Source organism: Micromonospora marincola (assembly GCF_056150385.1).
Genome location: NZ_JAXCFT010000024.1, coordinates 1 through 54000, shown reverse-complemented (window position 1 = coordinate 54000; position 54000 = coordinate 1). Strand labels below are relative to the sequence as shown.

Here is a 54000-nt window from a genome sequence, read left to right as displayed (position 1 = left end):
GTGGTGGCGGCGGTGCTGTCAAGCGTGCTCACCGAGCCGACGATCGGGCTGAGCCTGCTCACCGCCGTGGTCGCGCTGGCGCTCACGTCGGCGAACTCGCCGAACTGGTTCGCGTTGATCGCCGACGTCAACCCGCCCGAGCACCGGGGGACTGTCTACAGCCTCGGCAACCTGGTCAACGGCGTCGGCCGGGCGGCCGGCAACGGGCTGGTCGGGGTGGCGTTCGCCGCGCTGCGGGTGGCGTTCCCGCCGCCGCTGAACTACGCGGTCGGGCTGGCCGCGTTCCAGTTGTTCTTCGTGCCGACCGGGATCATGTACTGGCTGGCGGCCCGCACCTCGCCCCGGGACATCGCCCAGGTGCACGCGCTCCTGCACACCCGCGCCGACCGCCTCGAAGCCGAAGGCGGGGGCCCCGCTTAACAGGTGGGTGTTAAGCGGGGCCCCCGCCTATGCAGAAAGCGTTAAGCGGGGCCCCCGCCTTACACCCACCACACGGTGACGTCGGTGGGGACCGCGGCGCCGTAGAGGGGGGCGCTGGACGCCAGCACCGTCGCGCCGGCGGGCAGGGGGACCGGCGTTGCGCCGAAGTTGGTAAGCACGGTCAGGTCGCCGTTGGTGAACGTCAGCACCTCGTCGCCGGAGGAGAGGAAGCGCATCGGGCCCCGGGCCAGCGCGTGCTCCCGGCGCAGTCGCAGCGCGGTCCGGTACAGCTCGTACGTCGAGCCGGGCACCCCGCGCTGCCGGTCCAGCGCGTACTCCGCCCACACCGGGGGCTGGGGCAGCCAGCTCGCGTCGGTCGGCCCGAAGCCGTACGACGGGGCGTCGGCCTCCCACGGGATCGGCACCCGGCAGCCGTCCCGGCCGCGCTGGGTGTGCCCGCTGCGCGCCCAGGTCGGGTCCTGCCGGGCCTTGTCGGGCAGCGTGGTGTGCTCCGGCAGCCCCAGCTCCTCGCCCTGGTAGAGGTAGGCGGAGCCGGGCAGCGCGAGCATCAGCAGGCTGGCCGCCCGGGCCCGGCGCAGGCCAAGCGCCACGTCCGGCTGCGGGTCGTCGACGCCGATGCCGTTCGTCCGCCCGCCGTCGGTGCTCAGCCCGAGGCGGGAGGCGTGCCGGACCACGTCGTGGTTGGACAGCACCCAGGTGGTGGGCGCGCCTACCGCGTCGGTGGCCTCCAGCGAGCGGGTGATCACCGCGTACTGGGCCGGGGCGGTCCAGGCGGCCATCAGGTATTCGAAGTTGAACGCCTGGTGCATCTCGTCCGGCCGGACGTAGCGGGCCAGCCGCTCGGCCGGCTCCACCCACGCCTCGGCCACCAGGACCCGTTCCCCGGCGTACGAGTCGAGCAGTCGCCGCCACTCCCGGTAGACCTCGTGCACGCCGTCCTGGTCCCACATCGGCGGGCGCGGTTTGTCCGCCTCGTTGCCGGAGAGGATCTCCTGCGGCTCCTGCCAGTCGGCCAGGTCGGCCTGCTTGATCAGGCCGTGCGCGACGTCCACCCGGAACCCGTCGACGCCCCGGTCCAGCCAGAAGCGGAGCACGTCGAGGAACTCCTCGCGCACCTCCGGGTTGTCCCAGTTGAGGTCCGGCTGGCCGGGGTCGAACAGGTGCAGGTACCACTGCCCGTCCGGCAGTCGGGTCCAGGCCGGCCCGCCGAACACGCTCTCCCAGTCGTTCGGCGGCTCGGCGCCGGCCGGGCCCTTGCCGTCCCGGATGACGTAGCGCTGCCGCTCCGGGCTACCAGGCGCGGCGGCCACGGCGGCGGTGAACCAGCGGTGCGCGGACGAGGTGTGGTTGGGTACCAGGTCGACGATCACCCGCAGGCCGCGGGCCTTCGCCTCGCCGATCAGCGTGTCGGCGTCGGCGAGCGTGCCGAAGAGCGGGTCGACGTCCCGGTAGTCGGCCACGTCGTAGCCGGCGTCGGCCTGCGGGGACGGATAGAACGGGGACAGCCAGATCGCGTCGACCCCCAGCTCGGCAAGGTGGTCGAGGCGGGCGGTGATGCCCGGCAGGTCACCGATGCCGTCGCCGTTCGAGTCGGCGAACGAACGCGGATAGACCTGGTAGATGACCGCCTCGGTCCACCAGCCGGTGGCCGGGGCCTGCTGCGTCGCGTCGGTGTTCAGCGCCTTCTCCCTCAGGTGGTGGTGCGGACGAACGGGTCCGTTCAGTGTGCCCGGGGCGGCGCGGTCGAGTCCCGCACCACAAGCCGAGTGGGGAGGATCACCGAGGCCGGTGTCCGCGGGTCGCCGACGGTGCCCGTCCCGAGCGGGTCGAGCAGGATGCGGGCGGCGAGCCGTCCCTGGTCGGCGGCGGGCTGGGCGATGGTGCTGAGCCCGAGCACGCCGGCGAGGTCGTGGTCGTCGATGCCGATGACGCTGACGTCCTGCGGCACCCGCAGCCCGGCGTCGCGCAGCGCGGTGACCGCGCCCATCGCCATCTCGTCGCAGGCGGCGAAGATGGCGGTCGGTGGCTCGCCCCGGGCGAGCAGCTCGGCGGTGGCGCGGGTGCCGCCGTCGATGGTGAACCGGGACTCGACGTCGAGGCTCGGGTCGGGCCGGAGGCCGGCGGCGCGCAGCGCCTCCTGGTAGCCGCGCCGCCGGTCCAGGTGGGTGGTGAAGGCCAACTCGTCGTCCGGGTCGCCGGAGATGTGCGCGATCCGGGTGTGCCCGAGGTCGAGCAGATGGCGGGTGGCGGTCCGGGCGGCGGCCACGTCGTCGATCCGTACGCAGGGCCAGCCGGGCACCCCGCTGCCGGAGCTGATCGTCACGCCGGGCAGGTCGAGCCTGGTGAGCGCGTGCACGTCGGCGGCGCGCAGCGGGGTGGCGACCAGGATGATCGCGTCCACCCGCTTGTGCAGGCTGGCCGTGCGCAGCACCCGCTGGCGGGTCTGCTCCCGCCCGCCGAGGTTGTAGAGCAGCAGGTCGTAGCCGTTCTGCTGAAGCGAGTCCTCGACCGCCTCGACCACTGTGCCGAAGAACCACCTGGTGATCCGGGGCACCACCACCGCGACCGTGCCGGTCTTCCCGCCGGCCAGCCGGGAGGCGCTCGGCGAGACCGCGTACTGGAGTTGCTCGGCGGCGGCGAGCACCCGGCGGCGGGTGGCGGCGGAGACCGTCGGCAGGCCGCGCAGCGCGCGGGACACGGTGGCCGTGGAGACCCCGGCCAGGCGGGCGACATCGTCAATCTTGGTCATCGTGGCTCCCCGCTGCGACCCGGTCCCCGCCGCCGCCGGTGAGCCGGCGGCGGCGGGGCGGCGGGTCAACCCTTGACGCTCCCGGCGAGCAGGCCCCGCACGAAGTAGCGCTGAAGGGACAGGAACACGATCAGCGGTACGACGATCGACACGAACGCGCCCGCGGTGAGCCGTTGCCACTCGTTGCCCCGGGTGCCGGCGAGTTCGGCGAGGCGGACCGTCAGCGGGGCGGTCTCGTCGCTGCCTCCGGCGAAGATCAGCGCGACCAGCAGGTCGTTCCAGACCCAGAGGAACTGGAAGATGCCGATCGCGGCAAGCGCGGGGGTGATCAGCGGCAGCACGATGGTGCGGAAGATCTTCGGGTGGGTGGCGCCGTCGACCCGGGCCGCCTCCATCAGGTCGCCGGGGAGCTGCGAGATGAAGTTGTGCAGCAGGTACACGGCGAACGGAAGTGCGAAGCAGGTGTGCGCGAACCACACCTGGGCGAACTTCTGCTCGTCGACCAGGTCCCACGCCGGCAGGACCTGGATGCCGGCGACGGTGACGCCGGTGGAGAAGAACCGCAGCAGCGGCACCAGGGCCATCTGGAGCGGCACGATCTGCAGCGCGAAGATCCCGATGTAGAGCCAGTCCCGCCCGCGGAAGTTGATCCACGCCAGCGCGTACGCGGCGAGTGAGGCGAACGCGATCGGGAACAGCACCGACGGGATGGTGATCGCCAGCGAGTTGATGAAGTAGCTGGCGAGCTGCCCGGACGAGCCGGTGCTGAACAGCACGTCCTGGTAGTTCTGCAGGGTGAACTGCGGGTCGCGGAAGAACGTCCACCAGCCGGTGGTCTTGATCTGGTCCTCGGGGCGGAACGAGGAGATGAACAGGCCGAAGGTGGGGATCGTCCAGAGCAGCGCCAGCACGATCGAGACGAGCGTGGCGGTGCGGCTGTTGAGCCGCTTGCGGACCCGGGCGGCCCGGCTGGTCGGCTCGGCGGGTTGGACGCCGGCTCCGACGGTGGGCGTGGCGGTGGTCATCTCAGCCCTCCCGCTGCTTGCGCAGGTTGCGGATCTGGTAGATCACGAGCGGGAGGACCAGGATGAACAGGAAGACCGCGAGGGCCGAGCCCTGCCCGTTCTCGCCGTACCGGAACGCCTGGTTGTACATCTCGGTCGCGATGACGTTCGTGTCGTAGTTGCCGTTGGTGGCGGTCCGGACGATGTCGAAGACCTTGAGCGTGGCGATGGAGATCGTCACCACCACCACGATCAGCGCCGGCCGGATGCTCGGCATGGTGATCCGCCAGAACATCTGCCACGCGGTGGTGCCGTCCAGCCGGGCCGCCTCGATGATGTCCGCCGGGATGGCCTTGATGGCCGCGGAGAGCACCACCATGGCGAAGCCGGCCTGGATCCAGACCATGATCACGATGAGCAGGAACGTGTTCAGCGGTGACTCGAGCAACCACTGCTTCGGCTCGCCGCCCAGGCTGACCACGATCTGGTTGAGCAGGCCGATCTGGTCCTGCTCGTCGCCGCGGTAGGCGTAGATGAACTTCCAGATGATGGCCGCGCCGACGAACGAGATCGCCATCGGCAGGAAGATCAGGGACTTGGCCACCGACTCGAACCGGGCCTTGTCCACCAGGACCGCGTAGATCAGGCCGAACGCGCTTGCCACAAGCGGCACCAGGAGCACCCAGATCAGCGTGTTGACCACGACCCGGAAGATCGAGTCCTCGGCGAACATCCAGCCGTAGTTGTCGAGCCCCACCCAGTCGGTGCTGCGCGCGTCCATGAAGGAGAGCAGCGTGGTGCGGATGGCCGGGACCACAAGCCCGATGGTCAGGAACAGCAGCGTCGGCAGCAGGAAGAAGAACGCGAACATTCCTTCGCGCTGCTTGCGCCGGCGCGGCATCGGGGCGCCGCCGGCCGAGGCCGCGACCAGGCGCGCCTCCCGGCGCGTGGCGAACCAGGCCGGCACCACGTCGAGGAGCAGGAGCAGACCGCCCACCACCGCGACGAAAGCGATCAGCCCGTACATAAGCATGAGGAACTTCGGCTGTTCCGCCGCGAAGTCGAACTCCATCAACCCTCCTTCAAGGGCTCGGATACGGGTGGGTGGCCCGGCCCGCATCACGAACCGGACCACCCGCTCGGATCACTTCCAGCTGCCCTCGATGTCGTTCAGGACGGAGGTGGTGTCCTTGCCGTTGATCCAGGCCACCATGCCCTTCCAGAAGGTGCCCGCGCCGACCGCGGCCGGCATCAGGTCCGAGCCGTCGAAGCGGAACACGGTCTTCTGGTCCTGGAGGATGCCCACGGAGAGCTTGTCCACCGGGTTCGGCACGTTGTTGATGTCCAGCTTGTTGTTCGCGGACACCCAGTCACCGATCTTGGCGCGGCTGTTGGCGAACTCGCCGGAGGCCAGGTAGGTCTGCACCGCCTGGACCTCGGGGCGGTCGGCGAAGGCCCCGACGAACTCACCGCCGCCGAGCACCGGCTTGCCCTTGGCCGGGTCGACGGCCGGGAAGTAGAACGCGAAGACGTCGCCGTCCTCGGCCACCTTGGTGCCCTCGGGCCACTGGTTGGCGTAGAAGGACGCCTGCCGGTGCATCGCGCACTTGCCGGTGGTGATCGGCACGCCGGCCTCCTGGAACGCGGTGGTGGCGATGCTCTTCACGCCGCCGAAGCCGCCGTTCACGTACTTCTCGTTCTTCAGGATCGTGCCGGCCTGGTTGACGGCGGTGACGACCTGCGGGTCGTTGAACGGGATCTGGTGGGTGGTCCACTTGTCGTAGACGTCGGGCCCGCCGGTGCGGAGCAGGACGTCCTCGATCCAGTCGGTGGCCGGCCAGCCGGTCGCGTCCTGGGACTCGATGCCGGCGCACCACGGCTTGGTGCCGCTCGCCGCGATGGTGTCGCTGAGCTTGATCAGGTCGTCCCAGGTCTGCGGAACCTGCCAGCCCTTCTCCTTGAAGGTCTTCGGCGAATACCACACGAAGGACTTCACGTTGGAGCCCAGCGGCGCGCCGTAGAACTGACCGTTGACGGTGCTGTACTTCAGCCAGTCGGGGGAGTAGTTCTGGTCGGCCATGGCCTTGGTGTCGGCGCCGGCCGGCTTGAGCTTGCCCGAGTCGACGAACCGCTTGAGCAGGCCCGGCTGCGGGATGAAGGCGAGGTCCGGGGCGTTGCCGCCGTCCACCCGGACCGGGAGCTGGGCCTCGAACTCGCCGGAGCCCTCGTGGTCGATGTCGATGCCGGTGCAGTCCTCGAACTCCTTCCAGGACTGCTGGAGGCGCTCGTCCTCGATCTCCCGGATCGAGGAGTAGATCGAGACCTTCTTACCGTCGTGACCCTGGTACTTCTCGTATGCCGCGCACTCGGCCGAGCCCGCCTTGTCGCTGCTCTTCTTGTCGTTGCCGGTGCCGCAGGCGGCGACGCCGAGCGCCAGCCCCAGCACGCCGGTGACCGCGAGAGCCTGGCGTGATCTGGCAAACGCCATGCCGATCTCCTTCCTTGCCGGCGCGTGGGGGAAGTCGAACCAGCGCCGGTCCGATGGTCGTCCCAACATGTAAGCGCTTGCATCTCGCCCGGTCCACCCCCGGCCGGACACGGCCAGGTAACAATCCGGAAACCCGTTCACCTGCGTGGGTGCGCTCCCACGGTTCTTCCGCCGAACGGAACTTTCTGCCACCCTGTCCGTATCCCATCGAAGACTTTCAACATAGGAGGCAGTGGATGCGCAAGCGGTGGCTCAGTCTCTCGGCGGGCGTGGCGGTCCTGGCCGCGACCCTGGTCCCGGCGGCGCCGGCGATGGCCGCGCCGACGTTCAAGGTTCCGTTCCCGTGCAACCAGTCCTGGTCCGGGCAGACCCGGTCCGACCACAGCCCGGCGAACGCGATCGACTTCAACCGCGCCGACGATCTGGGCGACCCGGTGGTGGCCAGCGCGCCCGGCACCGTCGACGTGGTCACCAACCTCGGCGACACCAGCTACGGCAAGTACGTGCGGATCAACCACGGGGGTGGCTGGACCACCTACTACGCGCACCTGAACGCGTTCAACGTCTCGGTGGGGCAGACCGTCGGATACGGAAGGGTGATCGGATACGTCGGCACCACAGGCGGCTCCACCGGACCCCACCTGCACTACGAGCAGCGGTCGAGCGGCAGTGCCGTGAAGATCAAATTCAACGGCGCGGCGGCGCTGTACTGGGGCACGAAGACCTACACGAGCGACAACGGCTGCTCCGGAGCGGACACCGGCGCCGGCACGGTGAACACCGCGGGCTCGCCGCTGACCGTGCGCTCCGGCCCGGGCACCGGCTACAGCGCGGTCGGCACGGTGGCCGACGGGGCCGGCGTGACGATCCACTGTCAGACCAGCGGCACCTCGGTCACCGGCACCTACGGCACCAGCTCGATCTGGGACCGGATCGGCTCCGGCCGGTTCATCTCCGACGCCTACGTCTACACCGGCTACGACGGCTACATTCCGGGCGTGCCCCGCTGCTGACCGGGCCGGGCGCGGGGGCGGCGGCTCCCGCGCCCGGAGCCGGTCAGGCGTTCATCCGCCAGATGGCGAAGTTCAGCGCGGCGGCGAACGTGACCCACGCCCAGTACGGCAGCATCAGCAGCGTCGCCGGCCGGGACACCCGGCGGAACAGGGCCACGGCCACCCCGATCGCCAGCCACATCAGCACGATCTCGGCGAACGCCAGCCCGTACCGACCGGCGCCGAAGAAGAGCGGCGTCCAGATCGCGTTGAGCACGAGCTGCGCGACCCAGGCCCAGACCGCCGGGCCGAAGCCGACCCGGCACCAGACCAGCCAGCCGGCGATCGCGATCAACGCGTAGAGCACGGTCCAGACCGGGCCGAAGAGCCACGAGGGCGGTGCCCAGGCAGGCTGCTCCAGGCTCTGGTACTCGGCGGAGGTGCCCCGGACGCCCAGCCCACCGATCGCGGCGGCGGCGAACGTGGCGGCGCCGAACCCCAGCAGGGCCCACAAGCGCCGGCCGCCGCGGGCCCGCCGGATGCTTCCGGAGATCGTCATACCGGTCGGATGCCCGACCCGGCCCGGCACAAACGGCAGGCGATCGGCCGCCGCACGAGAGACGCCGGGGCCGTCGGGTCGGGGCGCTCCGGTCTGGGAGGACGGAGCGCCGAACCCGACGACCCCGGCGGGTCCTCGGTGGTGCGGGTACGGGGGTTACGTGTTGAAGATGCTGACGCCACCCGGGCCGACAAGCAGGCCCACGACGATGAGGACGATGCCCCAGAGGATCTGCCGACGGAAGAGGGCAAGAATTCCGGCGACCACGAGTACGACTGCGAGAATCCAGAGAATCAGCTCCATGACGGCTGAATACCCGGACCTCGGCGCCGGGAAACCTCCCGCTCAGTCGACCTGATCTCCCAGGTGGAAGACGCTGTACGCCTGTTTGATCACGGGGTGCGCGACGTTGCGGACCCGCACCCCGCCCGGGGTGGCGCCGCGTTCGGTGCCGTGGTGGGCGTGCCCGTGCAGCGCCAGCGCGGTGGGGGCCGAGTCGATCGCCTGCCCGAGCTGGTAGCTGCCGAGGAACGGATAGATCTCCAGCGGCTCGCCGGCGAGCGTATCCGGCACGGGGGCGTAGTGGGTGAGCGCGACGAGCGCGTCGCAGTCAAGCGAGAGCAGCGCGGCGGCGAGCGAGTCGGCGCTCTCCCGGGTGGTCCGCACGAAGGACTTCATCTCCGGCTCGCCGAAGTCGCTGGCGCACCGCCCGGCGAACCCGCCGCCGAACCCCTTCACCCCGGCCACGCCGAGTCGCCCACCGGCGCACTCCACCACCGTGCCGGTGCCCTCCAACACGGTGATCCCGGCGTCCTCCAGAACCTTGACCACCTGCGGCACCTGGTCGCACTGGTGGTCGTGGTTGCCGAGCACGGTGATCACCGGCACGCCGAGGTCACCGAACTCCCGCGCCACGCAGCGCGCTTCGGCCTCGGTGCCGTGCCGGGTCAGGTCGCCGGCGAGCAGCAGCACGTCGGCGCAGTCCGGCAGCTCCTCAAGCGCCGGGCGGAACCGGCCCACCACGTCCTCGTCCAGGTGCACGTCGCCGACGGCGGCGATCCGGATCACCATCGAACCTCCCTCACGGCAGCTCCTCGACCTGGGTGGGCGCCTGCGCACGGATCACTCCGATGTCGCTTGTCACAGGCGTGTGCGGGAAACGTTCGGCCACCCGCCGCAGGATCTCCTCGCGCCGGTGCGCGCTCTCCACCTCGCCGTAGAGCACCAGGCCGCGTTCGCGGCGCACCACGGTGATGCCCTGCTCGGCCACGGACGGGTCCTCGGCCAGCATGTTCTGGATCTCGGCCTCGACGTACTCGTCGGGGGGCACGTCGCCGGGCTGTCCGGTCACGGGATCTCCCTTCCGCCGGGCGCGCCGCCGGGCAGCACGTCCAGCCGGTCGAGCAGCACCAGGAACGCCTCCGCGTACGGCGAGTGCTGCGTTTCCTTCCGTACCCGGTCCCAGTCGATCTGTTCCCGCAGCGAGCGGGCGAGTGGCAGGGCGCGGGCGAAGTCGCAGTAGTGCTGGGAGAAGCTGAGCAGCTTGTGCACCATGAGCTGGCTGGCCGACAGGACCGGCATCCGGATCGCGTCCACCGGCCGCTCGATGGTGTCGGCGAACGTCTCCGCGGTCACCGGCGTCTCGATCGGCCGGTGGATGAGGTCCACCATCCGCCCCTCGTCGTAGACCTTGACCAGCCAGTCCTCCGGCGGGCGCTCGGCGGTGAAGCCGGCGTCGACGAGCGCCTCCAGCGCCCGGTCGACGTCGGACTCCCGGATCAGGAAGTCGACGTCGTGGTCGCTGGAGTGGCCGCCGTGCGCGTACACCGCGAAGCTGCCACCGAGCGCGAACGGGATCTCGGACTCCTTGAGCACGGCGGCGACCTTCTTCAGCGTGTGCATCAGGGTCTCGTCCCCGCGCTCGGCCATCTGGGGTCTCCCGTCGTCGTCGTGGGCGGTGAGATTAGGGTGCGTACCCGGCGGACGCCTCGGCCACACCTGTTGGGTCCGCTCGGGGAGGAATGCGACAAAGCGCCGATGGTGAGCATCTACCGGATAACCTGGGTGAGGTGGCCAGCTCACTGCGGACGCGGCGCGGCGGAGCCCGACTGCGCGCCGTCGCCCTGATCGGCATCGACGGCTCGGGCAAGACCACCCAGGCCCACCGGCTCGCCGAGGCGCTCACCGCCGCGGGTCATCCGGCCACCTACCACCGCAACGCCGGCGGTCGCCGCTGGCTCGGCCGGGTCGCCCAGCGGGTCGGCCGGCCGGACGCGCAGCGCCTGGTCGGGCGCGACGGACTGCTCGCGGTCGAGTCCGCGCTGCGCTGGCTGGCCATCGCGCTCGCGCTGCTCAGTTGCCTGGTCACCGGCCGGACGGCGGTGATGGACCGCTGGTCCGCCTGCCAGTACGCAAGCATCCGCGCGCACGGCGGGCACCGGTGGGAACGGCTGACCCGGGCCGGCTACCGGGTCTTCCCGCCGCCCCGGGTCACCTTCCTGCTGACCGTGGACCCGGCCGAGGCGTACCGGCGGATCGAGCAGCGCGGCACCGACCACGAGAGCATGCGGTGGCTCACCACCGCCGACGCCGCCTACCGGTCGCTGCCCGAGTACGCCGGTTTCGTGGTGGTGGACGGCAGTGGCACGGCGGAGGACGTGTCCCGGCGGATCCGGGCGCACCTGAGCGAGTGGCTGCCGGACGACCCGGCGGCCCTGGCCGACCCGGGCGCGGGCGGCCCGCCGCGTCCGACCGGCGGCGGGCGGGACGGTCCGGTGCCGGCTCAGGCCCGCCCGTAGACCGGGATGCTCGCGCCGCTCGTCGGCGCGGACTCGTCGGTGGCCAGGAAACGGATCACCGCGGCGATCTCGGCCGGCGGCACCCACCGGCGGTGGTCCGCGTCGGGTTGGGCGGCCCGGTTGGCAGGCGTGTCGATGACGCTCGGCAGCACCGTGTTGCACCGAACCCCACGCTGCTTGTACTCCACCGCGACCGCGTCGGCGAACGCCCGCACGGCGGCCTTGGCGGTGGCGTAGCCGGCCGCGCCGGGGAACGGGGCCGCCGCCGCCCGGGCCGACACGCAGACCACCGCGCCGCCGCCGGCCGCGACCAGGTGCGGCAGCGCCGCCTGGGTCACCAGGTAGGTCGGGCGCAGGTTGATCCGCAGCATCCGCTCGAACTCCTCGACCGGGGTCTCGTGCACCAGCCCGCCGCTTGCGTACCCGCCGACGAGATTGACCACCGCGCGCAGTGGCGCCGCGGGCTCGCCGGTGGCCGTGGCCACCGCCCGCGCGACGCCCTCGGCGGTGAGCAGGTCCGCCACCACCCGCACCGGGCCGTCGGGCGTCGTCTCCCCGGCCTCCCGACCGGGTACGACCACCCGCCACCCGCTTCCGTGGAAGGCGGCGGTGACCGCGCCGCCCAGCCCACCCGTGCCTCCGGTCACCAGCACCGTGCGTTCCACCATGGCGCTCACGCTAGCCGTCGGTCGCGCCGGTCCGCCGGATGGCCGGCCGGCGGGAGCGAGTCGACCGGACCGGGGGAGGCGGCGGGGCTGCGGTGATGGGACCCTGAACGCGGGGATCAGGCGCGGAAGGCGGTAAATTTCCCGATACGCGGTGTCATGGTTGACGCTCCCGCCTTACTGAAAGTAAGTTTCATCCGTGGCGAAGAGTCCGAAGATTTCTGCGAGTCACGAGCCCGGTGGACTGATCGTCCACATCAGCGGCCTCCTGCCTTCGCTGTCCCCGGCCGAGCAGCGGGTGGCCCGGCTGGTCGTCGCCGATCCCGCCGACGCGGCCCGGCGCACCATCACCGACCTCGCCACAGCCGCCGAGACATCCGAGGCCACCGTGATCCGGTTCTGCCGCTCGGTCGGCATGAACGGCTACCCGCAACTGCGGATCCGGCTCGCCGCCGAGGCCGCCCGCCGGATCGAGCCGCCGGACGCCCGGGTCGTCGGCGGCGACATCCCGCCCGGCGCCGACCTGGCCCAGATCATCGCCACCATCGCGTTCAACGACGCACGGGCCGTCGAGGAGACCGCCGAGCAGCTCGACCCGGCGGTCTGCGCGCAGGTGGTCGAGGCGATCGGCGCGGCCGGCCGGATCGACGTCTACGGCGCCGGCGCCAGCGGCTTCGTCGCCTCCGACTTCCAGCAGAAGCTGCACCGCATCGGCCGCGTCGCGTTCTACTTCCCGGACGTGCACACCGCGCTCACCTCCGCCGCGCTGCTAAGCCGGGGCGACGTGGCGATCGGCATCTCCCACACCGGCACCACGTCCGACGTCATCGAGGTGCTGGAGCAGGCCCGGACCCGCGGGGCCACCACGGTGGCGCTCACCAACTTCCCCCGCTCGCCGATCACCGAGGTCGCCGACCACGTGCTCACCACCGCCGCCCGGGAGACGACCTACCGGTCCGGCGCGACGGCCAGCCGGCTGGCCCAGCTCACCGTGGTCGACTGCCTTTTCGTCGGGGTGGCGGCCCGGAGCCGGGCCAGGACGAAGAAGGCTCTGGAGGCCACCGCCGAGGCCGTCCGGTCGCGCCGGGTGGGCCCGGGGCGGAGGCGGGCATGACGCCGGGGCGGGTGGAGCGCGACGAGGTGGCCGCCGTGCGGCCGGTGGTGCGCGTCGGCGCGCCGACCGAGCGGCGCAACCCGCACAGCGTCGACCTCGACCTGATGTCCACCCGGGACGTGCTCGCCGTGATCAACGAGGCGGACCGGCGGGTTCCGGCCGCGGTGGCCGCCGTGCTCGACGAGATCGCCGAGACCGTCGACCTGGCCGTCGCCGCGCTGCGCGACGGGCACCGGGTGCACTACTTCGGCGCCGGCACCTCCGGCCGCCTCGGCGTGCTTGACGCGGCCGAGTTGGCCCCCACGTTCAACTCGCCGCGGCACTGGTTCTGCGCGCACCTGGCGGGCGGCCCGGATGCGATGTGGCGGGCCGTCGAGGACGCCGAGGACGACGAGGGCGGTGGCGCCGCCGAGGCCGCCGAGTGCGTACGCCCCGGTGACCTGGTGGTCGGCCTGGCGGCCAGCGGGCGCACCCCGTACGTCCTCGGGGCGCTCGCCGCGTCCCGGACCCGGGGGGCCGCGACCGTGCTGCTCTGCGCCAATCCGGAGGCCGAGGCCGCCGGCTCGGTGGACGTGTTCATCGGGGTGGACACCGGACCCGAGGTGGTCACCGGTTCGACCCGGATGAAGGCCGGCACCGCGCAGAAACTGGTGCTCAACACGTTCTCCACGGCCGTGATGGTGCGCCTCGGCCGGGTCTACTCGAACCTGATGATCGACATGGTCGCCACGAACGCGAAGCTGCGTGGCCGCATGATCTCGATCCTGGTGGAGGCCACCGGCTGCGCCGAGGAGGTCTGCCGGGTCGCCCTCCAGCAGGCCGACGGCGACCTCAAGACCGCCCTGGTCACGCTGGTTTCCGGGGCCGAGGTGCCGGCCGCCCGGGCCGCCCTGGCCCGGGCCGCCGACCAGGTACGCGGCGCCCTGGCCCTGCTCGCCTCCTGACGCCCGGGTCCGACCCTCCCGCGCGGCACCCGCCGGCTGCATCCGCCAGGCGGGTGCGACGCGTATCACGTGGCGGGAGGGGACGGCTCTGACCGGGCGGATTGTTCAACGAGGCGGAGGGTAATCCTTCACGGTGGCTGAACCGACCGGTCCGCCGGCTCGTATCACGCAGTGAGCAGGATCGCAGAAACGTGGTGACGCGGCTCGCTGTGTTCATGGAACACGCAATGGTGCCATTCCATGGGCGGGCGGTGATTCCGCTGCCCCGGGCGCCGTTAGCCAGGGCGTCCGCGGGCCACCCGGGTAGGGGTCCTGACAGCAAACATGGACCGGGCTCTCAGCTACCACTCAGGCATTCGTGACAGTTTCGACTCACGGCATGGAATCCCCGACACGTCACATCTGTTGTGTAGGTGTCAGCACCTACGGGCACAGCGGAGGTTACGGGGAGGGCTGATGAACGTGGGGATGGCAAGGAACCGGGCAACCGGCGCGAGCGAGGGGACCGTGGCAATCGTGGACAAGAACATCGGCATGCGTACCGACGAGGTCGCCGAGGAGCGGGACCTGGTCGGCGTCTACCTGCACGAGATCTCCCGGACGCCGTTGCTGGACGCCGCCCGGGAGGTGGAGCTCTCCAAGTCGATCGAGGCCGGCCTCTACGCCGAGCACCTGATCGACACCGAGCGGATTCCCGACGGGGCCACCCGGGAGGAGCTGGAGCGCGTGGTCGTCGACGGTGAGCGGGCCAAGGACCTGTTCATCCGGGCGAACCTGCGGCTGGTCGTCTCCATCGCCCGCCGCTACGTGCGCTCCGGCATGCCCATGCTGGACCTGATCCAGGAGGGCAACACCGGCCTGGTCCGGGCCGTCGAGAAGTTCGACTACGAGCGTGGCTTCAAGTTCTCCACCTACGCGACCTGGTGGATCCGTCAGGCCATCAGCCGGGCGATCGCCCAGCAGGAGCGGACCGTGCGGCTGCCCGTGCACCTGGTCGAGGATGTCAACCGGATGCGCAACGTGGCCCGGCAGCTCACCCGCGAACTGGGCGCCGACCCGGAGCCGGAGCAGATCGCGACCGCGCTCGGCGTCACCGTCGAGCGGGTCAACGAGCTGCGCCGCTGGTCGCAGGACACCGTCTCGCTCGACACGCCGGTGGGCGACGACGGCGACACCAACCTCGGTGACCTGGTCGCCGACAGCGACGCGCCGTCGCCGGAGGAGATCGTGCTCACCGGCCTGGAGCGGCAGCGGATCGAGGGTCTGCTCAACCACCTCGACGACCGGTCGGCCGGCATCATGCGGGCCCGCTACGGCCTGGAGGACGGCCGCGAGCACTCGCTGACCGAGGTCGCCTCCCGGTTCTCGCTCTCCCGGGAGCGGATCCGCCAGTTGGAGATCCAGGCCCTCGGCCGGCTCCGTGAGCTGGCCCGCGCGGAGGGGCTGCAGGCGGCCTGACCTGGTAGTAATGAACGACGAACGGCCGGCGTCCGATAGGGGGACGCCGGCCGTTCGCCGTCGCGATCAGACCCGGCCGTAGCCGGCGATCGTCATGATGTTCATGCTCCGCTTGCTGACGTTGCGGCCCGCGCTTGGCGCGTCGATGATCTGGCCGCTGCCGACGTAGATCGCGACGTGCCCGAGCCCGGAGTAGAAGACCAGGTCACCCGGTTGCAGCGCGCTGCGGCTGATCCGGGTGGTGGCGCTCCACTGGGCCGCCGCGTTGTGCGGCAGTGACTTCCCCGCGGCCCGCCAGGCGGCGAGTGTCAGGCCCGAGCAGTCGTAGCTGCCGGGGCCGTCGTTGCCGTACCCGTAGGGCTTGCCGACCGCGCCGTACGCGTATCGCACGGCCACCCCGGCCTTGCCGGAGACGGACGGCGGCTTGCCCGCCGAACTCGCCTTGGCCGGCGCCTCGGTGGCCCGCCCGTATGCCTTGCGGCGCATCTCGTAGAGGCGGGACAGGTCCGCCTCGATCCGCTTCTTCCCGGCGGTGAGCTGCTTGGCCTGCACCGCCTCCCGGGCGAGCGTGACGTCCAGCTTGGTCTTCTGGTCGATCAGCCGGCGCTGGTCGGCGGTGAAGCCGGTGATGGTGCGCTGCCGCTGGCGGGTGAGCTGGTCGAGCGTGCCCAGCCGCTCCGGCAGCGCGGCCGTGCCGCCCGGCTCCAGCAGGGCTGCTGCGGTGCGCATGCCGCCGGTCTTGTACGCCGTGGCGGCGAGCACGCCCACGTCGGCGCGACTCCGCTCGGCCTGTTCCTGCAATGGGCCGATCCGGGCCTCCAACGAGGCCGCCTCGGCCTTGTTGGCCTTGATGTCCTCGTTGAGCTTGTTGTAGGACTCGACGATTCGCTCCAGCTCAGTCGAGGACTTCTCGATCTGCTTCGTCAGCTCGGCGGGGGTGGGCTCGGCCCGAGCCACCGACGCCGGGGCGAGCAGCGCGGCCGAGAGGCCGGCCACCGCGAGCGAGCGGAGCAGCATCCGTAAGGACGACAAGAGCGGAAAGCTCCTCTCCAGGGTCGGCGGGGACGCGTCAGCGACCCGTCGACACCGGCCCGGCGCCATCCGGGCGGATGGCGGTCGACCGGACCGACCTGGACAACCTAACCCGTGATCAGAGTTGTCGGGAGTTCAAGCAGGGGCGAAAGTTGGCAAAGTGTCGGAAAGTGACAATGATGACGTTCACGGTCTGTGACCGATTCGCGAACCGAATGGCGTCGCGTCGGGCTTGCCTGCGTAGAAGGTGAGGCTCGCCCGATTCGTCGTTCTGGGCGAATGTCGTGCCCACGTTCCGCGCGGAAGGCTGAAACCCGAGGTCGGGTGGCGGATCGGCCACACAATGGGACGCGGATCCGGGAATCCCACCACGGGATCCCGACCCCGGGAGGCCACCGTGCAGACCGATCGTTCCTCCACCCACCCGCCCGCGCCCACCCTGCTCTACGCCCGGCCCGGCATCGTGGTCACCGGCGAGCGCTTCACCGTCGGCCGTCGGAGCTGGCCGGTGGCCGAGATCACCCAACTCCGGACCGCCCGCGGACCGCACGACCGGCTCGCCGCCCGGGCGGTCGGCGTCTCCGCCGCGCTCATCGCGTCCGTCGGCGTGCTGCTCGGCTTCACCGGCGGCCTGCACCGGCTCACCGCCGGGGCGTACCTCACGCTCGGCGCGGCGGGCCTGCTGCCGCTGCTGCTCGTGCTTGCCGGCGACCGCTGGCGGCCCCCGGCGCACGAGCTGTGGGGACGGATCCGCGGCACCGAGGTGCTGCTGTTCAGCAGCGACGACGAGCGGCAGTTCGGCCAGGTCACCCGCGCCCTGGGCCGCGCCCGGGAGGGAGCGCGCCTCGGCGGCTGGACCGACCCGCCGGGCGCCGGGCCGTGGCGACCGACGCGCTGAGCCGTGGTCAGCCGGCGACCGGCTCCGGGGTACGGAGCCGGCGCTCCGCGGCCACCCAGTGGCTCACCCGCCGCTCGGCGTAGAACGAGACGAACGGCACGGTGCCGGCCAACATCACCAGCAGCATCCGCTTCAACGGCCAGTCGGCCCGGCGGGACAGGTCGAACGTGAGCGCCAGATAGAGCATGTAGAGCCAGCCGTGCGCGACGCCCACCACCGCCACCACGCTCGGATTGTCGAAGCCGTACTTCAGCGGCATGCCGATCAGGACCAGCACCACAAGCGCCACGCCCACGATCCAGGCGATCACGCGGTACCGGGTAAGGGCTCCGCCCACCGTCGTCCGTCCTTCCGACCGGCCTCAGCCGGGATAGTCGCCGGGCCGGGCGCCCGGATTGGCGTTCAACCAGGAAAGGTAGCGGTTGTACGCGGCCAGCTCGCCGTCGTCCGCCCCGTCGACCGGGCCCACCGGCACCCGGACGGCCCGCACCGGCCGGCGTACCACAGGGGTGCCCTCGGCGACCGGCTCGCCGCCGGCGGTCGCCGGCGGCGCGGGATCGGCCCGCTGCTCGGACCCCGCCCGCAGCGCCTGCCGCACCTCGCGCCACCAGACGAAGACCACGAAGCCGGCGAAGACCGGCCACTCGATCGCGTAGCCGAAGCTCAACGAGTTGCCTCCGGCAGCCCGGGTGACCTGCCACCAGCACAACCCGAGGAAGCCCACCACCAGCACGACCATGGCCACGTGGCGGGCGATCCACGCCGGTGTCCGGAGCCGCTGCATGCCATCGAGGGTACCGGGGATGCCTGCCGTCTCCGACGCGGCGTCGTAGGTGGGCGTGGTTTGGTGGCACCCGCGCTGGGCATCCGTCTAGTCGCCAGCCCGAACGAGACGAGGGGGCGACGATGACCGAATCGGCAAGCCGGGACGCCAGCCCGGAGCAGCGGGTCACCGAATGGGACGGTGACCACGCCCGCACCGGGACCGTCGACGAGGAGCCGCCCGGAGTGGACCCCGCCGAGCTGGGCGACGAGGACCTGATCCGGGAAGTGCGGAGCCTGCACCGCACCCGGCTGGACACGCTGCGGCACGCCACCGACTCCGCGCTCGCCAACCACCTGCGCCGCACCGCCGAACTGGAGACCGAGTACCTGGCCCGGCACCCGGGCCGCGAGGTCGATCCGCACCGGCTGCGGGACGCCTGATGGCAAGTCACGCCGAGCGCGGCATGTCCGCGCCGCCAGAGGTGGTGTTCAACACCGCGACCGACCCGAACCGCTCCTCCGCCTGGCTGCCCGAGGAACTGCGCCGCTCCGGCACCTGCCGGGTGGAGGTGCTCGACGCCGAGGACATGCGGGCCCGGTGGAGCAGCGACGACTGGTCGGCGGAGATCGACGTGGAGCCGGCCGACGCCGGCGGCGCCCGGGTCCGGCTGGACCTGGCCGGCCCGGACCACGACCTGGCCGACGAGATCCTGGCCAACCTCGACCGCGAGGTGGCCGACAACCTGACCGCCGGTTGACTCCGGCCGGTACGACGACGAGGGAGGCCGGGTTGACCGGGAGTGGCGTGAAGCAGAAGGTGGCTCGGCTGCGCCAGGCGTACGCGCCGCACGAGCACCGACCGCTGGAGGGCTACCTGAAGGCGATGGGCACCTACGCCGGGGTGACCGCGGCACTTGTCGGGGTGGTCCGGTTGACCGGCCGGCCGGTCCCCGAGCGGCCCAGCCCCGGAGACGTGGTGCTGCTCTCGATCGCCACGCACAAGTTGAGCCGGCTGATCTCCAAGGACGCGATCACCAGTCCGTTGCGGGCGCCGTTCACCCGCTACGACCACCCCGGCGGCAGCGGCGAGGTGATGGAGCAGGTCCGCGACGAGGGCAGCCCCACCCGGCACGCGCTCGGCGAGCTGGTGAGCTGCCCGTTCTGCCTGGCGGTGTGGGTGGCCACCGGGCTCACCGGCGGCCTGGTGCTGGCGCCCCGGCTGACCCGGCTGGTGGCCACCGCGCTTACCGCGGTGGCCGCCTCCGACTTCCTCCAGATGGGCTACGCGGTGGCCCAGCGGGCGGCCGAGGGCAGCCACGAGGAGTGAGCCGACGAACGACGGGGCCGGCGCGCACGCGCCGGCCCCGTTCCGCTCGCGCCCGGGGATCAGGTGGGGGTGGTGCCGTGATCCTCGCCGGCCCAGCCGCGGGACGTCTCCGACTCCGGCTCGTCCTCCCCGGTGATGATGTCCCGGTCCACCGCGGTGCGGTCGTGCTCGTTGGCGAAGTCCGGCTCCGGCAGCGTGTCGGTGCCCTCCGGGGGCTGGCCCAGCGCCGCCAGGTGCTCGTGCTCGGGCTCGCGGTCGGTCATGTGCGTCCTCTCGTCGGCGGGCCTCAGATGACCGTGCCGCCGAGCATGTCGGCCACCTCGTCCACCGCGTACTCGCCCTGTGGGAGCGCGGCGACCCGGGTGAGCAGCTCCGCCGGCAGCTCGGCGGCCACCGCCCGGCGGTAGATGTCCGCCTGGCTGATCCGCTCCTGGCCCTGGTAGAGGTGGTCGAGCAGGTCGTCGAGCGGCCTGGTGTCCGGCTGCTCGGTCACTGGCGCGTCATCTGTCACGCCGACCACCTACCCGGCCCCGAACCGGTGAAACGCCGCCCAACCCCGGCTCAGGCCGGGGTGGGCAGGGTGGCCCGGCGGGCGCGGACCGCCTGCGCCAGGTGGTCGAGCACCTCGTCGGTGGTGTCCCAGCCGATGCACGCGTCGGTGATCGACCGGCCGTACTCCAGCTCCCGGGTCGGGTCCAGATCCTGCCGGCCGGCGCGCAGGAAGCTCTCCAGCATGATCCCGACGATGCCGCGCTGGCCGGCGGCGAGTTGCGCGGCCACGTCCGCGGCGACAAGCGGCTGGTTACGGTGGTCCTTGCCGCTGTTGGCGTGACTGGCGTCGATCACCACCCGCTCGGGCAGGCTCGCGGCGCGCAGCAGGTCCAGCGCCCCGGCCACCGACTCCGCGTCGTAGTTGGGCCGGCCGCCCCCGCCGCGCAGCACCAGGTGGCCGTCGGCGTTGCCCCGGGTGTGCATGATCGCCGGAATGCCCGACACGTCGATGCCGGGGAACACGTGCGGCACGCCCGCGGCCCGGATCGCGTCCACGGCGGTGGCGATGCTGCCGTCGGGGCGGTTCTTCATGCCGATCGGCATGGACAGGCCGGAGGCGAGCTGCCGGTGCACCTGGCTCTCCACCGTCCGGGCGCCGATCGCCCCCCAGGCCACCGTGTCCGCGATGTACTGCGGGGTGATCGGGTCGAGGAACTCGCAGCCCACCGGCAGGCCCAGCCGCAGCACGTCCAGCAGGAGGGCACGCGCGGTGCGCAGGCCGGTGTTCACGTCGCCGGAGCCGTCAAGCGCCGGGTCGTTGATCAGGCCCTTCCAGCCCACGGTCGAGCGCGGCTTCTCGAAGTAGACCCGCATCACCACGAGGAGGTCGTCGGCGACCCGGTCGGCGGCCTCGCGCAGCCGGCCGGCGTATTCCAACGCGGCGGCCGGGTCGTGTACCGAACACGGGCCGACCACCACGAGCAGCCGATCGTCGGCGCGGTCCAGCACCCGGCCGACCGCACGCCGGCCGGCCACGACGGCCTCGGCGAGGGGAACGTCGAGCGGCAGGTGGTGGTGGAGCAGGGCCGGGGTGGTCAACGGCACGACACGGTCGATCCGCTGGTCGATGACCCGGCGGGCATCCGGGGACGTGGTCACGGTGGGATTCCTTCCGCCGACCGTGCCCCGGGGCCGGCGCCCAGGGATCGAGCCGGCTGCTCGCATGCGAAAGGGCAGGGAAGCATCCCTGCCCGGCCGGCTCGAAGAGGTGGTGACGTCAGCTCACGGTCGAGTCACCGGCTCCTCCAGCCGGCTGCCTAAACCATCGATACGACCGCGTCACGCCGGCCAGCGTACCCGACGCGCCCGTGAACGCCCGCGCCGTTCCGCGAAGCGGGACGCGGGGTATGGGAACAGCCATGAGTCACGACCAGAGCGACCAGGACCGGATCTCCTCCCGCGCGCACCTGCTACCCGAGGAGGCGGCGGTGGGCAGCGACGACGCGCAGGCCCAGGCCGACGCGATCCTCGCCGAATCGGACCTCCGCGAGGAGGACCGGAACGCCGCCCCGGACACGGTGCTGGAGCACCGGACTTCCGCCGAGACCGTCAACCCCGTCGAGCCGCCCGACTGAGCGCGACGCCCCGGCCCCGCCGGCCCCGCGACGTGCGGCGGGGACGGCGGTCCGGTGCCGGGCGGCGGTCCTCGGCTAGCGTGGGTGCCATGCCCGACAGCGGTTTCCCCTGGCCGATCGAGACGACCCGACTGGACAACGGCCTGCGCGTGGTGGTGAGCGAGGACCGCACCGCCCCGGCCGTGGCGGTCAACCTCTGGTACGACGTGGGTTCCCGCCACGAGCCGGCGGGACAGACCGGCTTCGCCCACCTCTTCGAGCACCTGATGTTCGAGGGTTCGGTGCACGTGGCGAAGACCGAGCACATGAAGCTGATCCAGGGCGCGGGCGGCTCGCTCAACGCGACCACCAACCCGGACCGGACCAACTACTTCGAGACCGTCCCGGCCGAGCACCTGGAGCTGGCGCTCTGGTTGGAGGCCGACCGGATGGGCGGTCTGGTGCCGGCGCTCACCCAGGAGACGCTCGACAACCAGCGCGACGTGGTGAAGAACGAGCGGCGGCAGCGCTACGAGAACGTCCCGTACGGCGACGCCTGGCTGCGGCTGCTGCCGCTGCTCTATCCGCCCGGCCACCCCTACCACCACGCCACCATCGGGTCGATGGCCGACCTGAACGCCGCCGACCTGGCCACCTTCCAGGACTTCCACACCACCTACTACGCGCCCAACAACGCGGTGCTCACCGTGGTCGGCGACACCAGCGCGGCCGAGGTGTTCGCGCTTGCCGACAAATACTTCGGCGGCCTCGGGGCGCGCTCCGACATCCCGCCCGCGCCGGACGGGCGCACGGTGCCGGCCACCGGCCGGCCCGCGGTGGAGACGGTCACCTCCGACGTCCCCGCCGCCCGCGTCTACCTCGCGCACCGCACCCACCCGTTCGGCGCCCCCGGGTACGACGTGACCACGGTGCTCGCCACCGTGCTCGGCAGCGGCCGGGGCAGCCGGCTCTACCAGCGGCTCGCCGACGGCGAGCGGATCGCCCAGCCGGACCTGGTCGGGGCGTACGGCGTCGATCTGGCGCACGCGCCGGCCCCGCTCATCGCCACCGCCACCGCCCGGCCCGGCGTGACCGCCGACCGGCTGCGTGACGGGCTGGCCGAGGTGGTCGACGAGCTGGCCACCGTGCCGGTGACCGCCGCCGAGTTGGAGCGGGCCAAGGCGCTGCTGAGCACCATGTGGTGGCGGCAGATGTCCACGGTGGACGGGCGCGCCGACACGCTCGGCCGGTACGCCACCCAGTTCGGCGATCCGGCCCGGGCCGGCGACCGGCTGCCCGCCTGGCTCGCCGTCACCGCGGAGCAGATCGCCGAGCAGGCAGCCGAGCTGCTCGGCGCCGCCGACCGGGTGATCCTGACCTACCTGCCCGAGGAGACCTCATGACGCTCATCGCCGCCCGTCCCGGTCCCGGAGCCGCCCGCGCCTACCGGTTCCCGCAGGTGGTCCGGCGCGCGGTGGCCGGCGGCCAGGTCGTCGCCGCGCACCTGCCCGGGCAGAACCTCGCCGTCGCGCTGCTGCTGCTGGACGGCGGCGCGGGTCGGGAGCCGGTCGGCAAGGAGGGCCTCGGCGCGGTGCTGGCGAAGGCGCTTGAGGAAGGCACCGCGCAGCGGGACGCCACCGCGTACGCGCTTGCCATCGAGGCGCTCGGCACCGAGCTGGTGACCGGGCTCGACTGGGACTCGTTCCAGGTGAGCGTGCAGGTCCCGGTGGACCGGCTGAGCGCCGCGGTGGAGCTGATGGCGGAGGCGGTCCGCACGCCCCGGCTCGACCCGGCCGACGTGCTGCGGGTCCGCGACGACGAGGCGACCGCGCTGCGGATGGACTGGGCCAACCCGGGCCCGCGCGCCGACGCGGTGCTGCGCGCCGACCTCTTCGGTGCCGAGCACCGGTGGGGCCGCCCGCTCTACGGCGACCCGGGCAGCGTGGCCGCGCTGGAATCCGACGACGTCACCGTCTTCCACTCCGAGTGGTTCATCCGTCCCGGCACCCTGATCGTCGCCGGCGACCTGGAGCGGATCGACCTGGACGCGCTCGGCGCGGCGGCGTTCGCCGGCACCGGCGGTGGCCCGGTGGACCGGGGCGGCCCGATCGAGGCGCCGCTCGCCGACCGGCGGCGGGTCATCCTGGTCGACCGTCCCGGCTCGGTGCAGTCGACGCTGCGGCTCGGCCACCCGTCCCCGCACCGCGCCCACCCCGACCACGTGCCGATGACGCTCGCCGGCACCGTGCTCGGCGGCGCGTTCACCTCCCGCCTCAACCACCTGATCCGCGAGGTGCGCGGCTACACGTACGGGATCCGGGGCGACTTCGCCTCGTCCCGGCGGTTCGGCCGGTTCGGGGTCAGCTCCGGCGTCCAGACCACGGTGACCGCGCCGGCGCTCGTGGAGTGCGTGGGCGAGGTGTCGCGGACCCGGCTGACCGGGGTGACCGAGGAGGAGCTGGAGGTGGCCCGCTCCTGGCGGGCCGGCCAGCTCTCGGTCGAGTTGCAGAGCCCGCGGGCGATCGCGTCGGCGCTCACCACGCTCGTGGTGCACGACCTGCCGGACGACTACCACGCCCGGCTGCGGGAGGCGCTGCTCGCGGCGACCGTCGAGGAGGTCTCCGCGGCGGCCTCGGCGCACCTGCACCCGGAGTCGATGACGATGGTCGTCGAGGGCGACGCGGCGGTGATCCGGGACGAGCTGGTGGCGGCCGGCCTCGGCGAGGTGGTCGACCACGCGTGACCGGGCGGGGGCGACGGCGTGTGATTCCCGTCGCCCCGGCCCGCGCGCTGGGAAACGTTTCCCGCCCGGCCGGCCCGGCTGGGTAGCCTCGCGGGCATGAGGATCGGCATTGTGGGTGCCACCGGCCAGGTCGGTGGCGTGATGCGGCAGGTGTTGGCGGAGCGCGAGTTCCCGGCGGAGCAGGTGCGGTTGTTCGCCTCGGCCCGGTCGGCCGGGCGCGCCCTGCCCTGGCGCGACGGCGAGGTCACGGTCGAGGACGCGGCCACCGCGGACTATCGCGGCCTGGACATCGTGCTCTTCTCGGCGGGCAAGGGCACCGCGAAGGAGTTGGCCCCACGGGTCGCCGAGGCCGGCGCCGTGGTGATCGACAACTCCTCGGCGTTCCGGATGGACCCCAAGGTGCCGCTCGTGGTCGCCGAGGTCAACCCGCACGCGATCGCGGACCGGCCCAGGGGCATCGTGGCCAACCCCAACTGCACCACGATGGCCGCCATGCCGGTGCTGCGCCCACTGCACGCCGAGGCCGAGCTGGTCAGCCTCGTCATCGCCACCTACCAGGCGGTCTCCGGCGCCGGCCTGGCCGGCGTGGCCGAGTTGGACGAGCAGGTCCGCAAAGTGGCCGAGGACGCGAGCGCGCTCGCGTTCGACGGTTCCGCGGTCGCGTTCCCGGCGCCGCGCTCGTTCGCCTGCCCGATCGCGTTCAACGTGCTCCCGCTCGCCGGCTCGATCGTCGACGACGGCTCCGGCGAGACCGACGAGGAGCAGAAGCTGCGCAACGAGAGCCGCAAGATCCTGGAGATTCCCGGCCTGAAGGTCTCCGGCACCTGCGTGCGGGTGCCGGTGTTCACCGGCCACTCGTTGCAGATCAACGCCCGGTTCGCCAGGCCGATCGACCCGGCCCGGGCCCGGGAGCTGCTCGACGGCGCGCCCGGCGTGGCGCTGTCCGACGTGCCCACCCCGTTGCAGGCGGCCGGCCAGGACCCGACGTACGTCGGGCGGATCCGGGCCGACGAGACCGTCGCGCACGGGCTGGCGCTGTTCTGCGCGAACGACAACCTGCGCAAGGGCGCGGCGCTCAACGCCGTGCAGCTCGCCGAGCTGGTCGCCGCCGAGCGTTGACCCCTCCGGGGCGGCCCGCGTTACCCCGCCTCGGGCGGCGGGTAGACGGCGGTGCCGACACCGAGAGGGGAGCACCATGACAACGGTCGGAGAGTTCATGACGACCCGGTTGGTGACGATGGACGGCAACGACACGCTCACCGCGGCGGCGCAGGAGATGCGCGACAGCGCCATCGGCGACGTGGTGGTGACCGACGGCGACAACGTGGTCGGCATCGTGACGGACCGGGACATCACGGTCCGCGGCGTGGCCGAGGACAGGAACCCGGCCACCACCCGGCTCAACGAGATCACCAGCAAGGACGTGGTGACGGTCAGCCAGTACGACGACGCGGTGGCCGCCGCCGACCTGATGCGCACGTACGCCGTACGCCGGCTCCCGGTGATCTCCGACGGACGGCTGATCGGCCTGGTCTCGATGGGTGACCTGGCGGTCGAGCGGGAACCCCAGTCGGTGCTGGCGGACATCAGCGCCGACGATCCCAACAACTGACCGTCCGCCGCGACGACGCCGGTCCCCGGTTCGGGGGCCGGCGTCCCGCGTGCGCGCGGTCCGCCGCCTCACCCGATCCGGGCGAGGTTGACCCGGAGCCCGGCGGGGACCCTGCGATCGTGGACACGACCACGAGATTCTTCGAGGACCTGGACCGGCGGGGGTTCGAGCCGCTGCTTGTCAAGACGTCCGGAACTCTCCGGTTCGACCTGCACGAGGGGGCGCAGTCCACGCACTGGCTGCTGGAGATCGACCGGGGCAGGGTGCGGGTCCGGCAGGAGGACGGCGAGGCGGACACCGTGGTCGGCACCGAGCCCCGGTTCTTCGGCGCCCTCGTCGAGGGTCAGGAGAACGCCATCGCGGCGCTGCTGCGCGGCGACATGACAGTCGTCGGTGACCTGCGGCTCGTGCTCCAGATCGAGCGCGTCTTCCCCGGTCCGCCGGACTCCCGCGGGCCGCGCCACACGTTCTCCAGGAGGGCCGCCTGATGGCCGGGAGCAACACCGTCCGGATTCTGGACGGCAACACGTTCGTGGTCTCCGAGGAGACAGGTGACATCGAGGCCACGCCGACCGAGCCGACTGGTCTCTTCTCGCTCGACACCCGGTACCTGTCGAAGTGGGTGCTCACCGTCGACGGTGAGCGGCTCAACGCGCTCTCCTACGACGACATCCAGTACTACGAGGCCCGGTTCTTCCTGGTGCCGGGCATGGCCACGCACTACGTCGACGCGAAGTTGTCGATCATCCGGGAGCGGGCGGTGGGTGGCAGCTTCCGGGAGACGCTCACCGTCCTGAACCACGACGAGAAGGCGGTCGACCTGGCGATCCGGATCGACGCCGGCGCCGACTTCGCCGACCTCTTCCAGGTCAAGGACGAGATCGTCAACAAGAAGGGCGAGCTTTACGCCGAGGCGGAGTCGGACCGGCTGCGGCTGGGCTACCGGCGCGGGAACTTCAAGCGGGAGACTGTCGTCTCCGCGAACCAGCCGGCCCACTACGACCACCGGGGCCTCGCCTGGAGCGTCCACCTGGAGCCCAACGCGCAGTGGGACGTGGTCATCGACGTGCAGACCTTCGCCATCGGCCCCGGCGGCCGGGACCTGCGGATCGGGCTGCGGGCGCACGGCACCGAGCGCCTCGCCCTCGCGCACGACCTCCAGGAGTGGATCGACCAGGCCCCCAAGGTCAACAGTGAACACGGGCGGGTCGCCGCGACCTACCAGCGGTGCCTGGTCGACCTCGCCGCGCTGCGCTTCTCACCGCTCTCCCTCGGCGGGCAGACGCTGCCCGCCGCCGGCCTGCCCTGGTTCATGACCATGTTCGGCCGGGACAGCATCCTCACCTGCCTTCAGGTGCTGCCGTTCGCCCCCGGGTTGTCCAAGACCACGCTGCGCATCCTCGGCGCCCTCCAGGGCACCCGGTTCGACGACTTCCGGGAGGAGGATCCGGGCCGGATCCTGCACGAGATGCGCTACGGCGAGACCGCCGCGTTCGAGGAACAGCCGCACTCGCCCTCCTACGGCTCGGTGGACGCGACTCCGCTGTTCGTGGTGCTGCTCGACGAGTACGAGCGGTGGAGCGGCGACGTCGCGCTGGTCAAGGAGCTGGAACGGGAGTGCCGCGCGGCGCTGAAGTGGATCGACGACTACGCCGACCTGGTCGGCAACGGCTACATCTGGTACGAGCGGCGCAACACCGACACCGGCCTGGAGAACCAGTGCTGGAAGGACTCCTGGGACTCCGTCTCGTACGCCGACGGCTCGCTGCCGCCGTTCCCGCGAGCCAGTTGCGAGGTGCAGGGGTACGCGTACGACGCGAAGATGCGGGCCGCCCGGCTGGCCCGGCAGTTCTGGGGCGACCCGGCGTACGCCGATCAGTTGGAACGCGAGGCGGCGGAGCTGAAGGCGCGGTTCAACCGCGACTGGTGGGTCGCCGACGGCGGTTTCTACGCGCTCGCCCTGGACCCGGAGGGGCGGCAGTGCGACGTGCTCAGCTCCAACATCGGCCACCTGCTGTGGAGCGGCATCGTCGACGACGAGCGGGCGCCGCAGATCGCCGCGCATCTGGTCGGGCCGCGGCTCTGGTCCGGTTGGGGGGTGCGGACGCTTGCCGAGGGCGAGGTCCGCTACAACCCGATCGGCTATCACAACGGCACGATCTGGCCGTTCGACAACTCGTTCGTTGCCTGGGGCCTGCGCCGGTACGGCTTCGCCGAGGAGGCGGCCACCGTCGCCAACGGGATCCTGGACGCGGCGACCTACTTCGACGGACGGCTGCCGGAGGCGTTCGGCGGCTACCAGCGGGAGCTGACCAAGTTCCCGGTGGAGTATCCGACCGCGTGCAGTCCGCAGGCGTGGTCGACGGGTGCGCCGCTGCTGCTGATCCGGACCATGCTCGGGTTGGAGCCGCACGAGGGGCACCTGGCGGTGGACCCGCGGCTGCCGGTGGGCATGGGGCGGATCGAGGTGCTTGACATCCCGGGCCGGTGGGGCCGGGTGGACGCGTTCGCCCGGGGCCGGCTGGACCTGCACAACCTGGCCGGCTGACCGGGCTTGGCCGGGCTTTGCCGGGCTGACCGGCTTGGCCGGGCTGACCGGCGCCGGCGCGCCGGCTCAGTGGCCGGTCGCCGGCAGGACGTGGTCGAGAAACGCGGCGGCCACCGCGCGCAGGTCCGGGCGGGCCAGATCGAGCGCGTGGCCGCCGTGGGTCAGCCAGAGGTGGGTCGGGTGACCGGCGGCCAACAGCCGGCCGGCCAGCTCGACCGCCTGGGCGGCGGGCACCGGGACGTCGTCGCGGCCCTGCACCAGCAGCACCGGCACACCGCAGCCGAGATGACTGGCGACGGCGGCGTCGGCGGTGGCCGGGTCGCCGTCGACAGGTGCATGCCCGAGCAGGTCGGCCCAGGGGTCGTCGCCGGCCGGACGCCGACGCCGCTGTGCCGCGTCGAGCGGGTCGACAGGCGCCCAGTACGCCAGCGCCGCCGCCACGTCGCCGGGCCGGTCCACCCCGCGCAGGGCCAGGTGCAGGGCGAGCATCCCGCCGGCCGAGTCGCCGCCGACCAGCAGCGGCAACCCGCCCGCGGTGGCCCGGGCGGCGCGCGCCGCGGCGCGTACGTCGTCGAGCTGCGCCGGCCAGCGCGCCTCGTGGGAGAACCGGTAGGTCGCGGAGACCACCCGCAGCCCGAGCGGCGCGAGCGCGGCGCCGTCCTCGTCGGAGCGGGCCCGCCACCCTCCGCCGTGGATCCAGAGCAGCACGCCGCGTTCGGTCATCTGCCCATCGTGGTCGCGTCCCGGCCGGTCCGCGACCCCGGTCTGCTCAGGGCAGAGCGGCCCTACGGTTCCGTAACCTACCCGGGGTAAAGTTGCCGGATGCCGGAGCTCGTGTACCCGCCCGTGATCACCGCCGCCAAGACGATGTTCCGCGCCCTCGACCTGCGCCTGGACGTGCGGGGCAGCGAGCACGTGCCCGCCACCGGGGGAGCGGTTCTCGCGTCCAACCACGTGAGCTACCTCGACTTCATCTTCTGCGGCTACGGCGCGCACAAATCCCGCCGGTTGGTCCGGTTCATGGCCAAGGACAGCGTCTTCCGGCACCGCGTCTCCGGCCCGCTGATGCGCGGCATGAAGCACATCCCGGTCAACCGCGCCGCAGGCGCCGGGTCATACTCCGCAGCGGTCGGCGCGCTGCGCCGGGGCGAGGTGGTCGGCGTCTTCCCGGAGGCGACGATCAGCCGCTCCTTCACCGTCAAGGACCTGAAGAACGGCGCGGCCCGGATGGCGCAGGAGGCCGGCGTGCCGCTGCTGCCGGTCGCGCTCTGGGGCACCCAACGGCTGTGGACCAAGGGCCGTCCGCGCACGCTTACCCGCCGGCACACCCCGATCACCATCCTCGTGGGTGAGCCGATCGACCCGGCCGCCCACCCGGACTCCGCCGCCCTGACCGCCGAGCTGCGCACCCGGCTGTCGGCGCTCGTCGACCGCGCCCAGCGGGAATACCCGGAGCAGCCGGCCGGCCCGGACGACGCCTGGTGGCTGCCGGCCCACCTGGGCGGCAGCGCGCCGACCCCGGAGCAGGCCGTCGAGCTGGACCGTCCGGCCCGCCGCTCCCGCACCACTCCCTGACCGGCGCCCGCAGACCCGCCCCCGCCCCCGCCCTGCGCGGGTGATCATGAAGTTGACGGCATCAACAGAGATCAACATCGCCGTCAACTTCATGATCACCCCCCTCGGGGGGGGCGTTGGGCAGGGTGGGGTGCGAGTGGTGGGACGCCAGAAACTGCCCCACTCGCAGAGCCGCCGTCCTCGATACACAGGCGAACGGGTCAGCAGGCGGAGCCGGGCTGGTCGCGGGCGGGGGAGTCGAGCTGCGGCCAGGGTGACGCCTCCGCCACCGGCTGGCGGTAGTAGTCGTCCCGGGTCAGGAACTCCACCGGAAGCGACCCCGGCAGGGTCACCGTGCCCACCGTCGGGCCGGGGGAGGCGGCCACCCGGGTGGCGAGGACGTCGCGCTCCGGCGGGGACAGGTCCACCAGGTCCGGGTGGGCCAGTCGGTATCCGGCCACCGAGCGGCGTACCTGCCGGGCCAGCGCGGTGACCAGGGCGACCGGGCCGGTGATCGCGAGCGCCGGCTGGCGGATGGTGCGCAGCGCGTCGCAGACCACGCGCAGCTCGGCGGCGTCGCCGTCGACCTCGACCAGCTCCAGCCGGGACGGCCACTGCCAGCGGATCTGACCGCTGACCAGGCGGGACAGCCGGGCCGGGCGCCGGTGCCGGGCGCCGGTCGGGCCGTCCCGCCCGGGGACCAGGGACAGCTCGGAGCCGGTGCAGACGTACGCCAACCGCCTGTCGGTCACGGTGATCGTCGCAGGGTCGGGCAGCGCCCAGCAGCGTACGTCCTCGGTGGGACCGAGCAGGTGGCCGGCGACCGGCAGCCGGTGCTGGCCGAGCAGCCGCTCACCCGGCTCGGGCACCAGCGTGTAGCGCCGGTCGAGCAGGGGGCGGGTGGGGTCGTCGTCCGCGTCGAAGCGGTGTGGTCCGATGAAGAAGGGTGCGGCGTCCTCCGGCACGGTACGACCTCCCGGCGACGGTTGGCGGTACCGATGATCCTTGACGATTCCTGGGGTGATTGTCATGACACCCGTTAGGGGGTCGGCCGGTCGGCCGACGCCTGCGACCGGTAGATGCCGATATCTTCCGGTCGGACGAGGCCGTCCTCGATCGCCCGGGCGAGCAGGGCCGCCTTCGTGGCCGCCGGACGCCCCGCCCGGGTGTACTTGATCCGCGCCCGGTCCACGTACTGCTTGACGGTGTGCTCGCTGATCTGCATCCGGCGTGCCACCGACGCCTTCGACATCGACTGGAACCACAGCAGCAGCGCCTCGCGTTCCTTGTCGGACAGGGCCGGCCGGTCCGGCCGGGCGTCGCCGACCATCGCGCCGGCGAGCGCCGGCGGCACGTACGGCCTGTCGCTCGCCGCCGCCAGCACGGTGGCGACGCAGTGCTCGCGCCCCTCGTGCTTGGCCAGGAACGCCACCGCGCCCGCGTCGAGCGCGGCGAGCATGGTCTGTGGGTCGGTGTGCTCGGAGTAGACCACCACCCGCCGTCCGGCCGTGCTCAGCTCGGCCAGCTTGTCGAGCACCATCCGCCCGTGCAGCCGCAGGTCGAGCAGCACCACCTCGGCCTCCGGCGCGGCCCGCAGCACCGCGTCCGGGTCGTCGCCGGTCGCCAGCACCCGCAACCGGGGCTCGGTGGCCAGCCAGGCGCGCACCCCGTCGATCACCACGGGATGGTCGTCGACGATCGCCACCCCGATCGGTTGCCCGGGGTTCACGTCCGCCGCCAGCGGGTCTGCGTCCATCTGATCTCCCCGTCCCGCTCGTGCAGGTGCTCCACCGGCCCGCCCCCGCCGGGTGGCGCCACCACATCGTCCCCGCCGGGTGGCGCCACCGGATCGTCCGGGCCGTCGTGCTCCGGCGTCACCAGGCTCACCACCACCTCGTCGGGGCCGGCGACCACGGTCAGCCGGGCCCAGCCGTGGGCGCCGGCGAGCGCCGCCGTGAGCGGGTCGGCCAACCCTCGGCGTACGTCGACCGGCAGCTCCGGTGGCGTACCGACCGCCACCAGGTCGATCGGCAGGCCGTTCCGTTCGGCCAGGTCGGCGGCGGCGCGCAGCTCGTGCAGCAGCGGGTCGGGCACGTCGTCGGACTCGGCGATCAACCGGCGCAGCCGGGCGGCGGCCAGCACCGCGCGGCGGCGTACCGCCGGGTCGGCCGGGTCGGCGTCTCCGGCCGCCAGCGCGGCGAGCACCTCCTCGGCGGTGCCGCTGACAAGCGCGAGCCGGGCCTGCCGCTCGCCCTGGGCCCGCTCGGCCGCCTCCCGTTCCGCGGCCACGGCAAGCGTCGCCGCGGCGGTGCCGGCCCGGTCCCTTGCCAGCGCGGTGAGCGCCGCCGCGCCGGCGAAGACCGCCACCGGCAGCGTGGAGGTGCCGTAGACGTACATGGCGTAGCGGCTCAGGTCGGCCGGCGCGGTCGCCCCGTGCAGCACCACCGCCGACAGTGCGATCGTCGCGTGCGCGGCGAGCAGGACCAGCAGCCAGCGCACCGGTCGCTGCCAGAGCACCAGCAGGAAGAACCAGGCCAGGCCGCCCCACACCCAGTTGGCGGAGGTGAACAGGAACCGCCCGCCGGCCGCCGCGAAGACCGCCGCGTCGATCACCAACAGCACCACGGCCAGCCGCCGGGCCGGGGGCAGACCGCCGCGCAGCAGGCGTACGCCGGTGGCGACGCCGACAAGCGCGGTCACCAGCCAGCCGGCCGCCACCACCGCCGGCGCGGCCATTCCGGGCCCCGCCTCCAGCACCGCCGGCAGCCCGATCACCAGGTGCCAGGCCAGCGCGATGACGACCGCGACGAGCCGGGCCCCCCGGTCCGACGCGTCCGCCACGGCACGCGCCTGCGGTGGGGCCACGGCCGCCCCGGAGCGCGCCGACGTCCGCGGCCGGGGCCGGGGGAGCAGCGCCGCGCCGGTGCCCACCGACGGGGACTCAGTCGCCATCCGACCACTCCAACCGCACCCGGGTGCCGGCGCCAGGGGCCGAGGTCACCACCGCCCGGCCGTGCACCGTGGCCATCCGGCCGTGGATCGACTCGCGCAGCCCGTACCTGTGGGCCGGGACCGTGGTCGGGTCGAAACCGGGACCGTCGTCGACCACCTCGACCACGACGGCGCCGCCCGCGCGGGCCAGGCGCAGCGCGGCGGTGGCGCCCGGCGCGTGCCGGGCCACGTTCGCCAGCGCGGCGGCGGCGCTGTCGGCGAGCGCCGCCGCGGCCTCTGCCGGCATCCGGCACGGCGGAAGCGTCGCGGTCACCGTCACCTCCGGCAGCCCGGCGAGAACCGTGCGCAGCCGCTCGTCCAGGTCCGCCTCGCCGGCCGCGCCTGCGGTTCGCGCTCCGGCCAGGGCGCTGAGGGTACGCAGGTCCGCCGCGCACCGCTCGCGCAGCGCCGCCGAGGCGCCGGGCACCGCGCCGAGCCCGATCATCGTCAGCGTGCCGAGCACGGTGTCGTGCAGGTCCCGGTTGTGCCGCCGTTCGGCCTCGCGCGCGGTGCGCGCCACCACCGCCTCGTGGGACAACCGCTGGTAATCGGCGAACGTGGCGTCGCCCCGGCCGATCCAGCGGCGCATCACCGCTGTCATCACCGCCGTGCAGCCGATCTGCACCAGCAGCGTGCCGGTGTGCGCCCGCGCCTCGACCGGGTTCCCGGCAAGCGTGGCGCCTGTCGCGTAGGCGGCGGTGACAAGCAGGCCGGCCGGCACCGACCACCGGGCCGGGGCGGTCGCCTGCGCGTTGATCACCGTGGTGCTCGCCAGCACCGCGACCCAGCTCCCCTCGCCCGGTAGCACCTCCGGCGCGACAAGCCACGGGACGGCGAGCGCGGCGGCGGCGGTCAGCGCCACGTCGCCGGCCACAAGCGCGCCGCCGACGCCGTGCCGGAACGCGCGGACCGCATACCAGCAGGACCACGCGGTGAGCGTGACGACGGCCGGGACCAGCAGCGCCACCCGCACCGGAGGCGTCCGCACCGACAGCGCGACCACCGCGCCGACCACGCCGCAGGTGAGCCGCAGCAGCGCCGGAAGGGTCGTGAAGATCAGCGTGAACGCGCCGCCCGCCGGGCGGTCCAGTGGGGATCGTGGCAGGGGCGTGGCGACAGCCACCGGCATCGGGGAGGTGTCCTTCCGGCAGCGACCCGGCCGGGTCCGCACGGCATAGATTGACGCCGGAGAATAGCACGTTTTGTCGGACCGGTCACCCACGGTGCGCGGCGCGTCGCGGTTATCTCGCGGAGAAGTGGACGATCAGCATCCGGTTTAGGTGCGGCTGCGCATCCACTCCAGGGCCGGCTCGGCGTGCCGGAGCACGGAGATGTGCCCGTCGTCCGGGAACCGGCGCAACTCGGCCGACGGGCACCGCCCGGCCAGCCACTCGGCGTGCGCCACCGGCGCGATGCCGTCGCGGTCGCCGTGCAGCAGCAACACCGGCGGCGTGACCTGGGCCGGGTCGAAACCCCACGGCCGCACGTAGGCCAGGTCGTCGTCGATCAGCCCGCCGGGGCCGGCCGCGACCGCCGGACCGACCACGCGGTCGAACCACGACCACTCGGCGTGCAACGCGGCCAGGTCGGCCTCGGTGAACCCGGGGTCGTACTCGGCGTCGGAGGACTCGTGCGCCTCCTTCGCCGCGCGCCCCGCGGCGGCGGCGCGCAGCGACGCCACCCCGGACGGCACCATGCCGGCGAACCAGTCCAGCCCGGCCGCGCCGTAGGGTGCCAGCCCGGCGCCGACCACCACCGCGACCACCCGCTGCGGCAGCAACGCGCCGCAGGCCAGGGCATGCGGGCCGCCGCCGGAGTGACCCATCGTCGCGAACCGGTCGAGGCCCAGCGCGTCGGCCACCGCGGCCACGTCGGCCGCCGCCGAGGCGACGTCGCGATCCGGCAGCGGGGTGGAGCCGCCGTAGCCGGGACGGTCGTGCGACACCCAGCGCAGGCCGAGGCGGTCGGCGGCGGCGAACAGCGGCGCGGGCGGGGCGCCGATGTTGGGCGTGCCGTGGTGCCAGAACACGGGCAGCCGGCCCGCCCCGCCGGTGTCGTAGACGTGCAGGGTGCGGCCGTCGGGCAGGCGAAGGTCGGTCTCGGTCACCATGGCCGGAGACTATCCCTGGCGGCCGACACTCCGGCCCTGGCGATGTTCCGCACGCCGCCGAGCAGCGCGCTGCCTGCGCACCGACCCCGCGTCCTCCTGAGCCGCGCGGCCCCGGCGTGGTCTGTCGACGGCGCCTTTACCGAGCTCGACGCTGTCGAAGGGAAAAGGCGTCGATGCCGTCGAACTCGTCGGCGAGATGGCGGTCCCGGCGTGGATCCGTGCCGTCGTGGAAGCCGTCCGGTGTCGGGAACATGCTCTCCAGCTCGCCGAGCGCGGGTGCCAGGTTCGACGCCGGAAGGTAGCCCGGCAGGATGACGAACCCGTGCGTCTGCCACTTGTCCCGGACGGCGTCGAAATCGTTCCTGTCCGAGGCTCGTCCGTCCTGACTGAGCCCTCACTTCGGCGGTAACCGTGGAGGGCTGAACAACAGGCCGGGCTTCGTACTGTCCGAGCAGATCAGCACGCTAGTCCAGGTGAAGTAGGCGCGGGAGTGCTGGCCTGGCTGTTACCGCATCCAGGCCCTCGCTCGCGCGACCCTAGTCGCCGGAGAAGCCCCAGAAGTAGATTTCGCTCGGGGCGCCGGCCTCGTCGTGCAGCACCGCGCACCTGCCGAACCAGCGCTGCGCGGCGAGGGGCCCGAGCGCCTCGACGTGTGCCCGGGTCAACGTCGCGACACCGACCCGCTCCAGCGCCTCCGCCCCGGTTACCGGCTCGACCGTCCCGAAGTCGGGCTCCTCGCCCGTGACCAGCACCCGGGACATGTCCAGGATGGAGTGGGTGCCGGACTCCTGGACCAGATCGTTCGCCCACAGCTCGTCCTCTGTCTGCGGCCGGTGCGGGAAGTCGGCGGCAGACCTGCCGAACTCCCCGCCCGCAGCCCACCAGTAGTCACCTGTCGCGAAGACCCGCTGCCGCAGCCCTTCCAGCGCCGCCCCGAGATCGGGCTGGTAGGCGACGTAGTAGTGCCATCCCGACGCGCCCACACTGCCTCCTGACGTTCCCCGGCCCTGGCCGGCCGGACTGCCGCCATCATGCCGGGAGGCACCGACATACCCGCCGCTCGTGGTGGACCCGACAGTGACGACGCATTGATGTCTCGGACGGGGAATGACGGTGGTGGAACCGCGGGCCTTCTGGATCGACGAGAACTTCGATCGTGAGCACGGCGCCGACGGACGCGGGCGCTATGAGAACGAGGTGCTTCGGCGTACCGCCGAATTTGCCGACACGTGGGGCGACATCGCCCGTCGCCTTCGCCGCGACGGCCTGGCGGCTGGCCACCGAGCTGTCACCCGGCTACGTCCGGTGGCGCCGGCGGATCGTCTCGGCCACGTGCGCGCCGAGCCCGTGGGACGGCAGCCTGATCTGCACCGTGGCCGTGGTGTCCCGGTGGCCGGCCGAACTCACCTGGACCCGGCAGCGGCAGCGCGACCGGGGCTGGCGGGACTGGCCGCAGTTGTTCGGCCAGTACACGACGCCGACCGAGCAGGACCTGACGCGCAGCCCGCACCTGCGCGCGATCCTCCAGGTCGAGGCGCCGCTCCCGCTCGGGGACCTGCCACCGGCCCCCGACGGGCCGGACGACTCCGTGGCAGCGGCGGCACGGCGGGCGGTCGTCGTGCTGGCCCGGGAACTCCACGAGTTGCTCGGGCCCGTGATCGGGCAACTGGAGGCCGGCGTGCCGGCGGACTCCTGACGGCGCCGCTACATCCATGACCGGACGGCGCCGGCTGCGCCTTACGGGCCTCGAATGCCGCGCCCGGGTGGTTCACTGTCGAGCATGACGTGGCAGAGGAATCGACTGATGGCAGCTGTCCTGGCGGTCATCCTGGCGATAGCCTCCGTCTTCACCTGGCAGTGGTGGCACAACCGTCCGCCGTACGGCCCGGAAGCACTGGCCATCGAGTCCTCGCTCAGTTTCGTCAGCAACGAGCAGGCGCGTGTCGCGCTCGGTGACAAGGGATCCGCCCCGGTCGCCTCCGGACGCGACCAACTGGTGCTGGGCCGGATTTCCTGGCAGACCCCGCCCAAGCCTCTCGACGGCGGCTACTTCGCGCTCTTCCTCATCGACAAGCGCACCGACACCAAGCCGGAGGTCTTCGGTGTGTCCGCGCCCCAGGAGGCCGTCGGTATCGGGAACGCGGGCATCGAGCACCGGCTCGCCGAGCGCTATTCCTGGCTACGAGGCGCGGGTGATGCCACGTTCGGGGACGAGCGGCGGAGCAACGGCAACAGACTTCACGTGGCGGACGAGAAGGCTTCACCACTGACATTTGTCGCACTCTTTCCGTACGTCGAGGATCCGGAGCTGCCGATGGTGACCGCGCCGGTTGCGACCGCCGACCTGTTGCTGGCCTTCGTCTACATGGGTTCGGACGGCCAGGTGTACTGGGCGCAGCGGCTCCAAGGGTAGGGGTGCTGCACGATGCGAACGGCCCCCCGCGGTAACAGGGGGCCGTTCCTGTCCGAGGCTGCGACCAACGTGTCCCTGCCGCTCCTCTGCCTACATCCAACGACGTGGAAGTTGCAGAAGCAACGGGTCCGGCTTTGCTCAAACGTGATCTACCTACCGGAACGTGCACGAGTGGTGATCGTTATCCACGTAGACGTCCGTCCTGACTGAGTCCTCACTTCGGCGGTAACCGTGGAGGGCTGAACAACAGGCCGGGCTTCGCACTGTCCGAGCAGATCAGCACGCCAGTCCAGGAGAAAATCTGTGTCCGATGCTTCCTTCACACCCTCGGGGGACGACGAGGGTCGTGCGCCGCTCCTCTCGGTCCGAGACCTGGTCATCCTCGCCATCTCGCTGGTTGTCGGGCTGTTGGCCGGCGCCGTCAGCTTCGTGACCGTGGCCGCCCAGGCCGGCCCGGTGGCAGGTGCCGCCGCAGGCGTCGTCGCCCTCGTGCTGACCGGGCTCGGTGTCGCGACGAGCCTGCACAAGCTCTTGAAATAGCCGGGAGGGAGGGCCTGGCTGTTACCGCATCCGGGCCCTCGCTCCTGCGCGCGCCCGGACCTGAGGGTGGTCGCGATAACCTGCCTCCTTGGTCACGCAGTCCTTCTACGGGGAGGGGTTCGCTGATGGCGCTGTCGGCGGAAGACAAGTTGGCGATCCACGAGCTGATAGCTCTGCACGGTCATCTCATGGACGCCGGCGATCTCGACAGGATGGACGAGCTGTTCACTGTCGACGTGGTGTACGACCTGACAGCCTTCGGAGCCGGCGAGTTGCACGGTTGTGCGGCCATCAAAGGAGCAGCCCCGGCCCTTGGGGACGGCAACCCGGTGGGACACCACGTCCCGAACGTCTACGTGAGCGAAGACCCGGACGGCACCATCCGGGCCACGTCGAAAGGGATTGGCGTCACCTCCGACGGATCGGTCGGCAGCGTCGTCTACGAGGACATCGTCCGCCGAGAGGTCGCGGGGTGGCGGATCGCGTATCGGAAGGTGACACCCCGGCGGGTGCCGCTGCGACCATGACGGTTATCGCTTGCGCCGGTCCTTCCCTCTCGGATCGCTAAGCTCAGCCGCGGGTGCGGTCCTTGACGAACTCGACGAAGGAGCCCCACTGGGCAGTGGCGAAGGTCAGCGACGGACCGGCGATGTCCTTGCTGTCACGCACGCCCACGACGTTCGGGAGGTTGTCGGCAACCTCGACGCAGTTGCCCTCGTTGCCGCTGTAGCTGCTCTTACGCCAGCGGGCCGTGATCGTCTCAGTCATCGTAAGTCTCCTTGATCAGGGCGGCCACGAGATCCTCGGACGCGCGTTCGTCCAAGGCAAGGCTCCACAGAGTCTCCCAGACCGAAGAGTACGTCTCTACCTCGCTGGGGCGGTCGAGGTAGATGCTGCCGGTCAGCGATTCGCTGTAGACGGTGCTGGGCTCGGCGGGCCTGGTTCCCTTTGCGGGGAAGTCAAGCATCACGAAGCCACCTGCGGCGGACGCCCGGTGTGGGCCGGCACTCCTCGGCAGCACGCGGACCTTGATGTTCGTGGCTTGGGCTGCGTTGACCAGGTAGGCCAACTGAGCCCGCCAGGCATCCGCGTCGCTGATGGGGCGGTGAAGGACAGACTCGTCGACGATCGCTTCGAACTGGGGAGCTGCCGGATTCTTGCGATCGAGAAGCTTCTGTCGCTCCATGCGCAGGGCGACCTTCTGGGCCACCTCCGCCGGAGTCCGCCCGGGTTTGGTCTCGAAGACCACAGACATGTACTCGGGCGTCTGGAGGAGACCCGGGATCAGATTCGGTTCGTACTGCCGGACGTGACAGGCCGCCGCCTCCATCCCGACGTACAGCTCGAACCACGCGGGAATCACATCGCCGTAGGCGTGCCACCAGCCTCGGCTCTTGCTCTCCCTGGCGAGTGAAACGAGGACTTCGGTCAGGTCCGCTGAGGTGCCGTAGAGCTGACACATCAGGTTCACGTCGTGGGTCCGGAGCGCTGTCTGACCAGCCTCCAGGCGATACATCTTCGCTCGGGACCACTCCAGCGTCGTCGCCGCAGCCTCCAGGTTGATGCCGGCTTCCTCACGTGCCTGCCTCAGCAGCCGCCCGAGTTGCCGGCGCGGGACGGAAGATCCCGTCTCGACCATCTGGCCCCCAATCTCACCTCAGATGCCTGTCTGTCTCATTCCAGCCACCTTGCACGCCCGCATGGCACGGCGTCAATCTTTTCCCTCGAATCGCTGAGTGAGACGTTGCAGATTGGAGCCGCGTGGCCCCACGTTGGCTGCTGGACGAGGTGGCCGACGAATCGCCGGAGGTGCGGGATGCCCCGCTGGAAGTGGTTCCAACGCAGCAACGAACCGGTCGATGTGGTGCAACGACCGATCACGAACGAACACCCTCGCGTGACCGACGAGGCCCAAGTCCTGCCGATGGTCCGGCCCTCAGCGAACAAGGCTTCCCAGGTGCGGTCAGGTCGCAGTCAGAAGCGTCGTAACGGCGGCGAGTCGTGAGGCCCGATACGCCCTTCCTGGTGGCGCTGTCCTGGGCCATCATCGACTACCACGTCGCGTACACCTGCTCGCGGTGTCGTCCCTATGGCTGGTGTCCGCGCGTCGTCGTCGCACGCGCCCGCATCCGCGCCTGGCGCAAGGTCCGCGACCAGTGGCGACCCTGAAGGCCGGCGACCTGCTGCACATCACGCGAGCTGCCAGCCCTCAGTTCGTGAGGTCGTTCCACTTCCGCGTTATCCGCGTCCTGGACTGGACGACCTTCGACGGCTGGATTTGGCTCGATGGATACCAGCTCGACGAGCGAGGCGACGCTGTGGCTCGGCGCTCGATCTTCGTGATGCAAAGCGGCTTGACGTCGGTCGAACGATACCTGTGCGCCCGGCAGGATTCGAACCTGCGGCCTTGGGATTAGAAGAAGATCGCGAATGGTGGTCAGGCGCCTGCGCACCTGGTCAGCCCGTCCGTCGTTGTCGGATGGCGTCGGCGTCAGCCGGCGGTCTTGGCTGTAGGCGTGCCATCGACTCCTACTCTGCTCGTATGAGTGCTGAAACGGGAGCCCGTCCAAGCCTCTCGACGGTGGCTACTTCGCGCTCTCCCTCATCGACGACCGCACCGACACCAAGCCGGAGGTCTCCGCGCCCCAGGAGGCCGTCGGTACCGGAAACGCGGGCATCGTCGGGGCGGATCGGAGACGAATTCGAGTACGTCGCGGGGCGGTGATCCGGTGGGTGTGGCGTCGGTGCCAGAGGCGGCGGTCGCCGCCGCCGCCTCGGTTGCTGTTACGGTGCGCCAATGCCACGCCACCTCGTCGCGATCGCCTGTGACCTGCTCACCGACAAGTACGTCTTTCCGGACCGGGCCGCCGTGGCGGCCGAGGACATCCGCGCGCGGGCGCTCAATGGTGAGTACGACGGTCTTGACGAGAATGCGCTGGGAAACCGACTCACGGAGCATCTGTTCGACCTGTGCGCGGACAGGCATCTGCGCGTGCGGCTGCGGGAGGCCGGACTGGCTGGGCGCACCGGCGAGGAAGACTCGAAGGCCGCCTGGGAGGAATACCTGCGGCTGACCGGCTACCGCGTCGCCCGCGCCGAACGACTCGACGGCAACGTCGGTTACCTCGACCTGCACGGCATACCGGATTCCGCGGTGGGCGGGCGCGCCATCGCCGCGGCGATGGAACTGGTGTCGCACACCCACGCGCTGATCATCGATCTGCGTCGCAACCGGGGCGGAGCGCCCGAAGGGGTCGCGTTCTGGTGCAGCTACTTCTTCCCTGATGCCGAAACCCATCTCAACGACGTCTTCGACGCCGCCACCGGGCGCACCCGCCAGTACTGGACGCTGGCACACCTGCCGGGGGCGCGCTATCTCGATCGGCCGGTGTACGTGCTCACCAGCGACCAGACCTTCTCCGCCGGTGAGGAACTGGCCTACAACCTGCAAGCCCAGCGCCGGGCCACGCTGATCGGCCAGGTGACCCGCGGGGGAGCGCACCCGACCGATGCGTTCCCACTCACAGACACCCTGGAGATCACGATCCCCACCGCGAGGTCGATCAACCCGGTGACCGGCACCAACTGGGAGGGCGTCGGCGTGATTCCGGACATCGACGTGCCCTCCGAACTGGCTTTCGACATCGCCTACGAGACGGCGCTCCGGCACGTGCTGGAGACCTCGACCGTCCGGCTCATCCTCGACGAGGCAAGGGACGCGCTGAAGGGCATAACCGACCAGGAGTCGCGGACCATCCGTTGATCGAACGCGCCGACATCGGGCGATTCGCGGTAAGAGTTGGCTGTGGCGGCACTGGTTGCTGATCTCTACGGTTCGCGATCATGGACGCCACACTTGCCGCCGCTCGCCTCTACGAGCTGAGCCCACGGCAACGGGGTGCCATCCCTAGCTGACGCGGTCGGCATTCGTCGCGTGCTGCCGGAGATCGAACGGGCCGCCGCGGACGAGGCCGCGAAGCGCCTCTTCGGCTGACTTGGCAGTACGAATGGCTGCACGGGGGCCGTTGTGATCGTCTCGACCGGGAGCGGGAAGCCGCTGACCTGTGGTGGTGCCTGTGCGCCCGGCAGGATTCGAACCTGCGGCCTTGGGATTAGAAGTGGCGTTCGCGTATTGATCTCTAGTTTCAGAGGCTTCTCTAGCTGCGGTTTCTCCTTCTCTGGCCACTCCAATTGCTCCGACCGCCTGCACTTCGCACCACGAGTAGCCCCACGTCCGAGCGCCTTCGGGCGCCCTCGCAGCGTCGGAGGCGACGGAAGACCGCTCAGGGTTGGTTACGCAGAGCGCCGGAAGGTGTGGTCCCTGTGCCAGGCGAAGTAGGGCTCTCGGCTGGGCGACCACCAGTCGGTCGTCTGCTTAGTCAACGCGGTGCGGCAGTGAGCTGCGACCGCGGGGGAGAGTGCTACCTGTGGACTGACCTCGATGACGCCCCCGGCCTGGACCGTGACGAAGCCGTGTTCATAGAGGCTGTCGCAGCCGAGGACGCAGGCGAGCATTGCCACGTTGTCGTAGTCGAGCTTCTCGGCCTCCGTGCACGCGGAGCGCTTCTTGATGTGGGCGGCGACGAGGAACTGTGGTGGTAGTTCACGACCGCACAGCGCACACGCCGTTCCGCCGATGTCACGGAGGCGTCGCTTGAGCTGGGCTTGCTCTCGTCGGTATGCGGCGAGGCGACGGCCGTCGGGATCGCCTCGGAAGTCCTTGATCGCCTTCCGCAACTCGTCTAGGTCGGCCGGGCGAGTGTCGGGTTCGCCGGCTACTGCGGGCGACGATCCCGCGGCTAGATCGGCCGCCAGTCGGACCGAGCCGGAGGAGTCGTAGCCGGGGACGCTGAGACGGAGCCGAATCCGCTTTGTGCTGTTGCCGGGGCGCCGGGCGGTGGGCGCTTGCCCGATCGTGGTTTGGGCGTTGGTCAGCTTTCGTCGGAGCCCGCGAGGGTCGGGAACATCGGCCAGGTGAACGGGCTCGCTGATCAGGCGACGGCTCGACTCGGGAAGTAGCTGGGTGCGTTGCGAGTCGACGATAGCTGTCTCGATGACAGCTCGGCGGTCCTTAAGACGTTGCAAGATCAGTTCCAGTGCGGCCCGATAGTCAGTGTTCCTGGCGGCTCTGCCCGTGGCGCGGCCGCTCATGCTTTCGAGGATGACGGCGACATGATCGCCATCGGGTTCCACGGAGAACTCAGCGTCGAGTACCTGGCCGCGATCGTCGGTCATTCGCACAGGGGCACTCTCGCACAGGCGTGCGACGGGCTGCTCCGGCTGCCTACTGATCGGGGAAGGGCTGAACCATCTCCGCATCTCCGCATCTCCGCAAACACGGCTGTGAGCTGGGTGAATGCTTGCGGAGATGCGGAGTGCTGTTGACCGGTCATCTCCGCAATCGGGGTTCATCTCCGCACCAAGGTTGCGGAGATGCGGAGATTGATGGTTCCTGATGGTCTGATCTCCGCAGGGTGTTTTTCCTGGTGGTGGAGGGTTGGTGCGGCGTTGCGGAGGTGCGGAGATGGTTCAGCGGGTTCAGCCCTGGTGGCGTTCGACCCAGAACACGGCGCGGTCGCCGCGTTCGTTGCGGCCGGTGCGGAGGACGTGATCGCCGCGCCAGCGTCCAGCCTGGCCAGTAAGCAGCCGGCCGAGTTGCAGCGGGTTGGGTAGGCGGCCGGCGGCGGTGGTGATGAATTGGCCGTCCCACGGGTCGTGGGCGTCGCTACCGAGGTGCAGGGGTTCGGCGTCGCGGCGAAGGTCGGCGGCGGTCATGGCTCGACCGGCGTGGCGCTCATGCCAGGTGGTGAGGAACGCGCGCCAGCGCGTTTCGTCTTCATCGATCTCGCGTACCTCGGCGGCGTTGGTGAGGAACCCGTCGATCCCGTGGTGGGCGAGGAACCCGCCGAGGGCTTGCGCCCACGGGGTGAACTGCCGCATCGACAACCCGGAGACGCGCGGTGCTCCCTGCCGAGTCCAGTCGAGCACCAGCACCAGCAGGTGCCACAGCACGGTGAGCTGATTGGCCGGCACGGTGATCCACTGGTCGAGGTGCGGGATGCCGAACCCGGTTTGGTCGCGTAGTTCGGGGCGGGGCATGTCCGGGTCGAGGTGCACGCGGACGGTGCGGCTCGCCATGTCGCCGCCGACTTGCAGGTTGTTGCCGGTGGCCATCCACAGCCGGTCGTTGACGGTGGCGATGTTCCGCGATGCCCCTAACTGCCGGTCGGACCAGACGCCGTTGGTGACGAGCTGGGCGAGGACGGCGGAGTCGATGACGGTGCCTTCGGCGAGGTTGTCCCAGATGACCACGCCGACCTGTTCGGCGAACACGGCGGTGATGGACTTGCGGAGTTCCTCATCGGCGTAGGCCCAGTTCATGACGCGTTGGCCGTAGAGCATCCCCGGCCCGGCGGTCAGGATCGTCTTACCCGATGACGGCATGGTCGCGTCGATCAGCGCGAACGGGGTCAAGCTGCGGGTGAAGTGCCGCAGGATCGGCGTCGCCAACAGGGCTACGTAGTTGGCCCGGTCGGCGGCCGAGGCCCACGGGAAATCGCGCAGGAAGCGGCCGAGCAGGAACGTCCGCGCTTCCGCGACCTGCTCGGGTGTCGGTGCGTCGGGCACGGGCGGTAGGGCGACCTTTGAGGCGAGATAGAGGCCGGTGGTGCGGTCGTAGCCGGGGGTCTGCAACAGGGTGCCGTCGCGGCGCAGCACGGGAGCGCCGATGATCCCGCGTAGCGGTGCCACACCCGGCCACGTCTTCCCGGCCAGGACGGAGGACAGGACTTCCCGAGACGGGGTGGTTTCTTCCTCGAAGGGCTCCGGGTCGCCGCCGTCGCCTTTGCGGGTGCGCATCCGGTAGACGTAGGCGTGTTCGGCGAGCAGCCCGGCCAGGCCGGCGGGGTTGATGACGCTGGCCGACACCGGCAGCGGCGAATCCTCATCGGCGGCCGGAGCCAGGTCACCGGAGACGGCTTCCATGTGCACCAACTGACCGGCCGACACGTACGTGTCCGGGAGTAGCCCGTTGACCAGCGCGGCTTTGAGGGCGCGGATGCTTTCCGGGCCGGTGCCGACCTTCAATCGGGTGGCTTCGGCGTTCATCGGGTCACCTGCCTTCGTGGTGGTCGAGGATGATGCGGCCGATGTGTTCGGCGACGGCGGGGACGACGGCGTTGCCGAGTGCGCGCAGTCGGTCCACCCGGTCGGAAACCCCATGAGCCACTCGACCCACGTCGGGTTCAGTGGCCCACCAGCGCGCTCGCTCAGTGGCCGTCCCGGACGGTCCCAGCCCGCTCCTCGTCCCGCGTCGCGTGCTGTCGGGGTCGGCCAGAGCCGGACGGCGGCGAGCAGGTTCGGGCCGCCGCCGCCGCCGGCTGCCGTCCGGCCGTAGCTCGCTCCCGATGTCGAGTCCGCGGCTTTCGGGGTCGGCCAGCGTGGCGAGGACGAAGATGCGTTGACGCCGGTGAGGTGCCCCCACCTCGCTAGCTGAGACAACGCCGGCACGGGTGGCGTATCCGAGTCGGTGGAGGTCTCGGAGCACGAAACGAAGTCCCCGGGTGCGGTGTCCCATGACGTTCTCGCCGACGACGTACCGGGGCCGGATGGCGTGGATGACCCGGGCCATGTCCGGCCACAGCCACCGCTCGTCCTCAGTGCCCCGGCGTTTACCGGCGGTCGACTCGGGTTGGCACGGGTAGCCGCCGGCGACGACATCGACCCGGGGCCGGTCGGTGGAGCGCCACCAGGCGGCGGCAGTGCGAACGTCGTCATGTGAGGGAACCTCCGGCCAGTGCTTATGCAGGACGGCACGACAGAACGGGTTGATCTCGACGTGGCCCACGATGCGCATCCCGGCCCGCTGCAACCCCAGCGACAGGCCACCGATCCCCGCGAACAGCTCCAACACGTTCAACGGCTCGCTCACGCTGCCTCCCGAACGCCGCCCAGCCGACGGGGCTGACGCGCGCCCACGCGCAGGCCAGAGGCGATCGTGCGGGCAATCTCGGTGTGGCGCAGGCCGATGGACAGGGCGGCCGGCTCTAGGACGGCGGTCACGTCGTCGTCGGTCAGCGCGCCCCCGGCGGCGAGCTGGCCGAGGGCCACGGCTGAGGTGAATAAGGCGTGGTTGCGTTGGCCGTCCGGGGCGGCGGCCAGGTGGGCGACCTGCCGGCGGATCGCGGCGGCGAGGTAGCGGCCGTGCCGGTCGGCCGGCAGGCTCACCGCGGCTGCCCGGCGGGCCGGTCGCGGCGCGGGGGCGAGCAGCCCGGCCACCCATCCGGGCAGCGGCACGGGGTCAACGTCGAGGGAAACCGTGTAAGGGCGGCTGGCGACGGTCGAGCCGGCGGCGACCACATAGCCGCCGTGGGCGCGGGTGTCGACCTTCCAGCCGAGGCCGCCCCGGTCGCCGGTGGTGTTGCGTAGCGCCGGGCCGGTGTCGGGGTGGCGGTAGTAGAGGTGACTACCGCCACTGACGGTATCCACGGTATAAGTCGCGTCGATGCCGGTACGCGGCCCGGCGTCTGGACCGAACCCGTCGAACATGTCAATCGGGGTGCCGTGCCGGTCCGCGAGGGTGGCGAACACCGCCCACCCATCGCACGTACCCTCCCACGCGGCAGGCGGGGTGTCGTCGGGGTGCTTCGGGATGTCCAGGTCGACCACGACCAGGCCGGACGGCCCGCAAGCGATACCGATGCCGTAGGGCTGCTGTGACCATGCCCGGCGGATGCGGTCGGGATCGGTGGTGGCGCGTTCCTCCCATCCGATATGCCGTCCGGCAGCGGCGCAGCGCGGGTCGGTCTGGCCGCATCGCTCAGCGGTGCACCGGTTCGGGAACGCGGGCCGCTTCGCCTCGTCCTTGTCGAGGGCGTGCGGGTGATCGGGGCGCAGCGGGAAAACGTGCCAGCCGCGTGCCGCGTGAGCAAGTGCGGTGGCGAGCAAGTCAGGCATCAGGATTCTCCTAAGCGGATCGGCGGCGGGCGCGGGCGCCGGCCAGGTCGACCACCACGCCGCCGCTTGGGTCGGGTCGGCGGTGGGTGCGGTCGTGGCGTCCCTGAGCGCAGGCGGCGCAGTCACGCCGTTGCAGGCGGACCGGCTGGCCGCTGAGGGTGCCGGTAGCCAGCACCCGGCCGCAGATGTGCGGATACGGTTCGGTGTCGGTCACCGGCCGGCCGAGGACGGTGGACGCGACAAGCCACCGCGCGGCCATCAGCGCGCAGGCGGGCTGTAGGCGGTGTCGAGGCGGGCGGCGACCTTGCCCGCGCAAGCGGTCATGACCTGGCGCGGGTCGTGGCCGATGCTGGCGATAGCGACCAGGGCGGTGAGCACCACATCGGCCAGCTCGGCGGCCACGTCGTCCGTGGTGTGGGTGACGCCCTTACGCGGGTTCTGGCCGATGGTGCCGATCCACGCGGCGGCAACCTCGCCTGCCTCTTCGGTGACCTTGAGAATCCGCAGCCCGGTTTCCTCACGGCTGCGCCCGTTGATGGCGTCCAAGCGGTCAGTGACCAGGGCAGCGAGGGTGAACAGGTCAGTCATCATGCGGCCTTTCTCGGACGAGGACGGGCAGCGATAGCCGCCCGAGTGACGGCCTGGCGCAGGTCGCCCAGCAGCCCGACCAACTGACGGCGCGCGGCCACCTCACCGGAGGCGAGCGCGACGCGGACGCGCACCTCGGCGTGTTCGCGGCCGGCGGCGGTGCGGACGCGGACGAGGACGGCGCGGGCGTGGCCGGGGACGTCGACGACGATTTCGGGTGAGCGGTGCTCGCTGAGGCCGCAGCGGTGGTCGCGTCCGCACCAGTCGGTGTGTTCGCTGGGGCGGGTCACGGCTGGCCGGCCCGGTATTCGGCGCGGATGTAGTTGATGAGGCGTCGGCCGATGCGGACGCGGATGCCGGTGCCGTCGCAGCGGGGGCACTCGCGTCGGGTGCCGATGGCGGTGCGGTGGAAGCGCCGGCCGTGGCAGCGGCGGCAGCGTCCCCATGGGGAGACGGCGCAGGTCGCGAGGTAGCACAGTGTGTAACCGAGGGGGGTGAGGCTAGCGAGCAGCAGGATGGGGGTCACGAAACGCCTCCACGAGCCGGTTTGAGGGTGTACGAGGGCTGGCGCCGCTAGTTGTTAGGGCGCTGGCCAGGTATCCGATGGGTTGCTAGCGGGGGTGCTAGGTCTAGCGGGGGGTGCCGCTAGACCTAGCGACCACACGCTGTCCGGGTTAAGCGGCTTTGTCCCCTCGCCGCTTGTTACGTTCCGCTACCGCGTCGGTGATGTGCTGTCGTTCGATGCCGCGCCGGTTCGCGCCCTTGCCGGTGGCCGGGTCGGTTCCCCACACCTGCCCCGTAGTGATCCCGTACGGCTTGAGTGCGGCGGTCAACTGGTCGCGGGTCAGGTCGGCGTACGCGTCGGGGTTGAGGTCGGCCAGCCGGTCGGTGAGCGTCTCGGCCCACACCTTCGCCTCTGTCGCGGGGACCACGGTGAGGATGTCGTCGAGCAGCGTGTCCCGCCGGGCCGCCGGGGTCGGCGCGGCTTGGCCGATGGCGTGGCCGGTGAGGGTGCCGGCGGCTTCGCGCAGGGCGCGTGCCCGGTCGGTGATCTTCTCGGCGGTCGGCCCGTCGACGTAGAAGGTGCGGACGATCTGCGCGTCGTCGGCCGCACCGACCAGGTAGCCGACGCCCTTGTCTTTCTTGGCGAACATGGTCGCCCGGATGCCGTTCTTGTACGCGCTGGTGCCGAGGATCATGTCGTTCTCGATCTGGCCCATGACCCGCAGACAGAACCGCGTTCCCGCGTTTGCCGACACCCCGGTCGGCAGACTCTTGGCATCCGGCCGCTGCGTGGCCACGACCAGGATGACGCCCAGGGCGCGGCCCAGCTTGATGACCTTCTCGGCCAACTCCCCGGCTTCCTTGCCGAACTCCGGATGCGAGAACAGCTCCTGCACCTCGTCCAGAGCCACCACCAGCCAGTGCAGGCCCAACGTCTTGCGGCGGGCCAACTCGGGGGTGACCTTGTTCTCCGGGCATACCGTCTTGGGCAGGCCCTTGATGACGGCGGCGCGGCGCTGGCATTCCTTGCGCAGCTCCCGCAGTGCCAACAACCCGGCCTCGGCGGTGTCGTCGTCCTGCCCCGACGCGTACCGGGCGGACACTTTCTCCAGGGGGTCGAGGCCGCCGGTGCCCTTGAAGTCGAAGCACCACAGTTCCGCGTACGGGTCGAGGGCGGCGGCGAGCATGGGTACCTGGGTGGCGGCGGTCTTGCCGTAGCCGGGAATCGACCCGATCAGCAGGTTCGTGTACGGCAGCTCGAACGACACCACCCGGCCGCGCGGGTCGGTACCGAACGGCACCGGCCGACCCAGATCGAAACCCCCGGTGGCCTTGAGCAGCGGCCACGGCTTCGGCGGAGTGGCGGCCATGTCCTGATCCCCGACCCACAGCAGCAGCCGGCCCGGGTGCACCTCGGGCTGTCCTTCCGGCCAGACGCAGCCGAGAGGGCGGGTGAGACCGGCGGCGAGCCGGTCGCGGCGCTCGATCACGTCCCCGGCGGTCACGCCCGGGGGCAGGTCGATGTCCGCGCGCCAGCCAGGGCCGTCGCGGGTGATCGGGGCTGTAAAGGCAATCGCCTTGGTGCCCTGCTTGGCGATGGCCTGGGTGATGCCGGCGACGCCGAGCACCGCCAGGGCGCGCACCACCACATCCGAGGTGAGCCGGGCGACACGGGGGATCACCACGGCGGTGTCGAGCAGCGGCTTATCGGCCGGCTGCCCCGCCAACCCGCACAGCGTGACCAGCAACGCGGGGACCGCCCACTGCGCCCAGCCCGGCGCCCACGCCATCGCCGCCCCGCCGACCAGGGTGAGGGAAAGAGTGAAGGTGGCGACGATGCCGCGCCACCGCACCCGCCGGTCACGCTGGCGCGACAGCTTCAGGTACAGCTCACCGTCGCGGGTTTCCGAGGTGGCTTGCCGCAGTCGCTCGCCTTCCCAGTCGAACACCCACCGCACCGCCCCGCCAGCGAGGCGACCCGCGCCAACGGGGGCGCGTAGCGCCACCTTCCCGGCGTACTTCGGCACACGGGTGGCGTGGTAAGCAGCGGTGTGCAGCAGGTGCCCGACCGCCCAGCGCATCACGTCGACCAGCTCGTCACGCGAGCGCAGCCACGCGGGCAGGATCGGCCGACGCTGCCCCGCGCGGGCACCGTCGAGGGTGAACCGCGGCGAGCGCTGCGCGGCCGGCGAGTCGACCAACACCGGCCCACCGTCGTCCGGGTCGGGTTTGCGGGCGGCGCGGGCCGCGTCCAGGTCGACCACCTCAGCATCCGGGCCGCCGAAGGTGGGGTCGGTCAGGTCACGCTCGGCGGCGTGCCAGTCGAAACGGTCGTCGTCGTGGGGGGACGTCATGATGGGGGTTCCTCCAACGGTCGGGAGATCGGAAGGGGACCGGCGGCACAGCACTGGTTTCCAGGCCGTGGGGCTGTGCCGCCGGGCAGAGTTAGCGGATCTGGCTGGTGCCCTTGCAGGTCGGGCAGGTGTTCCAGAACTGGCCGCCGTTGCACGAGCAGTTCCGGGCGGTGTGCTTCGGGTCGTTCCACCGGGGGCAGTCCCGCTTGACGGTGCCGGTGGCGTTGCAGGTGTGGCAGCCCCGCTCCTGGTACTGCCAGGTCTGCTTCTTGGCCATGGGTCAGCTCTCCTTCGCCTTGCGCTGCTGTGCCTGCGACGCCAGCCGCTGCCGGATCGCCTCGGGGGTGAACATCTGCGGGTTGGCCTTCCGCGCCCGCCGGGACAGGTCGGCCATCTGCTGGTCGCTGATGGTGTTCGGGGTGCTGTTGCTCATCGGGGGTCTTCCCTGCGGTCGGTCGATTCGGGGTTGTCCAGGCAACACGGCTGCCCGATGGGGGCAGGGCAGCCGAACAGGCAGGTGCCGCAGGCGTTCATGTCGTCGGGGCAGCCCGTGGGCGAGTTGGGGCAGCACGGCGGGATACCGGCGGGCTGGCCGGTGGTCTGGTAGACGTAGACCGACCGGCCCGGGTCCGCGCTCACCGCTGGCCCCCGTTCTGCGCCGCGTCGACCACGGCCCGCTCCCGCTCAGCCCGGGAAGCCGCCTCGGCAGCGCGGGCCGCCTCCCGCATCCGGCGGGTCACCTCGGCCATCGCGGCGTCGCTGGTGCTGTGCCGGCTCATCGGGCGTCCTCCCGCACCAGGTGCGCCAGCGCGGCACCCATGCCCAGCACCGCCACCGGCAGACAGGACACGAGAGTGGTGATCCACCACGGAGCGGCGGTGACGCCATACGCGGCGAGCAAGTGGTAGGCGACCTGCCCGAGTGCGCCCACGGCGAGGGAGGCGAGGGCGGACCACTTCGCGAACGTCCGCGCCCGGGTCGGCACCCGCCCCGACAGCCACACATACAGCGCATAGGCGGCGTACGCCTCCACCCCGATCGGCAGCGTGATGGCGGAATCGATCGTGGCCCACGAACCCGGCTCCACGATCCCGGGCAGCAGGTCCACCTTCCCGAACCCGGTGAGCTTCCCGAGCCCCACCCACCCGGACCACACGGCCACGAACGCGCCGAGCGCCATCAGCACGACCGGCCAGACGACGGCCTTTCGAGGTCGCTCGGCCGGGGCGGGCGTGCCCGGGTGACCGGGTGCCCTAACCTGCTCGACCGGCTCGGCGGCGAGGACCGCCGGGGCGTGAGTGGGAGCCGGCTCGACGGGCGGCGCGGACTCGGGTACTGCCGGGGCCGGCAGCGGGTGCGGGCCGATCGGCTCGGCGTATAGCCACGGGGCCGGTGTCCGCTCGTCGACCGGCGTGAGGTCGGCCAGCGTCTCGCGCGCCAACTCCCGCAGGTAGTCGGACGCGCCCGGGTCCGCCACCACCTTCCGGGCCGCCTCAACGACGTCCGCGTCCGTGCCGCCGCCCGTGCCGCCCCGGGCCAGGTTGTACTCCCGGGCGGCCTCCCGGCGGCGGGCGATCTCGCGAGGGCGCGGCCCGGCCAACAACGAGCGCAGCTCGTCGGCCTTCGGCGCACCGATGCGGAACTCTCGCATCAGCCGGTTCCGGCTGGGCATCGTGCCCAGCTCGTCGGCGAGCTTCCGCGCGGCCGGCAGCAACTTAGCGACGGGTTGCGGATACTTCGTGCCGTTGATAGTCGGGGCGGTCATTGGTTCGTACCTCCGGTCAGGTCTGCCAGGGCGCGAGTCAGGCGGTACAGCGCGATGTAGCGGCGGCGGATGGCGCGCAGGTGCCGCGCCCGGACGTCGGCGTGGTCGTTGGTGGCGAAGGCGTACTCCTGGGTGGCTTCGCCGTACCGGGCCGCCATGTCCATCACGGCGCGGTGCAGCTTCATGGCGCGCGAGTTCATCGGGCCACGTCCAGGACGCCAACGAGCAGGTCACGGTGGGCGGGAAATACGTCGCCGTCGAGGTAGTGGCGCAGGTACTCGACGAGGTGTTGGTAGGACTCGGCGTGCAGCCAGGTGGCCTGTCGGGCGTCGTCCGCGCCGGTGACCTTGGGCAGGAACGGCAGCGGACCGAGGTCGATCAGGACGGGGACGGTGACCATCCACGCCTCGTCACTGGCGCGCGGGTCGGGCACGTACCGGGCCGGGTAGCGGGTGTGCGGGGTGCTCGCCCGGTCGAGGGTCAGGCCGGTTTCCTCGGCCAGTTCCCGGAACGCCGCATCGGTGGGGTCCTCGCCGGGGTCGACGTGCCCGCCGGGCAGCGCCCATCCGTGGTTGTCGTCGCGCTCGACCAGCAGGATGCGGCGCAGCCCGTTGACGGTGGCCATCACCACGGCGTCGGCACACAACGCCTCACCCCAATGGCCCAGCTCGTTCCGGCCGTACCGGATGCCGGTCGGCGCGAACGGGTTGACCGGCCGACCGTCCACCAGAGGGAAGGGGATGGCGGCGGCGGCCCGCCGGGGCTTCCAGTTGATGACGGTGGGGTCCATGGTCGGGTCGGCCCACGACGCCCCGGCGGCGATGCCGTCCAGGACGCTCGGGTGGGTGTAAGTGCGGGTCATGCGGCAACCTCCGTTACGCAGGTCAGGCAAGTGCGGCGAATGGTCAGCACGGCTAAGCGGCGCGGTCGGCGCGGCTGCTGTCGAGCAGGGCACGGGCTTCCCGCATGACGCGGCGCTGTGCTCGCCGGATGCGCTGCCAGTCCAGGTCGCTCGGGTGACCGTCGCTGGTCAAGATGGCGATCTGCGCGTCGAGCAGCAGGACTTCCGCCTCGATCAGGGGCATCTCGCCCTCGATCGCGGCCAAGTCGTCGGCGGTCGGCTCGGGTGTCGGGTGGGGCTTGAAGCTGGTCACCTCATGTCCTTTCGCGTGCCTCGCATCCTTCGCGAAGCGCTTGTCTGTTGCGCAACAAGGTAGCGATACGTGGGTCTGTTGCGCAAGTAGGTAGCGGTATGTTGGTGCGATGAGTGACGCCCGAGATGTGCTCTCAGCAGCGACGAAGCGCTACCAGCGGACCGAGGCGGCTCACGAGGCCGCCCGCGATGCCGTCGTGGCGGCTGTCCTGGCTGCCCTTCGCGAGGGCGTCGGCCCTTCCGAGGTTGAGAGGTTGTCGCCGTTCAGCGGCGCGTACATCCGGAAGTTGGCGCGGGACAACGGCGTTCCACCGGCGCCGCCGGGGCCGAAGCGTGCGCCCTAGCCAGCGGGCCGCAACGCGTAGTTGCCGGCATCGACCAGGCCGTGAGCCAGGGCGGAAGCCTCCATGTCGTCGATGGCGCGGGCGGGGATCACGAACCTTCCTCGAACCTTGATGGCCGGGAACTGCCCGGCGTGGATGGCTCGGTAGAGAGTCACCTCCGACATGCCGAGAAGCGCAGCAGTGTCCGCGACGGACCGGAAGCGGGGGCGCTCCTGAACACGGGCGAGGGGTTCAGCCACGGGAGTCTCCTCAGTAGTCTGATGTAGCGAATGGCTTTCTGATATCCAGTGAAGTCGAAGTCGGACGGCGTGCCCATGCAAGGCAGGTGCAACCGTGCGGCAAGCCGATGCAACGAGCGCGGGGACCACGATGGCGGCGGTGGAGCAGTCAGCCATTTTCATCCTGCGTAGCGGTTGGTTTCGACGTGGTGCAGGACGAGGATTGCTTGGACGATCGCGGTGGCCCGGCGTGGGCAGCAGCGCAGCTT

67 protein-coding genes and 2 pseudogenes (1 of these 69 only partly in view) are annotated in these 54000 nt (G+C 71.5%); 25 read left to right on the top strand and 44 right to left on the bottom strand.

The genetic code is table 11. The features are described from left to right. Nucleotides 1–420: the end of an MFS transporter gene (locus tag SM450_RS28885; RefSeq protein WP_474622938.1), read on the top strand. The gene continues 1017 nt to the left of window position 1, outside the view; only the last 420 of its 1437 coding nucleotides appear in the window; its start codon lies beyond the left edge, outside the window; the stop codon is at nt 418–420. Between the two features lie 59 nt (nt 421–479). On the opposite strand, the gene SM450_RS28880 is transcribed toward SM450_RS28885, so the two are convergent. The 5 genes from SM450_RS28880 to SM450_RS28860 form a co-directional block, all read right to left on the bottom strand. Further along, nucleotides 480–2120 (bottom strand): glycoside hydrolase family 13 protein, encoded by a 1641-nt coding sequence (locus tag SM450_RS28880; protein ID WP_474622947.1) that lies wholly within the window; start codon nt 2118–2120, stop codon nt 480–482. 41 nt (nt 2121–2161) lie between these two features. Next, nucleotides 2162–3190, bottom strand: a complete 1029-nt coding sequence (locus SM450_RS28875; protein WP_474622937.1) for a LacI family DNA-binding transcriptional regulator — start codon at nt 3188–3190, stop codon at nt 2162–2164. Nucleotides 3191–3255: 65 nt separating this feature from the next. Further along, on the bottom strand, nt 3256–4215 hold the full coding sequence (locus SM450_RS28870) for a carbohydrate ABC transporter permease (RefSeq protein ID WP_474622936.1): 960 nt from the start codon (nt 4213–4215) through the stop codon (nt 3256–3258). A 1-nt stretch (nt 4216) separates the two neighbouring features. Continuing rightward, complete coding sequence (locus tag SM450_RS28865) at nt 4217–5266, bottom strand: carbohydrate ABC transporter permease (RefSeq protein WP_474622935.1); 1050 nt, start codon at nt 5264–5266, stop codon at nt 4217–4219. A gap of 72 nt (nt 5267–5338) precedes the next feature. After that, the gene (locus SM450_RS28860; RefSeq protein WP_474622934.1) at nt 5339–6682 is read right to left on the bottom strand and encodes an ABC transporter substrate-binding protein; all 1344 of its coding nucleotides are present in this window, start codon (nt 6680–6682) and stop codon (nt 5339–5341) included. Between the two features lie 236 nt (nt 6683–6918). Here SM450_RS28860 and SM450_RS28855 point away from each other — a divergent pair, with 236 nt between their 5' ends. Beyond that, the gene (locus tag SM450_RS28855; protein WP_474622933.1) at nt 6919–7695 is read left to right on the top strand and encodes a M23 family metallopeptidase; all 777 of its coding nucleotides are present in this window, start codon (nt 6919–6921) and stop codon (nt 7693–7695) included. Between the two features lie 43 nt (nt 7696–7738). On the opposite strand, the gene SM450_RS28850 is transcribed toward SM450_RS28855, so the two are convergent. The 5 genes and pseudogenes from SM450_RS28850 to SM450_RS28830 form a co-directional block, all read right to left on the bottom strand. Further along, a complete protein-coding gene (locus SM450_RS28850) occupies nt 7739–8233 on the bottom strand; it encodes a TspO/MBR family protein (protein WP_474622932.1) in 495 nt (164 codons plus the stop codon). A gap of 156 nt (nt 8234–8389) precedes the next feature. Beyond that, a complete protein-coding gene (locus tag SM450_RS28845; RefSeq protein ID WP_013288160.1) occupies nt 8390–8536 on the bottom strand; it encodes a GPGG-motif small membrane protein in 147 nt (48 codons plus the stop codon). Then, nucleotides 8527–9304: pseudogene (locus SM450_RS28840) on the bottom strand (metallophosphoesterase family protein). Before SM450_RS28840 ends, SM450_RS28845 begins: the two are co-directional and overlap by 10 nt. Before the next feature lie 10 nt (nt 9305–9314). After that, a complete protein-coding gene (locus tag SM450_RS28835) occupies nt 9315–9524 on the bottom strand; it encodes a hypothetical protein (RefSeq protein ID WP_474622946.1) in 210 nt (69 codons plus the stop codon). A 56-nt stretch (nt 9525–9580) separates the two neighbouring features. After that, nucleotides 9581–10162, bottom strand: a complete 582-nt coding sequence (locus SM450_RS28830) for a nucleotidyltransferase (protein ID WP_474622931.1) — start codon at nt 10160–10162, stop codon at nt 9581–9583. A gap of 140 nt (nt 10163–10302) precedes the next feature. Between SM450_RS28830 and SM450_RS28825 the strand changes: the two genes are divergently transcribed. Beyond that, on the top strand, nt 10303–11031 hold the full coding sequence (locus tag SM450_RS28825; protein WP_474622930.1) for a nucleoside/nucleotide kinase family protein: 729 nt from the start codon (nt 10303–10305) through the stop codon (nt 11029–11031). Here SM450_RS28825 and SM450_RS28820 read toward each other — a convergent pair. Then, nucleotides 11016–11699 carry an SDR family NAD(P)-dependent oxidoreductase gene (locus SM450_RS28820; protein WP_474622929.1) on the bottom strand — a complete coding sequence of 228 codons (684 nt, stop codon included), beginning with the start codon at nt 11697–11699 and terminating at the stop codon, nt 11016–11018. The two genes, SM450_RS28825 and SM450_RS28820, sit on opposite strands and share 16 nt — an antisense overlap. A gap of 196 nt (nt 11700–11895) precedes the next feature. Here SM450_RS28820 and SM450_RS28815 point away from each other — a divergent pair, with 196 nt between their 5' ends. The 3 genes from SM450_RS28815 to SM450_RS28805 all read left to right on the top strand — a co-directional run bounded on the left by SM450_RS28815 (nt 11896) and on the right by SM450_RS28805 (nt 15212). Next, on the top strand, nt 11896–12810 hold the full coding sequence (locus SM450_RS28815) for a MurR/RpiR family transcriptional regulator (protein WP_474622928.1): 915 nt from the start codon (nt 11896–11898) through the stop codon (nt 12808–12810). Then, nucleotides 12807–13754, top strand: a complete 948-nt coding sequence (locus SM450_RS28810; protein WP_474622927.1) for an N-acetylmuramic acid 6-phosphate etherase — start codon at nt 12807–12809, stop codon at nt 13752–13754. Before SM450_RS28815 ends, SM450_RS28810 begins: the two co-directional genes overlap by 4 nt. A gap of 468 nt (nt 13755–14222) precedes the next feature. Further along, complete coding sequence (locus SM450_RS28805) at nt 14223–15212, top strand: sigma-70 family RNA polymerase sigma factor (protein ID WP_474622945.1); 990 nt, start codon at nt 14223–14225, stop codon at nt 15210–15212. A gap of 66 nt (nt 15213–15278) precedes the next feature. On the opposite strand, the gene SM450_RS28800 is transcribed toward SM450_RS28805, so the two are convergent. Further along, the gene (locus SM450_RS28800) at nt 15279–16244 is read right to left on the bottom strand and encodes a C40 family peptidase (RefSeq protein ID WP_474622926.1); all 966 of its coding nucleotides are present in this window, start codon (nt 16242–16244) and stop codon (nt 15279–15281) included. 397 nt (nt 16245–16641) lie between these two features. Between SM450_RS28800 and SM450_RS28795 the strand changes: the two genes are divergently transcribed. Then, nucleotides 16642–17142, top strand: a complete 501-nt coding sequence (locus SM450_RS28795; protein WP_474622925.1) for a DUF6232 family protein — start codon at nt 16642–16644, stop codon at nt 17140–17142. 7 nt (nt 17143–17149) lie between these two features. On the opposite strand, the gene SM450_RS28790 is transcribed toward SM450_RS28795, so the two are convergent. Beyond that, complete coding sequence (locus SM450_RS28790; protein ID WP_474622924.1) at nt 17150–17479, bottom strand: DUF3817 domain-containing protein; 330 nt, start codon at nt 17477–17479, stop codon at nt 17150–17152. Nucleotides 17480–17503: 24 nt separating this feature from the next. Continuing rightward, nucleotides 17504–17926, bottom strand: coding sequence for a hypothetical protein (locus tag SM450_RS28785; protein WP_474622923.1), 423 nt, complete (start codon nt 17924–17926; stop codon nt 17504–17506). A 122-nt stretch (nt 17927–18048) separates the two neighbouring features. Here SM450_RS28785 and SM450_RS28780 point away from each other — a divergent pair, with 122 nt between their 5' ends. The 3 genes from SM450_RS28780 to SM450_RS28770 are packed head-to-tail and all read left to right on the top strand — an operon-like array spanning nt 18049 to nt 19234. Continuing rightward, nucleotides 18049–18348, top strand: coding sequence for a DUF6158 family protein (locus SM450_RS28780; RefSeq protein ID WP_474622922.1), 300 nt, complete (start codon nt 18049–18051; stop codon nt 18346–18348). Beyond that, nucleotides 18348–18665, top strand: coding sequence for a hypothetical protein (locus SM450_RS28775; protein ID WP_474622921.1), 318 nt, complete (start codon nt 18348–18350; stop codon nt 18663–18665). Before SM450_RS28780 ends, SM450_RS28775 begins: the two co-directional genes overlap by 1 nt. 32 nt (nt 18666–18697) lie before the next feature. Next, the gene (locus SM450_RS28770; protein ID WP_474622920.1) at nt 18698–19234 is read left to right on the top strand and encodes a DUF1360 domain-containing protein; all 537 of its coding nucleotides are present in this window, start codon (nt 18698–18700) and stop codon (nt 19232–19234) included. 59 nt (nt 19235–19293) lie between these two features. Here SM450_RS28770 and SM450_RS28765 read toward each other — a convergent pair whose 3' ends face one another. The 3 genes from SM450_RS28765 to SM450_RS28755 are packed head-to-tail and all read right to left on the bottom strand — an operon-like array spanning nt 19294 to nt 20950. Then, on the bottom strand, nt 19294–19497 hold the full coding sequence (locus SM450_RS28765; protein ID WP_474622919.1) for a hypothetical protein: 204 nt from the start codon (nt 19495–19497) through the stop codon (nt 19294–19296). A gap of 23 nt (nt 19498–19520) precedes the next feature. Next, nucleotides 19521–19745, bottom strand: a complete 225-nt coding sequence (locus tag SM450_RS28760) for a hypothetical protein (protein ID WP_474622918.1) — start codon at nt 19743–19745, stop codon at nt 19521–19523. A gap of 50 nt (nt 19746–19795) precedes the next feature. After that, nucleotides 19796–20950 carry a 3-deoxy-7-phosphoheptulonate synthase gene (locus tag SM450_RS28755; protein WP_474622917.1) on the bottom strand — a complete coding sequence of 385 codons (1155 nt, stop codon included), beginning with the start codon at nt 20948–20950 and terminating at the stop codon, nt 19796–19798. Between the two features lie 194 nt (nt 20951–21144). Here SM450_RS28755 and SM450_RS28750 point away from each other — a divergent pair, with 194 nt between their 5' ends. The 7 genes from SM450_RS28750 (at nt 21145) to SM450_RS28720 (ending at nt 28242) form a co-directional block, all read left to right on the top strand. Then, a complete protein-coding gene (locus tag SM450_RS28750) occupies nt 21145–21360 on the top strand; it encodes a hypothetical protein (protein ID WP_474622916.1) in 216 nt (71 codons plus the stop codon). 89 nt (nt 21361–21449) lie between these two features. Beyond that, nucleotides 21450–22742 (top strand): M16 family metallopeptidase, encoded by a 1293-nt coding sequence (locus tag SM450_RS28745; protein WP_474622915.1) that lies wholly within the window; start codon nt 21450–21452, stop codon nt 22740–22742. Next, complete coding sequence (locus SM450_RS28740; RefSeq protein ID WP_474622914.1) at nt 22739–24082, top strand: M16 family metallopeptidase; 1344 nt, start codon at nt 22739–22741, stop codon at nt 24080–24082. Before SM450_RS28745 ends, SM450_RS28740 begins: the two co-directional genes overlap by 4 nt. A 96-nt stretch (nt 24083–24178) precedes the next feature. Then, the gene (locus tag SM450_RS28735) at nt 24179–25201 is read left to right on the top strand and encodes an aspartate-semialdehyde dehydrogenase (protein WP_474622913.1); all 1023 of its coding nucleotides are present in this window, start codon (nt 24179–24181) and stop codon (nt 25199–25201) included. Nucleotides 25202–25277: 76 nt separating this feature from the next. Next, nucleotides 25278–25694 (top strand): CBS domain-containing protein, encoded by a 417-nt coding sequence (locus tag SM450_RS28730; protein WP_474622912.1) that lies wholly within the window; start codon nt 25278–25280, stop codon nt 25692–25694. A 116-nt stretch (nt 25695–25810) separates the two neighbouring features. Continuing rightward, complete coding sequence (locus SM450_RS28725; protein WP_474622944.1) at nt 25811–26182, top strand: SCP2 sterol-binding domain-containing protein; 372 nt, start codon at nt 25811–25813, stop codon at nt 26180–26182. After that, nucleotides 26182–28242, top strand: a complete 2061-nt coding sequence (locus tag SM450_RS28720) for an amylo-alpha-1,6-glucosidase (protein ID WP_474622911.1) — start codon at nt 26182–26184, stop codon at nt 28240–28242. Before SM450_RS28725 ends, SM450_RS28720 begins: the two co-directional genes overlap by 1 nt. Before the next feature lie 66 nt (nt 28243–28308). On the opposite strand, the gene SM450_RS28715 is transcribed toward SM450_RS28720, so the two are convergent. Further along, nucleotides 28309–28965, bottom strand: coding sequence for an alpha/beta hydrolase (locus tag SM450_RS28715; protein WP_474622910.1), 657 nt, complete (start codon nt 28963–28965; stop codon nt 28309–28311). 99 nt (nt 28966–29064) lie between these two features. Here SM450_RS28715 and SM450_RS28710 point away from each other — a divergent pair, with 99 nt between their 5' ends. Next, a complete protein-coding gene (locus tag SM450_RS28710) occupies nt 29065–29817 on the top strand; it encodes a lysophospholipid acyltransferase family protein (RefSeq protein WP_474622909.1) in 753 nt (250 codons plus the stop codon). Between the two features lie 200 nt (nt 29818–30017). Here SM450_RS28710 and SM450_RS28705 read toward each other — a convergent pair whose 3' ends face one another. The 6 genes from SM450_RS28705 to SM450_RS28680 all read right to left on the bottom strand — a co-directional run bounded on the left by SM450_RS28705 (nt 30018) and on the right by SM450_RS28680 (nt 35880). After that, on the bottom strand, nt 30018–30761 hold the full coding sequence (locus SM450_RS28705; protein WP_474622908.1) for a hypothetical protein: 744 nt from the start codon (nt 30759–30761) through the stop codon (nt 30018–30020). A gap of 74 nt (nt 30762–30835) precedes the next feature. Next, a complete protein-coding gene (locus SM450_RS28700; protein ID WP_474622907.1) occupies nt 30836–31552 on the bottom strand; it encodes a response regulator transcription factor in 717 nt (238 codons plus the stop codon). After that, nucleotides 31522–32748: a hypothetical protein gene (locus SM450_RS28695; RefSeq protein WP_474622906.1), complete on the bottom strand. Its 1227-nt coding sequence runs from the start codon at nt 32746–32748 to the stop codon at nt 31522–31524. The genes SM450_RS28700 and SM450_RS28695 overlap by 31 nt, the downstream gene beginning before the upstream one ends. Next, a complete protein-coding gene (locus SM450_RS28690) occupies nt 32738–33916 on the bottom strand; it encodes an ATP-binding protein (protein WP_474622905.1) in 1179 nt (392 codons plus the stop codon). Before SM450_RS28690 ends, SM450_RS28695 begins: the two co-directional genes overlap by 11 nt. Before the next feature lie 147 nt (nt 33917–34063). Beyond that, a complete protein-coding gene (locus SM450_RS28685; protein WP_474622904.1) occupies nt 34064–34897 on the bottom strand; it encodes an alpha/beta fold hydrolase in 834 nt (277 codons plus the stop codon). Between the two features lie 536 nt (nt 34898–35433). Further along, nucleotides 35434–35880: a hypothetical protein gene (locus SM450_RS28680; RefSeq protein ID WP_474622903.1), complete on the bottom strand. Its 447-nt coding sequence runs from the start codon at nt 35878–35880 to the stop codon at nt 35434–35436. A 203-nt stretch (nt 35881–36083) separates the two neighbouring features. Here SM450_RS28680 and SM450_RS28675 point away from each other — a divergent pair, with 203 nt between their 5' ends. From SM450_RS28675 to SM450_RS28660, 4 genes are all read left to right on the top strand, one after another. Beyond that, complete coding sequence (locus SM450_RS28675; RefSeq protein ID WP_474622902.1) at nt 36084–36593, top strand: hypothetical protein; 510 nt, start codon at nt 36084–36086, stop codon at nt 36591–36593. A gap of 108 nt (nt 36594–36701) precedes the next feature. Continuing rightward, nucleotides 36702–37310, top strand: a complete 609-nt coding sequence (locus SM450_RS28670) for a hypothetical protein (protein ID WP_474622901.1) — start codon at nt 36702–36704, stop codon at nt 37308–37310. Nucleotides 37311–37613: 303 nt separating this feature from the next. Continuing rightward, a complete protein-coding gene (locus SM450_RS28665; protein WP_474622900.1) occupies nt 37614–37850 on the top strand; it encodes a hypothetical protein in 237 nt (78 codons plus the stop codon). Nucleotides 37851–37975: 125 nt separating this feature from the next. After that, nucleotides 37976–38377 carry a nuclear transport factor 2 family protein gene (locus SM450_RS28660; RefSeq protein ID WP_474622899.1) on the top strand — a complete coding sequence of 134 codons (402 nt, stop codon included), beginning with the start codon at nt 37976–37978 and terminating at the stop codon, nt 38375–38377. Between the two features lie 43 nt (nt 38378–38420). On the opposite strand, the gene SM450_RS28655 is transcribed toward SM450_RS28660, so the two are convergent. Together SM450_RS28655 and SM450_RS28650 are read right to left on the bottom strand one after the other, a co-directional pair. After that, nucleotides 38421–38618, bottom strand: coding sequence for a DUF397 domain-containing protein (locus tag SM450_RS28655; RefSeq protein ID WP_474622898.1), 198 nt, complete (start codon nt 38616–38618; stop codon nt 38421–38423). After that, nucleotides 38611–39489 (bottom strand): helix-turn-helix domain-containing protein, encoded by an 879-nt coding sequence (locus tag SM450_RS28650; protein ID WP_474622897.1) that lies wholly within the window; start codon nt 39487–39489, stop codon nt 38611–38613. Before SM450_RS28650 ends, SM450_RS28655 begins: the two co-directional genes overlap by 8 nt. 386 nt (nt 39490–39875) lie before the next feature. On the opposite strand from SM450_RS28650, the gene SM450_RS28645 reads away from it, so the two are divergent. From SM450_RS28645 to SM450_RS28635, 3 genes are all read left to right on the top strand, one after another. Then, nucleotides 39876–40019, top strand: a complete 144-nt coding sequence (locus SM450_RS28645; RefSeq protein ID WP_474622896.1) for a hypothetical protein — start codon at nt 39876–39878, stop codon at nt 40017–40019. Beyond that, nucleotides 40007–40267 carry a hypothetical protein gene (locus SM450_RS28640; protein ID WP_474622895.1) on the top strand — a complete coding sequence of 87 codons (261 nt, stop codon included), beginning with the start codon at nt 40007–40009 and terminating at the stop codon, nt 40265–40267. Before SM450_RS28645 ends, SM450_RS28640 begins: the two co-directional genes overlap by 13 nt. A 380-nt stretch (nt 40268–40647) precedes the next feature. Next, nucleotides 40648–41613: a S41 family peptidase gene (locus SM450_RS28635; protein WP_474622894.1), complete on the top strand. Its 966-nt coding sequence runs from the start codon at nt 40648–40650 to the stop codon at nt 41611–41613. A 530-nt stretch (nt 41614–42143) separates the two neighbouring features. Here the strand turns inward: SM450_RS28635 and SM450_RS28630 are convergent. The 18 genes and pseudogenes from SM450_RS28630 to SM450_RS28545 form a co-directional block, all read right to left on the bottom strand. Next, nucleotides 42144–43085 (bottom strand): hypothetical protein, encoded by a 942-nt coding sequence (locus SM450_RS28630; RefSeq protein ID WP_474622893.1) that lies wholly within the window; start codon nt 43083–43085, stop codon nt 42144–42146. Nucleotides 43086–43388: 303 nt separating this feature from the next. Further along, the gene (locus tag SM450_RS28625; RefSeq protein WP_474622892.1) at nt 43389–44957 is read right to left on the bottom strand and encodes a hypothetical protein; all 1569 of its coding nucleotides are present in this window, start codon (nt 44955–44957) and stop codon (nt 43389–43391) included. Nucleotides 44958–44961: 4 nt separating this feature from the next. Next, nucleotides 44962–45780, bottom strand: a complete 819-nt coding sequence (locus SM450_RS28620) for a DNA cytosine methyltransferase (RefSeq protein ID WP_474622891.1) — start codon at nt 45778–45780, stop codon at nt 44962–44964. After that, complete coding sequence (locus tag SM450_RS28615; RefSeq protein WP_474622890.1) at nt 45777–46805, bottom strand: bifunctional DNA primase/polymerase; 1029 nt, start codon at nt 46803–46805, stop codon at nt 45777–45779. The genes SM450_RS28620 and SM450_RS28615 overlap by 4 nt, the downstream gene beginning before the upstream one ends. Nucleotides 46806–46815: 10 nt before the next feature. After that, on the bottom strand, nt 46816–47064 hold the full coding sequence (locus SM450_RS28610; RefSeq protein WP_474622889.1) for a hypothetical protein: 249 nt from the start codon (nt 47062–47064) through the stop codon (nt 46816–46818). Then, the gene (locus SM450_RS28605) at nt 47064–47393 is read right to left on the bottom strand and encodes a MazG-like family protein (protein WP_474622943.1); all 330 of its coding nucleotides are present in this window, start codon (nt 47391–47393) and stop codon (nt 47064–47066) included. Before SM450_RS28605 ends, SM450_RS28610 begins: the two co-directional genes overlap by 1 nt. Continuing rightward, nucleotides 47393–47683 carry a hypothetical protein gene (locus SM450_RS28600; protein ID WP_474622888.1) on the bottom strand — a complete coding sequence of 97 codons (291 nt, stop codon included), beginning with the start codon at nt 47681–47683 and terminating at the stop codon, nt 47393–47395. The genes SM450_RS28605 and SM450_RS28600 overlap by 1 nt, the downstream gene beginning before the upstream one ends. Further along, nucleotides 47680–47919: a hypothetical protein gene (locus SM450_RS28595; RefSeq protein ID WP_474622887.1), complete on the bottom strand. Its 240-nt coding sequence runs from the start codon at nt 47917–47919 to the stop codon at nt 47680–47682. Before SM450_RS28595 ends, SM450_RS28600 begins: the two co-directional genes overlap by 4 nt. 148 nt (nt 47920–48067) lie before the next feature. Continuing rightward, nucleotides 48068–50251 (bottom strand): P-loop NTPase family protein, encoded by a 2184-nt coding sequence (locus SM450_RS28590; RefSeq protein WP_474622886.1) that lies wholly within the window; start codon nt 50249–50251, stop codon nt 48068–48070. A 91-nt stretch (nt 50252–50342) separates the two neighbouring features. Further along, nucleotides 50343–50528, bottom strand: a complete 186-nt coding sequence (locus tag SM450_RS28585) for a hypothetical protein (RefSeq protein ID WP_474622885.1) — start codon at nt 50526–50528, stop codon at nt 50343–50345. 3 nt (nt 50529–50531) lie between these two features. Next, nucleotides 50532–50684, bottom strand: a complete 153-nt coding sequence (locus SM450_RS28580; RefSeq protein ID WP_474622884.1) for a hypothetical protein — start codon at nt 50682–50684, stop codon at nt 50532–50534. A 202-nt stretch (nt 50685–50886) separates the two neighbouring features. Beyond that, the gene (locus tag SM450_RS28575) at nt 50887–51030 is read right to left on the bottom strand and encodes a hypothetical protein (protein WP_474622883.1); all 144 of its coding nucleotides are present in this window, start codon (nt 51028–51030) and stop codon (nt 50887–50889) included. Further along, nucleotides 51027–52016, bottom strand: a complete 990-nt coding sequence (locus SM450_RS28570; RefSeq protein ID WP_474622882.1) for an ABC transporter permease — start codon at nt 52014–52016, stop codon at nt 51027–51029. The genes SM450_RS28575 and SM450_RS28570 overlap by 4 nt, the downstream gene beginning before the upstream one ends. Then, nucleotides 52013–52216 carry a hypothetical protein gene (locus SM450_RS28565; RefSeq protein WP_474622881.1) on the bottom strand — a complete coding sequence of 68 codons (204 nt, stop codon included), beginning with the start codon at nt 52214–52216 and terminating at the stop codon, nt 52013–52015. The genes SM450_RS28570 and SM450_RS28565 overlap by 4 nt, the downstream gene beginning before the upstream one ends. After that, nucleotides 52213–52878 carry an NUDIX domain-containing protein gene (locus SM450_RS28560; RefSeq protein WP_474622880.1) on the bottom strand — a complete coding sequence of 222 codons (666 nt, stop codon included), beginning with the start codon at nt 52876–52878 and terminating at the stop codon, nt 52213–52215. The genes SM450_RS28565 and SM450_RS28560 overlap by 4 nt, the downstream gene beginning before the upstream one ends. Before the next feature lie 52 nt (nt 52879–52930). After that, nucleotides 52931–53170, bottom strand: a complete 240-nt coding sequence (locus SM450_RS28555; protein ID WP_474622879.1) for a DUF6284 family protein — start codon at nt 53168–53170, stop codon at nt 52931–52933. Between the two features lie 339 nt (nt 53171–53509). After that, entirely contained in the window at nt 53510–53752 is a 243-nt protein-coding gene (locus SM450_RS28550; protein WP_474622878.1) for a helix-turn-helix domain-containing protein, read from the bottom strand. A gap of 158 nt (nt 53753–53910) precedes the next feature. After that, nucleotides 53911–54000, bottom strand: a pseudogene (locus SM450_RS28545) (IS5/IS1182 family transposase); the annotation flags it as partial.

Coding starts and splice junctions, on each gene's coding strand:
- SM450_RS28565 (WP_474622881.1), bottom strand. CDS start 52,216: ATGAACTCGCGCGCCATGAAGCTGCACCGCGCCGTGATGGACATGGCG.
- SM450_RS28605 (WP_474622943.1), bottom strand. CDS start 47,393: ATGACTGACCTGTTCACCCTCGCTGCCCTGGTCACTGACCGCTTGGAC.
- SM450_RS28750 (WP_474622916.1), top strand. CDS start 21,145: ATGAGTCACGACCAGAGCGACCAGGACCGGATCTCCTCCCGCGCGCAC.
- SM450_RS28775 (WP_474622921.1), top strand. CDS start 18,348: ATGGCAAGTCACGCCGAGCGCGGCATGTCCGCGCCGCCAGAGGTGGTG.
- SM450_RS28875 (WP_474622937.1), bottom strand. CDS start 3,190: ATGACCAAGATTGACGATGTCGCCCGCCTGGCCGGGGTCTCCACGGCC.
- SM450_RS28855 (WP_474622933.1), top strand. CDS start 6,919: ATGCGCAAGCGGTGGCTCAGTCTCTCGGCGGGCGTGGCGGTCCTGGCC.
- SM450_RS28690 (WP_474622905.1), bottom strand. CDS start 33,916: ATGCCGGTGGCTGTCGCCACGCCCCTGCCACGATCCCCACTGGACCGC.
- SM450_RS28730 (WP_474622912.1), top strand. CDS start 25,278: ATGACAACGGTCGGAGAGTTCATGACGACCCGGTTGGTGACGATGGAC.
- SM450_RS28610 (WP_474622889.1), bottom strand. CDS start 47,064: ATGGCCGCGCGGTGGCTTGTCGCGTCCACCGTCCTCGGCCGGCCGGTG.
- SM450_RS28765 (WP_474622919.1), bottom strand. CDS start 19,497: ATGACCGACCGCGAGCCCGAGCACGAGCACCTGGCGGCGCTGGGCCAG.
- SM450_RS28580 (WP_474622884.1), bottom strand. CDS start 50,684: ATGAGCAACAGCACCCCGAACACCATCAGCGACCAGCAGATGGCCGAC.
- SM450_RS28715 (WP_474622910.1), bottom strand. CDS start 28,965: ATGACCGAACGCGGCGTGCTGCTCTGGATCCACGGCGGAGGGTGGCGG.
- SM450_RS28810 (WP_474622927.1), top strand. CDS start 12,807: ATGACGCCGGGGCGGGTGGAGCGCGACGAGGTGGCCGCCGTGCGGCCG.
- SM450_RS28615 (WP_474622890.1), bottom strand. CDS start 46,805: ATGCCTGACTTGCTCGCCACCGCACTTGCTCACGCGGCACGCGGCTGG.
- SM450_RS28590 (WP_474622886.1), bottom strand. CDS start 50,251: ATGACGTCCCCCCACGACGACGACCGTTTCGACTGGCACGCCGCCGAG.
- SM450_RS28835 (WP_474622946.1), bottom strand. CDS start 9,524: ATGCTGGCCGAGGACCCGTCCGTGGCCGAGCAGGGCATCACCGTGGTG.
- SM450_RS28870 (WP_474622936.1), bottom strand. CDS start 4,215: ATGACCACCGCCACGCCCACCGTCGGAGCCGGCGTCCAACCCGCCGAG.
- SM450_RS28805 (WP_474622945.1), top strand. CDS start 14,223: ATGGCAAGGAACCGGGCAACCGGCGCGAGCGAGGGGACCGTGGCAATC.
- SM450_RS28700 (WP_474622907.1), bottom strand. CDS start 31,552: ATGGACGCAGACCCGCTGGCGGCGGACGTGAACCCCGGGCAACCGATC.
- SM450_RS28780 (WP_474622922.1), top strand. CDS start 18,049: ATGACCGAATCGGCAAGCCGGGACGCCAGCCCGGAGCAGCGGGTCACC.
- SM450_RS28585 (WP_474622885.1), bottom strand. CDS start 50,528: ATGGCCAAGAAGCAGACCTGGCAGTACCAGGAGCGGGGCTGCCACACC.
- SM450_RS28860 (WP_474622934.1), bottom strand. CDS start 6,682: ATGGCGTTTGCCAGATCACGCCAGGCTCTCGCGGTCACCGGCGTGCTG.
- SM450_RS28695 (WP_474622906.1), bottom strand. CDS start 32,748: ATGGCGACTGAGTCCCCGTCGGTGGGCACCGGCGCGGCGCTGCTCCCC.
- SM450_RS28830 (WP_474622931.1), bottom strand. CDS start 10,162: ATGGCCGAGCGCGGGGACGAGACCCTGATGCACACGCTGAAGAAGGTC.
- SM450_RS28755 (WP_474622917.1), bottom strand. CDS start 20,950: ATGCGAGCAGCCGGCTCGATCCCTGGGCGCCGGCCCCGGGGCACGGTC.
- SM450_RS28560 (WP_474622880.1), bottom strand. CDS start 52,878: ATGACCCGCACTTACACCCACCCGAGCGTCCTGGACGGCATCGCCGCC.
- SM450_RS28650 (WP_474622897.1), bottom strand. CDS start 39,489: ATGGTCGAGACGGGATCTTCCGTCCCGCGCCGGCAACTCGGGCGGCTG.
- SM450_RS28675 (WP_474622902.1), top strand. CDS start 36,084: ATGAGAACGAGGTGCTTCGGCGTACCGCCGAATTTGCCGACACGTGGG.
- SM450_RS28685 (WP_474622904.1), bottom strand. CDS start 34,897: ATGGTGACCGAGACCGACCTTCGCCTGCCCGACGGCCGCACCCTGCAC.
- SM450_RS28655 (WP_474622898.1), bottom strand. CDS start 38,618: ATGACTGAGACGATCACGGCCCGCTGGCGTAAGAGCAGCTACAGCGGC.
- SM450_RS28575 (WP_474622883.1), bottom strand. CDS start 51,030: ATGAGCCGGCACAGCACCAGCGACGCCGCGATGGCCGAGGTGACCCGC.
- SM450_RS28740 (WP_474622914.1), top strand. CDS start 22,739: ATGACGCTCATCGCCGCCCGTCCCGGTCCCGGAGCCGCCCGCGCCTAC.
- SM450_RS28625 (WP_474622892.1), bottom strand. CDS start 44,957: ATGAACGCCGAAGCCACCCGATTGAAGGTCGGCACCGGCCCGGAAAGC.
- SM450_RS28745 (WP_474622915.1), top strand. CDS start 21,450: ATGCCCGACAGCGGTTTCCCCTGGCCGATCGAGACGACCCGACTGGAC.
- SM450_RS28865 (WP_474622935.1), bottom strand. CDS start 5,266: ATGGAGTTCGACTTCGCGGCGGAACAGCCGAAGTTCCTCATGCTTATG.
- SM450_RS28630 (WP_474622893.1), bottom strand. CDS start 43,085: ATGACCGACGATCGCGGCCAGGTACTCGACGCTGAGTTCTCCGTGGAA.
- SM450_RS28850 (WP_474622932.1), bottom strand. CDS start 8,233: ATGACGATCTCCGGAAGCATCCGGCGGGCCCGCGGCGGCCGGCGCTTG.
- SM450_RS28570 (WP_474622882.1), bottom strand. CDS start 52,016: ATGACCGCCCCGACTATCAACGGCACGAAGTATCCGCAACCCGTCGCT.
- SM450_RS28670 (WP_474622901.1), top strand. CDS start 36,702: ATGGCAGCTGTCCTGGCGGTCATCCTGGCGATAGCCTCCGTCTTCACC.
- SM450_RS28785 (WP_474622923.1), bottom strand. CDS start 17,926: ATGCAGCGGCTCCGGACACCGGCGTGGATCGCCCGCCACGTGGCCATG.
- SM450_RS28660 (WP_474622899.1), top strand. CDS start 37,976: ATGGCGCTGTCGGCGGAAGACAAGTTGGCGATCCACGAGCTGATAGCT.
- SM450_RS28820 (WP_474622929.1), bottom strand. CDS start 11,699: ATGGTGGAACGCACGGTGCTGGTGACCGGAGGCACGGGTGGGCTGGGC.
- SM450_RS28735 (WP_474622913.1), top strand. CDS start 24,179: ATGAGGATCGGCATTGTGGGTGCCACCGGCCAGGTCGGTGGCGTGATG.
- SM450_RS28710 (WP_474622909.1), top strand. CDS start 29,065: ATGCCGGAGCTCGTGTACCCGCCCGTGATCACCGCCGCCAAGACGATG.
- SM450_RS28635 (WP_474622894.1), top strand. CDS start 40,648: ATGCCACGCCACCTCGTCGCGATCGCCTGTGACCTGCTCACCGACAAG.
- SM450_RS28720 (WP_474622911.1), top strand. CDS start 26,182: ATGGCCGGGAGCAACACCGTCCGGATTCTGGACGGCAACACGTTCGTG.
- SM450_RS28845 (WP_013288160.1), bottom strand. CDS start 8,536: ATGGAGCTGATTCTCTGGATTCTCGCAGTCGTACTCGTGGTCGCCGGA.